Source organism: Streptomyces sp. NPDC007872 (genome assembly GCF_042868165.1).
Lineage (GTDB): Bacteria > Actinomycetota > Actinomycetes > Streptomycetales > Streptomycetaceae > Streptomyces.
The window spans coordinates 679,567-735,671 of sequence record NZ_JBIAEA010000002.1 but is presented as its reverse complement, the minus strand read 5'-3'; the positions used below and the strand labels follow the sequence as shown (position 1 = coordinate 735,671).

Genomic DNA, 56,105 nt, shown 5'->3' with positions numbered 1-56,105 from the left:
TGCCGGTGAGCAGGGCGACGAGCCGGTCGCGGCGCTCGGCGTACGGCAGGGCGGGCAGGACCGGGGTCATCAGGTCCATGGCGGCGTGCTCGACCAGGTGCCCGGTGGGGGTGCCGTCGGAGCCGCAGACGATCTCGGAGTGCTGGGCGAAGGTCCGGGGTCCGTCGATCCCGGCGGCCTTGAGGGCGGTCCCGTTCACGAGGGCGGAGTGGCCGTCGTAGAGGCGCAGGTGGGCGGGGGCGCCGTCGAGGGCGTCCTCGATCAGGTCGCGGTGGACGGGCCGGCCGCCGAAGGCGTTGTGGTCGAGGCCGAAGCCGAGGACCCAGCCGTCGCGGCGCTCGGCGGCCCGGAGCGCGGCCCGCAGTCCTTCGGGGTCGGTGACGGCCGAGAGGTCGGTGCCGGTGAACATCTCCAGGCCCCAGACGGGGTGGCTGTGGGCGTCGGTGAGGCCGGGGGTGAGGGTGGCACCGGCCAGGTCGACGGTCTCGGTGCCGGGTCCGGTCCAGTCGCGGGCCTCGGCGTCGGTGCCGAGGGCGGTGATCAGTCCGTCGCGGACGGCGACAGCGGTGTGGCCGGTCGGTCCGGGGTCGCGGACGCGGGCGTTGACGAGGACGAGGTCGGGTGCGGGCACGGGGGTTCTGCTCCTTCTGTTCCGGTGGACGGTTCGGCGGCGAAGCGGGCGTAGACCTCGGGGCGGGTGCGGCGCAGCCGGTGCGCCAGGAGGAGCCCGAGGAGGAAGACGGCGGGGGTGACGGAGAGCAGGACCGTGTTGACGGCGGGCGAGGCCCCGGTGAAGAGGCCGACGTGCCCGGCGACGAGGGCGATCGCCCCGGCGAGCAGGACGAAGGCGGTGGCGGGGGCGACGACCGTGCGCAGGACGCCCTCGTCGTGCGGGATCCGGCGGAAGAAGAACGGCACGGCGAGCGCGGCGAGCAGTTGGAGCACCATCAGGCCCAGCATCCCCGGGGTGTTCACCCAGAGCAGGAGCTGCTGGTACGGATCGGCCCCGGCGAGCGCGAAGGCGAGGACCACGAGCGCGCCGAGCGCGGTCTGGGCGGCCCCGGCGACGTACGGGGAGCGGTGGCGGGGGTGGATCCTGCCGAGGGCCTTCGGCAGGACGCCCTCCTCGGCGAGGGAGAGGGTGTAGCGGTTGATGGCGTTGTGGAAGGCGAGCAGGGAGGCCAGGACGCTGGTGACGATGAGGACGTGCATCAGGTCGGCGGCCCAGGACCCGACGTAGGTGGTGATGGCGGCGAAGAAGAGGCCGCCGGGGTCGTCGGCGGCGGCTCGGACGACCTCGTCCTCGCCGAACGCCTGGATGACGGTCCAGACGACGAAGGCGTAGAAGAGGCCGAGGAAGGCGACCGCGAGGTAGGTGGCGCGGGGGATCGTGCGGGCGGGGTCCCGGGCCTCGCGCCGGTAGATGACGGTGGACTCGAAGCCGGTGAAGGCGGCGAAGGCGAAGGCCAGGACGGCGGCGGTGCCGCCGGTGAGGACGTGGGCGGGGGCGAGGCCGCCGAGGGAGAGGCCGTGGGCCCCGCCGTCGAGCAGGACGCCGCCGGCGAGGAGGACGAGGATGCCGGTCTCGGCGACGAGGAGGACGCCGAGGACCTTGGCGCCGAAGTCGATCGAGCGGTGGCCGCCGTACCAGATGAGGAGCAGGCCGGCGAGGGAGACCGGCAGCCAGGGGACGTCGTGGCCGAGGGCGGCGGCGGTGTCCGAGGTGGCGGAGCCGAGGAGCCCGTACACGCCGATCTCCATGCCGTTGTAGCCGAGCATGGCGACGAGGGCGGCGGCGATGCCGATCGGGGTGCCGAGGCCGCGCGCGATGTACGCGTAGAAGGCGCCGGCGCTGCGGACGTGGCGGCTCATGGTGGTGAAGCCGACGGCGAAGACGGTGAGGGTGAGGCCGGCCAGGAGGTAGCCGACGGGGGCGCCGACGCCGCCGAGCAGGATGGCGACGGGCGCGACGCCGGCCATGACGGTGAGGGGGGCGGCGGCGGAGACGACGAAGAACGAGACGTCGGCGGTGGTGAGGGTGCCGGTCCTCAGTCCCGGGGGCGCGTCGGGGGCGGGTGCGGACATGGCTGGGGAGGGCCTTCCGGTGGCGGGTGGCAGGGGCGTGGGTGTCCGGCCGGACGTAAACCTAAAGGCTTTCGGTTCGCGCAATGTAGCCTCGGCCCCGACCGTTCGGGAAGACCCGGCGGGAATCCGACGGGAACCCGGACAGGAAGTGACGCCCCATGGGCCGGCCGCGCAGACCCCTCCTCGACCGGGAGCGCATCGCCACCACGGCGCTCGAAGTCGTCGACGAGCAGGGCGAGTTCAGCGTCCCGCAGATCGCGAAGCGGCTCGGGGTGCAGACGGCCTCCGTCTACCACCACGTCGACGGGCGGGACGGGATCGTGGAGCTCCTCCGCGAGCGGGTGGCCGCCGGGATCGACGGCGGGACCCTCGACCTGGAGCCCTGGGACGCGGCCCTCGTCGCCTGGGCCCGCTCCTACCGGGCCGCCTTCGCCGCCCACCCGCGCGCGATCCCGCTCCTCATGACCTCGCCGGTGCGCGCCCCGAAGGTCCTCGCCCAGTACGAGAAGGCCGTCGGCCGGCTGCTCGACGCGGGCTTCGCCCTCTCCGACGTCATGCCCGTGATCATCGCCCTGGAGAACCTCGTCCTGGGCTCGGCCCTCGACCTGGCCGCCCCCGAGTCGATGTGGGAGCTCGCCGACGAGACGGACACCCCTCGCCTGGCCCGCGCCCTGGGCGCGGTCCCGGAGGGCCGCGCGAACCAGGCGTTCGAGCTGGCGCTCGCGGGGTACCTCGCCCACGTGAGGACGCTGCCGGACGCGCCGTAGGACCCTCGCCGGGGCGCGCCCCCTCCCCCGCCGGAGGCCTCACGCCCCGTAGAACAGCTCCTCGACGACCGCGCGGGCCCGGCGGGTGATCCGCCGGTAGTCGTCGACCATCTCGCCGACGTGCCCCGACTCGTACCCCAGGTACCGCGCCACCGCCGCGAGTTCGCGCGGCTCGGACGGGAAGGTATCGCCGGGGCGGCCGCGCACCAGCATCACCGCGTTGCGGACGCGGGTGGCGAGGACCCACGCCTCGTCCAGGGTCTGCGCCTCCTCGGTGGGGATGAGCCCGGCCGCGTGGGCGGCGGCCAGCGCCTCGCGGGTACGGGTCGTCCGCAGCCCCGGCTCGGCCCAGCCGTGCCGCATCTGGAGCAGTTGGACCGTCCACTCGACGTCGCTCAGGCCGCCGCGCCCCAGCTTGGCGTGGAGCGTCGGGTCGGCGCCGCGCGGCAGCCGCTCGGACTCCATCCGGGCCTTGAGGCGGCGGATCTCGCGGACCGCGTCCTCGCCGAGCCCCTCGGCCGGGTAGCGCAGCGGGTCGACGAGCTCGATGAACCGCTCGCCCAGGTCGGCGTCGCCCGCCACGTGCTCGGCGCGCAGCAGCGCCTGGCTCTCCCAGACGAGCGACCAGCGGCGGTAGTAGGCCCCGTACGACTTCAGGGTGCGGACCATGGGGCCGCTCTTGCCCTCCGGCCTGAGGTCCGCGTCGATCAGCAACGGCGGGTCGGCGGTGGGCAGTTGGAGGAGCCGGCGCATCTCGGTGACCACCCGGTTCGCGGCCCGGGCGGCCTCCTGCTCGTCGACGCCCTCGCGCGGCTCGTGCACGAAGAGGACGTCGGCGTCGGAGCCGTACCCCACCTCGTGGCCGCCGAAGCGGCCCATGCCGATGACCGCGAACCGGGTCGGCAGCTCCTCGCCCCACTCGGCGCGCACGGCGGCCCGCAGCGCGCCCGCGATCGTGGCCGCGTTGAGGTCGGTGACGGCCTCCCCCACCCGGTCGACGAGCGCGCCCGGGTCGGGCTCGCGGGGACTGTCCTCGGTGCCGTACGAGCCGATGAGGTCGGCCGCGGCGGTGCGGAACAGCTCCCGGCGGCGCACCCCGCGCGCCGCCGCGACCGCCTGCTCGGCGTCGTCCGCGCGCTTGACCGCCGCCAGGACCTCCTGCTCCAGGTGGCCCCGGTCGCGGGGCTTGAGGCCCTCCGGGTCGCCGAGCAGCGCGACCGCCTCGGGGGCGCGGAGCAGCAGGTCGGGGGCGAGCCGCCCGGCCGAGAGCACCCGGGCGAGGTTCTCGGCGGCGGCCCCCTCGTCGCGCAGCAGCCGCAGGTACCAGGGGGTCTTGCCGAGGGCGTCTGAGACCTTGCGGAAGCCGAGGAGCCCGGCGTCCGGGTCGGCCGAGTCCGCGAACCAGCCGAGCAGCACGGGCAGCAGGGTCCGCTGGATCGCGGCCTTCCGGCTCACCCCGGAGGACAGCGCCTCCAGGTGGCGCAGGGCGGCGACGGGGTCCGCGTACCCCAGGGCTTCGAGCCGCTGTCCGGCCGCCTTCGGGCTGAGCCGGGTCTCGCCGGGGGCGAGCTGGGCGACGGCGTCGAGCAGCGGGCGGTAGAAGATCTTCTCGTGCAGGCGGCGGACGACGGCCGCGTGCCGCCGCCACTCCTTGGTGAGCGAGGCGACCGGGTCGGTGCGCAGGCCCAGGGAGCGGGCGAGGCGGCGCAGGTCGGTCTCGTCCTCGGGGACGAGGTGGGTGCGGCGCAGCCGGTAGAGCTGGATGCGGTGCTCCATGGCCCGCAGGAAGCGGTACGCCTCGTCGAGCTGGGCCGCGTCGGCCCGGCCGACGTAGCCGCCGGCGGCGAGGGCCGCGAGCGCGTCGAGGGTGGCGCCGCTGTGCAGGGTGGCGTCGCTGCGGCCGTGCACGAGCTGGAGGAGCTGGACGGCGAACTCGACGTCCCTGAGGCCCCCGGGGCCGAGCTTCAGCTCGCGCTCGATCTGGGCGGCCGGGATGTTGTCGACGACCCGGCGGCGCATCCGCTGCACGTCGGGGACGAAGTTCTCGCGCTCGGCGGCCTGCCAGACGAGCGGGGAGACGGCCTCGATGTACCGGGAGCCCAGCTCCGGGTCGCCCGCGACCGCGCGCGCCTTGAGGAGGGCCTGGAACTCCCAGGTCTTCGCCCAGCGCTGGTAGTAGGCGAGGTGGGAGGAGAGGGTGCGGACGAGGGGGCCGTTGCGGCCCTCGGGGCGCAGGTTGGCGTCGACCGGCCAGATGGTGCCCTCGACGGTGGTCTCGGAGCAGATCCGCATCAGGTGGGAGGCGAGCCGGATCGCCGCCTGGATCGCCTTGCCCTCGTCGGCGCCCTCGGCCGGCTCCCCGACGAAGATCACGTCGACGTCGGAGACGTAGTTCAGCTCGTGGCCGCCGCACTTGCCCATCGCGATCACCGCGAGTCGGCACTGGGCGGCGTCGGCGGGCGCGGCGGCCTCGGCGATGGCGAGCGCGGCGCGCAGGGTCGCCGTCGCCAGGTCGGCCAGCTCGGCGGCGGCCTGGGCGACGTCGGTGGTGCCGCACACGTCACGGGCCGCTATGGCGAGCAGGCAGCGGCGGTAGGCGACCCGCAGCGCGACCGGGTCGGTGGCCTCGGCGAGCCCCCGCTCGAAGTCGGCGACCCCCGGGTGCAGGTCGGCCGCCTCGTACGTGACGAGGGACTCCCAGTCGCGGGGGTGGCGGGCCAGGTGGTCCCCGAGCGCCTCGGAGGCGCCGAGCACGCCGAGGAGCCGGTCCCGGAAGGGCTTGGCGGAGAGCAGGATGGCGGTGAAGGTCTGCCGCTCGGCCTCGGGCTGCGCCTCGACGAGCCGGACCAGGCCGCGCAGGGCGAGGTCGGGGTCGGCGGTGGCGCCGAGGGCCTCGAGGAGCACGGAGTCGCCGCGCAGCGCGGACAGCTCGGGCACGTCCAGGAGCCGTTCGGCTCCCGAGGGGTCGGTGAACCCGTGCCGCACCAGACGTGAGAACGTACTGCTCCTGCGTCCCGGCACCGTCATTCCGCCGCTCCCTCCGAGCACGTCCGAGCCCCGGGGCGGGCCCGCCGGATCCGGGGGGATCGAGCCTATCCGGCGCCGGGGGCGGGAGCGCACAGGCCTTCGGTTCGCGGCGGATCACACGTGACCTCCCCCACATTGATCGCTTTTCGAGCCCGATGAACCGTATTTCTTGAAAGTCCGTCTTGCCGAGCGCGAGACCCGTCCGTCCGTTCGAACGGCACCCCGGCACCCGCCGGGGTGCCGTTCGCCTGCCCGTCCGGTGCCGCGCACCGCCCCGATCGCCCGCACCGCCCCGGCCCCCGCACGGCCCCGACCCCGCGAACCGTCCGACCTCTCCGAAAGCGCGCCACCGACCCATGCCCGTCCGCCGCCTCCGCCGCCCCCGCCGTTCCGACCTCCCGTCCCGCCGCGGGACCGCCGTGACGGCGGTCACGGCCGCCCTGGTGGGCGGCGCCCTCGCCGGGGTCCTCACGGTGACGGGCACGCCCGAGGGGCCGGAGGCGCACGCGGCGACGGGCGCGAAGGCGGGAGGGGCCGCGCGGGCCGCGGCGGACCGGGCGCCCGCGAAGGTCCCGCCGGGCGGGACGGCCGCGGTGATGCAGTTCGTCGCGCACCCGGACGACGACCTGTTCTTCATGAACCCGGACATATCCCAGTCGCTCCACTCCGGCAGCCCCCTGACCTCCGTCTACCTCACGGCGGGCGAGTCGGACGGCGTCAACGCGCGCCCGCGCGACGCCGCCGGGACCGCGGCCGACAAGGCGGGCTACGCCGAGGCCCGGCAGAACGGCATCCGCGCCGCGTACGCCGAGATGGCGACCGGCAGCAGGACCAGCCCCTGGGAGCGGACCGCGATCCCCACGGCCGGCGGCGCGTGGGCCGAGCTGGACACCCTGCGGGCGAAGCCGCACGTCAAGCTGGTGTGGCTGCAGATGCGCGAGGCCGGTTCCATCAGCGACGACCGCCCGCACAGCCTCAACGGCCTCTGGCACGGCCGCGTGGCCGAGCTCGGCTCCCAGCTCTCCGCCGGCAGCCCGGCCACCGCCGACTTCTCGTACAACAAGGGCCAGGTCGTCACCACGTTGACCGGGCTCCTGGAGCGCTTCCGGCCGACCTTCGTGCGGATGCAGGACCCGACGCCCGGCACGTACCCGGGGACGGGGGCGTACCGGGACCACCAGGACCACCTGTACGGGGCCCGGTTCGTCCAGGAGGCCCTGGCCCGGTACGCGGAGGCGCCCGGGCACCCGCACGTCGGCGTGCAGAACTACCTCGGCTACCCGACCAGCGCCCTGCCCCACACCCTCGACGCCGAGGCGGCGGGCGCGAAGCTGAGGACCCTGAAGACGTACGCGTGGCTGGACGGGGTCGCGGACTGCGGGACCCTCGCGGGCTGCGGCGACCTGAAGGTGGCCGCGCGGCCCGCCGGGCGGGGCTGGACCCAGACCGTCCGCTACGCCCGGGGGACCTCCACCTCCTGGGTGCAGCGGGAGCCGGACGGCGGCCTGCGCGCCTTCTCCGTCCTCGACGGGCGCCTCGCGACCTGGCGGAAGGCCGCGGACGCGGTCGCCTGGCGGGGGCCGGAGCTGCTGCCCGGCGGCGGCCTGGACAGCGGCGTCACCTCCGTGGTCCTGCCCGACGGCCGGATCGCGGTCTACGGCACCCGGACGGTCCTCGCGGACTACCACCGGGAGGTGGTGACCACCGCGCAGGCGGTGCCGGGCGGCGCCTTCGGCCCGTGGCGGTCCCTCGGCACCCCCGAGCCGGACGACGCCTCCGGCTCCTCGGACGTCAGCGCGCCCGCCGTGACCGTGGGCGCCGACGGCCGGGCGACCCTGGTCCTGCGGGACAGCCGCCACCGCCTCACCGCCCGCGAGCAGCTCGCCGGCGGGGACTGGGGGCCGTGGCGGGTCCTCGGCGGCGCGGAGGTGTACGGCGACCCGGTGGCGGCGACGGACGCGAGCGGGCGCGGGTACGTCTTCGCGAGCACCCCGACGACCGTCCTGGCCTGGGCGGGGCGGCGCCCCGGCGGGCCGCTGACGGGTCCGGCGCCGACCGGTCTGCCCCCGACGACGCTGGCGCTGAGCGCCTCCCCGACGCCGGACGGGGACGGGGTGCGGCTCTGGTTCCGCAAGCCGTCCTCCGGCGACCTGCGGAGCGCCGACTTCTCCGGTACGGCCCCGGTCTCCCCGTTCACGGAGCTGCCGGGCACCGGGGTCGCGGGCTTCGGTCCGGCGAGCGGCGGCGACGGCCTCCTCGCGGTCCGCTCCCGCACCGGCTTCCTGGCGACGGCCTCGCACGGCAGGACGGGCACGGGGAAGACCGGGGCGGGGACGCGGCCGGTGTGGACGCTGGAACGTTTCCTCTTCGCGGGGGCGCCGGACGCGGGCACGGACGGGGTCGCGGCGATGGGCCTGGACGGCCGACTGCGCTGGACGCCGGCGGGACGCTGAGCGGGCCGGCCGGGGGCCCGGGGGCTTCCGGCTCCGGAGTCTTCCGGCCCCGGGCTCCGGGGGATCAGACGCCCAGGAGTACGGGAAACGCCTCCGTGTCGTTCTGCGTCATCACGGGCAGCTTCCGGAGGTCGGCGTCCGGCACCGCGAGCCGCAGCTCGGGGAAGCGCGCGAAGAGGGCGGGCAGCGCGATCCCGGCCTCGACGCGGGAGAGGGCGGCGCCGGGGCAGATGTGCGGGCCGTGCCCGAAGGTCATGTGCCGGATCGGGGCGGGCCGGGTGACGTCGAACGCGTCGGCGTCGGGCCCGTGCTGCTCGGGGTCGCGGCCGATCGCCCGGTAGGAGATGACCACGCCCTCGCCCTCCGCGACGACCCCGTCGCCGACCTCGATGTCCTCGGTGGCGAACCGCATGAGGAGGTGGGTGGTGGGGGTGTCCCACCGCAGGGTCTCCTCGACGACGGCCTCCCAGGAGACCTCCCCGTCGAGGACCAGCCTCAACTGGTCGGGGTGGGCGAGCAGGGCCCGTACGGCGTTGAGGATGAGCCCGATCGTGGTCTCGTGCCCGGCGGCCACCATCGCCTTGAGGTTGCCGATCACCTCCTCCTCGGTGAGCGGCTCGCCCCCCTCGTCGGCGAGGATCAGCGCGGAGGTCAGGTCGTCGGTGGGCCGCGCGGTCTTCTCGCGGACGAGACCGGCGTAGAAGACGTCCAGGTCGGCGAGGAGGGCGAGGCGCTCCTCCTGCGGGGTGAGCATCGAGAAGAACTTCTTGTACTGCCGGGTGAGCATGGCGTTCGCGGCGGGGTCGACGCCCATCAGCATGCCGACGACCTTCATGGGCAGCGGCTGCGCGAACACGGACTTGAGGTCGACGACGGCTCCGTCCCGGCCGCCCTCCTCCAGCGCGTCGAGGAGTTCGGCGGTGAACCTCTCGATGTCGGGGCGTATCGCCTCGAGGCGGCGGGGGGTGAGCGCCTGGGAGGTCTTGGCCCGCAGCCGGCGGTGCTCGGCGCCGTCGACGGTGAACATGGACCGTCCGGCGTCGATCATGCCGATCAGCGGCCACGCGTGCGTGACCTCGCCGCTGCGCCACAGGCCCCAGGCGTCGAGGTCCTTCACGAGCCGGGGGTCGACCAGGAGCCGCCGGGCGTCGGCGTGCCGGGTGACGGCCCAGGCGGGCACCCCGAGCAGGTCGATCCGGACCAGCGGTCCGGCGTCGCGCAGCTTCGCCGTCTCGCCGTCCAGGTCCTGGACCATCGGGTCGATGACGACGGTCCCGCCGTTCCGGGCGGTGGCCTGTGCTGCGGCATGGGGGCAGGTCACGAGAGGTCTCCTGTCGTACGAACGGGGGTGAACCGGACGGGGAGCGAGGTGGTGCCGCGCAGGAAGGCGGAGGGCCGCCGGACGAGTTCCCCGGCGGGGACGGCGAGTTCGAGGTCGGGCAGCCGGTCGAGGAGGACCTCGATGCCGGTGCGGACGATGATCTCGGCGATCTCCTGGGCGGGGAAGGGGCAGCGGTACTCGCCGTGACTGAAGGCCAGGTGGGCGCCGCTGCCGCCGTGCGCGTTCCGCGCTCCCTGGCGGATCAGCGGGTCGGTGTTGGCGGCGCCGAGGCCGAGCAGCAGCATGTCCCCCGCCCTGATGTGCTGCCCGCCGAGCCGGGTGTCCCGTACGGCCCAGCGTCCGGCGAGGATCTGGGTGGGGGCGTCCTCCCACAGCACCTCGGTGGTGGCCTCGGAGACGCTGCGCCGGCCGCCGGCCATCGAGTCGGCGAACGCGTCCTCGGTGAGCATCAGGCGCAGGGAGTTGCCGAGCCAGTCGGCGGTGGTGAGGTGCCCGGCGGCCGTGACGGCCATCAGGTCGAGCGCGTACTCCTCGTCGGTGAAGGGTTCGGGGAAGGCGAGCATGCGGGAGGTGACGTCGTCGCCGGGCGCGGCCCGCCTGTCGGCGACCAGGCGCGCCATGTGCGCGCCGAACCGCTGGTGGGCGTCGTGCGCGCCGGGCCCGCCGTCGGCCAGGTCCTTCAACACCTCGGCGATGTCCTCGCCCTCGGCGTCGGGGAAGCCGACGAGGCGGGCGAGGACGAGGACGGGGAGGGGCTCGCAGAAGTCGGCCACGAGGTCGGCCGTGCCCCGGCCGCAGACGGCGTCGACGAGCCGGTCGGCGAGCTGCTCGCAGTGCCCGCGGATCTCGAAGGGATCGGCGCCCTCCAGGGCGGGCACCACCATCCGGACGTGCCGCCGGTGCTCCTCCCCGGCGGTGAAGTAGATGGACGGCAGGGGCCGTCCGACCATCGGGAGCAGCGGCCAGTCGTCGGGGATGTGCGGCCACTGGTTCCACAGGCCCACGTCGCGCGGGAACAGTTCGCCGTCGCTGGTGACCCGGTGGAGCTCGCGGTACCCCACGACCAGCCAGGCGGGCACCCCGCCCGGCAGCTCGACGGGGACGACGGGCCCGTGGTCGCGCCGCATGGCCCGGTAGAGGGCCTGGGGGTCGACCTGGAACCCGGGCCCGTCGAGGGACACGGCGGCGCTCGCGTGCGCGGGGCACCCGGGGGGCGGCTGCGGTGCGGGCGGCCGCCGGGCGGGCGGCTGCTCGGGGTGGGGATGCGTCATGAGTCCTGAACTCCCGACTCCTGTGGCGACAGCCGCACGTGTCGCGTTCATGTGATCAACGCTGGCTCACTATAGGGAGGTTGTGTGTCGCAGGAGCCCTCCATCGCGATCAATTCCGAACAGAGGGCGGACGAGAAGGAGCAGTTGGCGATCGAGCGTGCGCTACGGAGGAACAAAGAAGGAACAAGGGGGAGCGTTCCCGCCCTTGTGCGCGGCTCCCGGCTCCGGAACCGGCCGGAGGGAGGGACGATTTTCCGTCAGGTCGGTGACGACGGGTCCCGGCCCTCGTGAGCGGAACGAGAAGAACCATGAACTGGACGCTGGAAGTCGTCCCGGTCCCCGTCACGGACATGGACCGGTCGAAGGAGTTCTACGGCGAGAAGTGCGGCTTCACGATCGACCTGGACAGTGAGGTGGCCCCGGGCGTGCGGGTCGTCCAGGCGACCCCGCCGGGCTCGCGCTGTTCGATCGCGATGCTGAGCGGGATGCCGCCGATGCCGGGCACGCGGCAGACGCTCCCGGGCGGCCTGCACGGCCTCCAGCTCTGCGTCACGGACATCGAGGCGGCACGGAGGGAGCTGGTGGCCCGGGGCGTCGAGGTCTCCCCCGTCCTGCACGTCGGCGCGACGGGCTGGGAGGAGGGGAAGGGCGGCACCTGGAACTCGTTCATGACGTTCGAGGACCCGGACGGCAACGGCTGGACGGTCCAGGAGGCGCCGTCGGAACTGTCGGAACGCTGAGGGTACGGGGCACGGGGAGCCCCGGAACCCCGGCGTCTCAGAACCCCGGACGCCTCAGAACCCCCGATAGAAGTGCCGGAGCCCGTCGCCCTCCGCGACGCGCCGCATCCCGGCGGCCTCCATGACCCGGTGCGAGGCGGAGTTGTCCAGGTCGGCGTCCCCCTTCACCCCGGCGACGCCGGCCACCCGGGCGGTTTCGAGGAGCGCGCGCAGGGCCTCGGAGGCGTACCCCTTCCCCCGTACACCGGGCACGAGTCCGTACCCCACGGTCACGACCCCGACGTCGTCGGGCGGCCCGTGGAACCCGATGCCCCCGACGGCGAGCCCGCTCTCGGTCAGCCGCACCTCATAGGCCCGGAAGACCCCGGGATCCCCCCGCTCGAAGACCCCCCGCAGAAACCCGCCGCACCCCCGCACGTCCCCGTCCTGCGGATACCCCTCGGCCCAGAGGTCCCCGGGGAGGGGCGCCCGCGCGACGATCCGCTCGGCTTCACGAACGCTCAACGGATGCAGGAGGAGCCGCGCGGTGAGAACGGGGAGAACCTTCGCTCCGGAGGCCCGCGGGATCACCGCGCCTCCATCGGCTCGACCCGCCCGAGCGCCTCCGCGAGCGGAACTCCGGTGCGGGCGGCGGCGATGCGCCGGGCCCGCACCTGCGCCCGGGTCCGCGGCCGGAACTCGGGCTCCCGCCCGCATCCGCACGCCTCGAACCCCTCGTACCGCAGCCCGGCCCGGAGCACGACCGCGACGACCGACCACGCCTTCCGGTCACTGCGCCGGGGCGCGGCGAAGTCGTGCCCGGCGCACAGCATCGGCTCGGAGCAGCGGGGGCACGGGTGCCCGGCGCCGTTCGGATGCCGTTTAAAACCGATCCGGCACGAGACGCACGCGTAGTGCAGCTTGTAGTGGACGAAGGCGTAGGTGCACATGCCCAGACGGTACTGACGGGCCTCGGCCACGGACCACCGGATAACCGCCGCGCGCCGCCTACTGCTACGGACCGGTGGTCATCGACCACCGGCCCGTAGTGCTGTGCGCGTCGAGAACCGCCGCTGACCTGGTCTTACAGCACCGGCAGGTTCTTCCGCAGCTCGAAGGCGGTGACCTCCGAGCGGTACTCCTCCCACTCCTGCTTCTTGTTGCGCAGGAAGAAGTCGAAGACGTGCTCGCCCAGGGTCTCCGCGACCAGTTCGCTCTTCTCCATGAGGGAGATCGCCTCGCCCAGGTTCTGCGGGAGGGGCTCGATGCCCATCGCGCGGCGTTCCGAGTCGGAGAGGGCCCAGACGTCGTCGTCGGCGCCGGCCGGGAGTTCGTAACCCTCCTCGATGCCCTTGAGGCCGGCCGCGAGGAGGACGGCGTAGGTCAGGTAGGGGTTGGCGCCCGCGTCGATGGAGCGGACCTCAACGCGGGAGGAGCCCGTCTTGCCCGGCTTGTACATGGGGACGCGGATGAGGGCCGAGCGGTTGTTGTGGCCCCAGCAGATGTACGAGGGGGCCTCGCCGCCCGAGCCGGCCGTGCGGGAGGAACCGCCCCAGATGCGCTTGTAGGAGTTGACCCACTGGTTGGTGACGGCCGAGATCTCGCCCGCGTGCTTCAGGAGGCCCGCGATGAAGGAGCGGCCCACCTTGGAGAGCTGGTACTCGGCGCCCGACTCGTAGAAGGCGTTCCGGTCGCCCTCAAAGAGGGAGAGGTGGGTGTGCATGCCCGAGCCCGGGTACTCCGAGAACGGCTTCGGCATGAAGGTGGCCTGCACCCCCTGCTCCAGGGCCACCTGCTTCATGACCAGGCGGAAGGTCATGATGTTGTCGGCCGTGGAGAGCGCGTCGGCGTAGCGGAGGTCGATCTCCTGCTGGCCCGGCGCCCCCTCGTGGTGGGAGAACTCCACCGAGATGCCCATCGACTCCAGCATCGTGATCGCCTGGCGGCGGAAGTCCATGCCGACGTTCTGCGGGGTGTGGTCGAAGTAGCCCGAATTGTCGGCCGGGGTGGGCCGGGAGCCGTCGAGCGGCTTGTCCTTCAGGAGGAAGAACTCGATCTCGGGGTGGGTGTAGAAGGTGAAGCCCAGGTCCGAGGTCTTGGCCAGGGCCCGCTTCAGGACGTAGCGCGGGTCCGCGAAGGACGGCGAGCCGTCCGGCATCAGGATGTCGCAGAACATCCGGGCCGTGCCCGGGGCCTCCGCGCGCCACGGCAGGATCTGGAACGTGCCCGGGTCCGGCTTGGCGATCATGTCCGACTCGTAGACGCGGGCGAAGCCCTCGATCGCGGAGCCGTCGAAGCCGATGCCCTCGTCGAAGGCCTGCTCCAGTTCGGCCGGCGCCACGGCCACCGACTTGAGGAAGCCGAGCACGTCGGTGAACCACAGGCGCACGAAGCGGATGTCGCGCTCTTCGAGCGTACGGAGCACGAATTCCTGCTGCTTGTCCATTTCCACACCCATCCTCGCTGGTCAGGCCGCCTGATCCCACCGCCTCGGGCACATCGGGGGCACCTGAGCATCCCACCACATGGTTTCGCGCACGTTGCACACCCATACTGCCTGTTCGGTTGTGACTCAGGTAACGGGGGACGGGGCCTTTCCCGCCTCCGTTCCTCCTCTCCCGCCCGGCCTCCGGCACTCGGTGGTACCCCGTTCGGCCCACGGAGGGCCTTCGCCCACTACGATCTCCGCCCATGGGGGCCCCACGGCTCGTACGCCCGTCCCGGCACGCGCGTCCCATGGCACTGGTGAGTGCCGTGGCGACGCTCCTCGCCGCGCTCTTCTTCTGTCTGGGCGCCGGACCGGAGGCCGGACCGGAATCCCATCACCGGGCGGTCCCGGAGCAGGAGGCACGGGCGGCGGCCGCCGTCACCGTCGAGTACGTCTGTCCGTACGACCGCGGCGGCTGCTCCCTCTTCCCCTCCCTCTCCCCCGCGGTGCTCAGCGCGCCCCCGCTCGATCCCCCGCTCCAGGCGGCGGACGGGCTGCCGCGCCTCGCCCCGGTCTCCGGCGACGGGCCGGCGCGCCGCTCCGGCGTCCGGCCGCGCGCGCCGGACCTGCACGTCCTTCAGGTTCTCCGGACCTAGGCGTACGGAGGGCGGCCCGGCCGCCACCCCCGCCGCACGTCCGTGCGCGAACCGAACCCCACCCCCACCTCCCGAAGAAGGACGACACCACCATGGCCGCCAACCGCTCCGCCAACGCCGACCGCCGCGCCCGAATAGAGGAGATGCGCCGCGCCGAGCAGGCCCGCGAGCGCCGCAACCGTCTGATCACCGTCGGCGTCTCGGCCGTCGTCGTGCTCGGCCTCGTCGGCTTCGGCAGCTTCGTGCTGCTGAAGAAGTCCGACGAGCAGGACAAGAAGGACGCCGCGGCCAAGGCCCCGATCGCGGCCGAGAAGACCTGGGACCCCGCCAAGCTCGGCCGCAACCACGTCCAGACGGCCGTGAAGTACGACATGAAGCCGCCGGTCGGCGGCGACCACAACCCGGTCTGGATGAACTGCGACGGCGACGTCTACGACAAGGCGATCCCCGACGTGAACGCCGTCCACTCCCTGGAGCACGGCGCCGTCTGGGTCACCTACAACAAGAAGGCCCCCAAGGCCGACGTGGAGAAGCTGGCCGCGAAGGTCGGCAAGACCAAGTACTCGCTGATGAGCCCCGTGGACGGCCAGACCGGGGCGATCATGCTGTCCGCCTGGGGCAAGCAGGTCACCGTGGACGGCGCGGACGACCCGCGCGTCGACGCCTTCTTCACCAAGTACGTGCAGGGCCCGCAGACCCCCGAGCTGGGCGCCGCCTGCACGGGCGGGCTCGACGCGAGCGGTGCGGGCGGCGCGGGGATGGGCCAGTGAAGGTGAACCGCACGCAGGGGGCGGCGATCACCGCCGTCGCCCTCGCGCTGCTCTTCGCCGGGGGCGCCGTCACCGTCGCGTCGGCGGACCGCGACGGGGCGCCCGCGACCCCGGTCTCCGCTTCGGCGGACGCCGGGTTCGCCCGGGACATGGCGGTCCACCACCAGCAGGCCGTCGAGATGTCGTTCATCGTCCGGGACCGGACGGAGGACGAGGCCGTGCGCCGGCTCGCGTACGACATCGCCAACACGCAGGCCAACCAGCGGGGCATGATGCTCGGCTGGCTCGACCTGTGGGGGCTGCCCAAGAACGAGTCCGGCGTCGAGCCGATGGCCTGGATGGGCATGGGCGGCTCGGGCGACACCGGTCCGCTGGACGGGGCGCTCATGCCGGGCATGGCGACGAAGTCGCAGATCGAGGAGTTGCGCGCGGCCAGTGGCCGGGAGGCCGAGGTCCTGTACCTGAAGCTGATGACCGCGCACCACCGGGGCGGGGTCCACATGGCCGAGGGCTGCGTGCAGAAGTGCGTCGTGGGCGCCGAGCGCGCGCTCGCCCGGGGCATGGTCGACGCGCAGAAGTCCGAGATGCTGCTGATGGCGGACATGCTGAAGGAGCGCGGAGCCTGATCCCGGGCTCCCGGAGTGCGTCCCCGGCCCCCGTGACCCGCTGCGGTCGCGGGGGCCGTGGCGTGCGCCGACAATGAGGGTGCTCGGGGATTCGTACGACGACGTTCGACGACGAAAGGTACGCGACCCCATGACCACGGCGAAGGACATCATGCACCCCGGGGCCCAGTGGATCCCGGCTCACGAGACGCTCGACCGCGCCGCGCAGCTCATGCGCGACCTGAACGTGGGCGCACTGCCCATCGCCGACGAGAACGAACGCCTCTGCGGCATCCTCACGGACCGCGACATCGTCGTCGGCTGCGTGGCCATGGGCCACGACCCGTCCAAGGTGACCTGCGCCGAGATGGCCAAGGGCACCCCGCGCTGGGTCGAGGCGAACGCCGACGTGGGCGCCGTCCTGGAGGAGATGCAGAGCCACCGGATCAAGCGGCTGCCCGTCATCGAGGACAAGCAGCTCGTCGGCATGATCAGCGAGGCCGAGCTGGCGGAGCACCTGTCGGACGAGCAGATCAAGGCGTTCTGCATGAGCGTCTACGCCTCCTCCTGACCGTCCCCGTCACCGGAACCTCACCGGAGCCTCACCGGAGTGGGACCACGGTCGCCCGGGCCCTCGCGTCCGGGCGGTCCGGCACCTCCAGACGGTCCGGCGTACGGCGGTTCACGCGCCTGGGGCCATCCCCGTACCGTCCCGTTCCGTTCCCGGAATCCCGTACCCCACGACATAGCGTCGGTCTGACGATTAGACTGGGCCCGTGCCTCAACTACGCCTCGCCCTCAATCAGATCGACTCGACCGTCGGAGACCTCGCCGGAAACGCCGAGGCGATCGTGCACTGGACCCGGCACGCCGCCGGGCAGGGCGCGCACCTCGTCGCGTTCCCCGAGATGGTGCTGACCGGATACCCCGTGGAGGACCTCGCGCTGCGCTCCTCGTTCGTGGAGGCGTCCCGGGAGGCCCTGCGCGGGCTCGCCCTGCGCCTGGCCGAGGAGGGGTTCGGGGAGGTGCCGGTGGTCGTCGGCTACCTGGACCGCTCCGAGCGGGCGAAGCCCCGGCTCGGCCGGCCGGCCGGGTCGCCGGAGAACGCCGCCGCCGTCCTGTACGGCGGCGAGGTGGTGCTGCGGTTCGCCAAGCACCACCTGCCCAACTACGGGGTCTTCGACGAGTACCGGTACTTCGTGCAGGGCGACACCCTGCCGGTCGTCCGGGTCCACGGGATCGACGTGGCCCTGGCGATCTGCGAGGACCTCTGGCAGGACGGCGGCCGGGTCCCGGCGGCGCGCGCCGCGCGGGCGGGGCTGCTCCTGTCGGTGAACGCCTCGCCGTACGAGCGGAACAAGGACGACACGCGCCTCGAACTGGTCCGGACGCGGGCCCGGGAGGCCGGGTGCGTCACCGCGTACCTGGCGACGACCGGCGGCCAGGACGAGCTGGTCTTCGACGGCGACTCGATCGTCGTGGACGCGGAGGGCGAGGTCGTGGCGCGGGCCCCGCAGTTCGTCGAGGGCAGCGTGATCCTGGACCTGGAGCTTCCCGCGTACGACCCGGACGCCCCGGAGGGGCCGGTCGGCGAGGACGGGCTGCGGATCGACCGGGTGGTGCTCTCCGAGAAGCCGCTGCCCGCGTACGAGCCGGAGCTGACGGGCGGTTACGCGCGCCGGCTCGACGACGACGAGGAGGTGTACTCGGCGCTCGTCGTCGGACTGCGCGCCTACCTCGCGAAGAACGGCTTCCGCTCGGTCCTGGTCGGCCTGTCGGGCGGCATCGACTCCTCGCTCGTCGCCGCGATCGCCTGCGACGCGCTCGGCGCGGAGCACGTGTACGGGGTGTCGATGCCCTCGAAGTACTCCTCCGGGCACTCGCGCGGCGACGCGGCCGAGCTGGCCCGCAGGACCGGCCTGAACTACTGCACGGTGTCGATCGAGCCGATGTTCGACGCGTACATGGGGGCCCTCGGCCTCACCGGGCTCGCGGAGGAGAACCTCCAGGCCCGGCTGCGCGGCACGGCCCTGATGGCGCTCTCCAACCAGGAGGGGCACCTGGTCCTCGCGCCGGGCAACAAGTCCGAGCTGGCGGTGGGGTACTCGACGCTGTACGGGGACGCGGTCGGCGCGTTCGGGCCCATCAAGGACGTGTACAAGTCGGACGTCTTCCGGCTCGCGCGCTGGCGGAACCGGGCGGCCGAGGAGCGCGGCCAGACCCCGCCGATCCCGGAGAACTCGATCTCCAAGCCGCCCAGCGCCGAGCTGCGGCCGGGGCAGGTCGACACGGACTCGCTGCCGGACTACGAGGTCCTGGACGGCATCCTCGCCCTGTACGTGGACCGGGACCAGGGGCGGGACGCGATCGTGGCCGCCGGCTACGACGAGGAGCTGGTGACGCGGACGCTGCGGATGGTGGACACCGCGGAGTACAAGCGGCGCCAGTACCCGCCGGGCACCAAGATCTCGGCGAAGGGCTTCGGCAAGGACCGGCGCCTGCCGATCACGAACCGCTGGCGGGAGAGCCCGGCCGGCTGACCCGTCAGTTGGACGTCGGCCAGCTCGACAGGTGCCGCGTGCCGATCTTTTTCCGTCAAAGACCGACGAAAGATCGACAGCGCCCCATGCCCTCCCGGACTGGCGCCATATCCTCGCGCCAGGCAGCGACACCACTTCGCGCCGAATGCCGTACGCCCTGATGGCGTGCGGGCGTACCGCAGCAGTCGTGGGCACCACCGGCGGGAAACCGGGGCCGTCCTGGATGGCTGTCTCGTTCCGGCCACCGAGGTACTACCCTGCCGTGTGGCAGCGCGCTCGTTCGCGCCCATGCCCCGGGCTCCGGCCCGGGTAGCCCGGCGTATGCATCGTGCGGAAGCCGGGGCGATAGGGCCCGAGGAGGCCCTCGCCACGACCGACCACCACCGGGAAATCATCGTCACGGACGAGAAGGGCTTTACGTTCCGGCTCCCTCGGCCGCCCAAACCACTGCCTGCTCTGGACCCCAAGGGCACGGGGCGGCTCCGCCGGGCCCTGCAGGACAATCCACGGGTCAACCTCAGCACGGAGGCCATCGAGGCCGCCGCCGGTCTTTTCGCAGATCCGTCCCGAGCCGCACGCACGGTCGCGTACGACGACGGTCACGACAGCCTGAACGTCCAAGTGGCGGGTTCCGCCACGCTGTACGTTCTTGAGGGCATGGCATATGCGGACGCGCTGCTGCCCGTGCTGGGAAACCCGCGAATCTCCCATCTGGCGCAGGCTCCGTCGATGCCGAGCTCGCACGCCTCTGCGGACTCTCCTTCCTCGGCTCCGCCCTCGTCGGGTATGTACGCGTCCGACGGTACGACTCCGCTGGCTCAGCTCCGCGTCCGCTACGGTCGGATCGAGGACGCGTGCCGTGTCATCCGTACGACGGTCAAGGAGACCCTGAAGCAGCCAGGAGCGGACTACAGCGACTCCATCCTGGTGAACGGGGTGATGGCCCCGGTCGAAGCCGTACTCGTGGAAATGTCCTACGCCGACGGCAGTCCGCCGTCCGTTGTTCCGGCCCTGTACGACGGCACCTCTCGCTGCACCAGTGCGGCCAAGACCCGGCACGGGCTCGGCACGCACTCCGCCCAGGACCTTCAGGACGAGATCGCCGACTCCTTTGCGGCTGCCCTCACCCTCAGTACCCGCACGCGTCGTACGCGGTACGCCAAGTCCGCGCAGGCCGTGAACGCCGCGCTGGAACGGAGCAACCTGACCATGCCCGTCCTGCGGGAGCGGATGACGCGGCTGGTTCCCGTCCGGCTTGTCGTCGGAGCGGAGTTCCCGCCCGACGCCACCGCCTCCACGCTGCCCGACGCCGTGGCGACGGTCCAGAGCGCCCGGCACATCAGCGTCAACCCGTGGAGCGAGCCCGCCCAGGACCTGATGACTGCCGAGCGGATCGTGTCGCACCTGAACAGGCAGGGACTGGTACCGGGCGCCTTCGTCGACCTGGTAAACGAAGAGACCCTCCGCGACTCGGACGTCGAGCAGCTCTTCGGCGCGGGTACGGCCGCCCTGGTGCGTTACGACCGGACGGACTGGGTGGATCCGCTGTGGCGAGCGGCGAAGATCGCGCACACCTTGACCAGGCCAGCGGTGTTCGAGGAGGCCAAGCGCTTCGTCCGCTCCGACCGGGGGCTGTCCTCCGTACGTACGGAGCGGTACGCGGGATACCTGGGGGTGGTGATCGACATGTCGTTCCGGTTCTACAAGCCGAAGACGACTCCGGTCGCACGCCGTGCCTGGCGGGACGGCGGCGTGCTGTCGAGGGACGTCTTCGACCCCTGGGAGCTGGTTGTCGCCTCGGCAGCAGAACTGCGCGCGCGAACGCTGAAGGACGAGGCGGACGCCCGGTTGACCCTTCAGGTCCTGACCGGAACAGCACTGATCGCCGACGGCCTGCTCACCCCCGATTCCGGTGTCAAGGTGTCCAGCGGGCGGGTTCCCTATCGCAGCGCTCCCCCACTTCTCCTCGCCCAACTGCTCCGGACGCCGCACGGCGTACGACAGGCCGCGGCGGTACTGGCCCACTTCGATCCCGACCGGCCCGGTGGCGTCGGCAACCACGCGAAGTACACCTATCCACGCCTCGACCACCGCGGCCGGGCCGAGCGCGACGGAGCGGGCGTCGCCGTCCTCACGGAGGCGGACCTCCACTGGCAGGCCGACCCGGAACGGTCGCTGCAGGAACACACCTTGCGGGAACGGGAGAAAGCGACCGAGACTCGTTCGGAGACGCCTGAAGAACGCAACCGGCGCCGTCGGCAGGATCTGATCCGCTACTTGGCGGAGGCCCGTCGGACCGCAGATGACCTGCGGAGCCAGAAGGCCCTCTTCCCCGATGAGCTGAAGGAGCATCCATTGGGTCTGCGCGCGGACTGGAAGGAGATCCACCAGTCCGTCCGCGGCTTGGAGGACACGCTGATCGAAACACAGCCTCCGGCAGACCCGGACCCGTCCTTGGATCACGAGGTCGGCTGAGGCAGGGCCGGGGGACGGGAGCCGCCGGGACGGGGCGTTCGACTGGGCGGTTCAGACGGCGCGTTCCGGCTCGGCCGCCGCCCGGTCCCCTCTGGCGACGACGCGGGAGGCCCCCTCCGGCGTACGGCGGTCGAGCAGGCCCGCCACCGCCGCGACCGCCAGGCCGACGACGGTGAGGCCCGCGCCGACCAGGGTCGGGGAGGTCCAGCCCCAGCCGGCGGCGACGGCCGCGCCGCCCGCCCAGGCGCCGCCCGCGTTGGCGAGGTTGAAGGCCGAGTGGTTGGAGGCGGAGGCGAGCGTGGGCGCGTCCGCGGCCTTGTTCATGACCAGCATCTGGAGCGGGGTGGTGGTCATGAAGCCGACCGCGCCGAGCACGACGACCGTGACCAGGGCCAGCCAGGGCACGTGGACGGTGAAGCGGAAGGCGACCAGGGCGAGGACGAGGGCGGCGAGCGAGCCGTACAGGGTGGGGCGCAGGGCGCGGTCGGTCAGCGGACCGGCGGCGAGCGCGCCGCCGGTCATCCCGAGGCCGAAGAGGGCGAGCACGAGCGTGACGGTGGAGTCGCCGAAGCCCATCACCTCGGTGGTCATCGAGGCGAGGTACGAGTAGACGGCGAAGACGCCCGCGAAGCCGAAGACGGCGGTGAGCAGGCCGAGCAGCACCTGCGGGCGGCCGAGGGCGCGCACCTCGCGGCCCAGGCCCCCGTGCCGGTCGGCGGGGATCCGCGGGACGAGGCGGGCGAGCGCGGCCACGGCGAGCAGGCCGATCGCGGCGACCACGAGGAAGGTGGCCCGCCAGCCGAGGTGCTGGCCGAGGAGGGTCGCGGCCGGTACGCCGAGGATGTTGGCGACGGTGAGGCCGAGGAACATGGTGGCCACCGCCCGCGCCCGCCGGTCCTCGCGGACGAGCCGGGCGGCGACGACCGCGCCGAGGCCGAAGAACGCGCCGTGCGGGAGGCCGGCGAGGACCCGGCCCGCGAGGAGCCAGCCGAAGCCGGGGGCGAGCGCGGAGGCGAGGTTGCCGACCGTGAAGAGGGCCATGAGCAGGAGCAGCATCCGCTTGCGCGGGACGCGGGAGCCGAGGGCGGTGAGCAGCGGGGCGCCGACGACGACCCCGATCGCGTACGCCGAGACGAGGTGCCCCGCGGTGGGGACGGAGGTGCCGAGGTCCTCGGCGACCTGGGGCAGGAGGCCCATCATCACGAATTCGGTGGTGCCGATGCCGAAGGCGGAGACGGCCAGGGCGAGCAACGCCAGGGGCATGGGAGGGAGAGCCTTCCGGAGGGGGAGACGGGATTAGTTCGCTGTCTGAACAAATTGTCGCAGACGGCGTGTTCCCGGTGGCTTCCGGAAGGTGAAGGGGACGTTTCGGCGCGGGGCCGGTTCGGTTCGGGGGCGGCTCGGGGGCGGCTCGGGGCCGGTTCGGTTCGGGGCCGGTTCAGAACGTCACGCGGGCGGCGATCGGGAGGTGGTCGCTCCGCGTGGCGGGCAGCGCCCAGGAGGAGACGGGCTCGACGCCCTTGACCATGATCTGGTCGATGCGGGCCATCGGGAACGAGGCCGGCCAACTGAACCCGAAGCCGTCGCCGGCCGCGCCCTGGGTGGAGCGGAGCTGCGAGGTGACGGCGTTGAGGGCGCGGTCGTTCATGGTGCCGTTGAGGTCGCCGAGGAGGACGAGCCGCTCGTGCGGGTCGCGGGAGATGGCGGCCCCGAGCGCGTCGGCGCTGTTGTCGCGCTGGTTGGCGGTGAAGCCGGCGTTCATCCTGACCCGCACCGAGGGCAGGTGGGCGACGTACACGGCCACCTCGCCCTTCGGGGTCACGACGGAGGCGCGCATGGCGCGGGTCCAGCCCATGTGGATGTCGACGGGCTGCGCGCCGCGCAGCGGGAGCTTGCTCCAGAGGCCGACGGTGCCCTGGACGGAGTGGTACGGGTAGGCCTCGGCGAGGCCCTCCTCGTAGACCGGGACCATGTCGCCCTTGAGCTCCTCCAGGGCGAGCACGTCGATGCCGGAGGCGGCGAGCTGCCGGGCGGCGCCCTCGGGGTCGGGGTTGTCGGCGTTCACGTTGTGGGTGGCGACGGACAGGTCGCCGCCGGGGGCCGACTTGTCGGCGACGAGCCCGCCGAAGAGGTTGAGCCACACCGCGGTCGGCAGGAGCAGCGCGATCAGCGCGGTGGCGGACCGGCGCAGCAGGGCGAGGACGAGCAGGAGCGGCACGAAGAGGCCGAACCAGGGGAGGAAGGTCTCCGTGAGGCTGCCCAGGTTGCCGATCCGGTTGGGGATGTCGGAGTGGAGGACCATGACGAGGGTCAGCGCCACGGCGGCCAGGGCGATCAGGATGCCCCGGCGCCAGATCCCCCGGTCGCGGCGGAGCCGGTCGAGGGCGGTCCGGAACCGGGAACGGGGACGCTCGCCGTTCGCGCCGCCGTACTCGGTCCCCGTCGTGTCCACCCGCGTCATCGCTGCCCTCACTGCCGTGCGCCGTGCCGTCTTGCCTGTTGCCGTGACCCGACGTCGACACTAGGCGATGAGGGGGCGGCCGTACTCCCCCAGGGACGACACCGTGCGCGTGGCGGGTTCCTCCGGGGGCGCGCGGACGGGGCTGTTGTGACAGAACGCTCATATTCGCGCCGGTCCGCACCCCGGGACGGCCGGGGGCGGTCGGGTGCCGGGCGGGGAGTCGGCCGGGCGCCGGGCCGGGTGTCGGGCACGGGCGTCAGGTACGGGGGTGCAGGCCGTCCAGGACGGTGTCGACGACCCGCTCGGCGAGGCCGGGCGCCAGGTCGGAGGAGTCCGGGCGGATGACGGTGCGCAGCAGCAGGGGGCCGACGAGGAGGTCGTTGACGAACTCGGCGTCGAGGTCGTCGCGGATCTCGCCCTCCGCCATGCCGCGCCGCACGGCGTCCAGGCCGATCCGGCGGCGCGGTTCGATGACGGTGAGGTGGTAGGCGTCCCACAGCTTGGGATAGAGCTGCATCTGCGAGAAGACGGTGTGGAGGAGGGCGGAGGAGCGCTTGGCGAGGCCGCGCTGCCGCAGGGCCTCCAGGAGCGCCACGAGGTCGTCCCGGGCCGAGGTGCCGGGCAGCACCGGGTCCGGGGGCTCCAGGGAGCGCAGCAGGTCGACGAAGAGGTCCTCCTTGCCGGACCAGCGGCGGTAGATGGCGGCCTTGCCGACCCCGGCGGTGCGGGCGATCCGCTCGATGGACAGCTCGGTCAGCGGGACCCCGTCGTCCAGGAGCCCCCCGACCGCCTCGAAGATCGCCTGGTCGACGGCCTCGGAGCGGGGGCGGCCGCGGCGGGGGGCGGGCGCGGGGTCCCCGCACCCGCCCCCGCCGCGGGGTGCCGCCGTCCCGGCCTCCGGCCCCCCGCCGGGGGCGCCCCCGTCGGCGTGGGGGTCCGGGTTCTCGCCGTTCTGGAGCGACACGTGCGTTCCGCCTCTCGTCCGGGGGCTGCGGGTTACCGTCGGGCCGATTCTCCCGCCCCGGTGCCGGGGGCCGGTACCGAGGCCCGGGGGGTGTCGCCCTCCGGGCGGCCGCCGGGAGCGCCCGCGCCCGGGTCCGCCGGGGCGCGGCCCGGCAGGAAGGCGGCGACGACCGCCGCGCCGACCAGGGCGATCGCGGCCGAGGCGATCGCCGTGACGTGCATGGCGTCCAGGAAGGCCTGGTACGCGGGGGCCACCAGGTCCCGGCCCGCCGGGCCGAGCTTCTCGGCGACCGCGAGGGTGCCCTCGACGGACTCGCCCGCCAGGGACCGCAGCGCCGCCGGCACCCCGCCCAGGTGGCCCTCGATCTCGCCCCGGTAGGTGGAGGAGAGCACCGAGCCGAGGACGGCCACGCCGAGCGCGCCGCCGACCTGCCGGAAGGTGTTGTTGATCGCCGAGCCGGAGCCCGCCTTCTCGCGGGGCAGCGCCTGCATGATCGCGACCGTGACCGGCGGCATGATGTGCGCCATGCCCGTGCCCTGGAGGAAGAAGACGACTTCGAGGACCCAGACCGGGGTGGAGGCGTCGAAGAGGGCGAAGGCGGCGAGGCCGAGGGCGACGAGCAGCATGCCGGCGGCGCACACGGTCCGGGCGCCGAAGCGCTCGACGACGATCCGGGCGCGGGGCGCGAACGCCATCTGCGCGACGGCCAGCGGCAGCAGGAGCAGGCCGGACTCCAGGGCGGTGTAGCCGCGGACGCTCTGGAGGTAGAAGGCCGAGAAGAAGGTCACGCCCATGAGGGCGAAGAAGACGAGCGCGATCGCGGCGACGGCGGCCGAGAACGCGGGCTTCCTGAAGTACGACATGTCGATGGCCGGGTGGTCGCTGCGCCGCTCGTGCAGGACGAAGCCGACGAGGACCGCGAGGCCGCCGAGGACCGGGGCGAGGACGGTGACGTCGGTGAAGTCCGCCAGCTCGCCGCCGCGAATGATCCCGTACACGAGGAGGACGAGGCCGACGACGGAGAGGAGCACGCCGGGCACGTCGACGCGGCCGGGGCGGGGGTCCCGGGAGTCGGGCACGAGCCAGACCATCAGGGCCAGGGCGAGGAGCACGACGGGCACGTTGACGAGGAAGATCGATCCCCACCAGAAGTGTTCGAGCAGGAGGCCGCCGGTGATGGGGCCGATCGCGATGGCGAGGCCGACGCTTCCGGCCCAGATGCCGATGGCCTTGGGCTGCTCGTCGCGCTCGAAGACGTTCATGAGGACGGCGAGGGTCGCGGGCATCACGAAGGCGGCGCCGAAGCCCATGACGGCGCGGTAGGCGATCAGCTCGCCCGGGGAGCCGGAGAAGGCGGCGAGGGCGGAGCCGATGCCGAAGACGGTGATGCCGAAGAGCAGCACCTTCTTGCGGCCGAGGCGGTCGCCGAGCAGGCCGGAGGTGAAGAGGAGCCCGGCGAAGACGAGCGTGTAGGAGTTGATGGCCCACTCCAGCTCGCTCTGGGTGGCGCCGATGCCGGTGGGGGCGGGGGCGGCGATCGTCCTGACGGCCACGTTCAGGATCGAGTTGTCGAGGACGACGATCAGCAGGCTGAGCATCAGGACGCCGAGGATCGCCCAGCGGCGCCGGTGGACGGCTTCGGGGACGCGGGGCCCGGCGGGTATCGCGGGTGCGGCGGGTGCGGTGGACGGCTGTGACATGCCGATCAGCGTACGACCATTTCGATACGGAACGGTCTCGTATCGAAAAACCTGGACGAGTCTTTACGTTGTACCGACATCTCTTTACGGTGCGCCGCTTCACGCCCCGCCGGACTTCACACACGGCGGCGGTGTGAACAGCGCCACTCCGGCCCACTTTCCCGTCCGCCCGCCGAAGTGCCACCATGGACGTGGTCCGGGGACGCCGTGAGGGCGCCTCGAGATGACAACAAGGAGCCGTTCACCATGACGCTTCAGGCTGCCCAGAAGGCGCCCGCCGCCACCGGCGACACCACCAGGTCGCTGTACGGGGGGACGGGCACCCGCCGCATCACCGTCCACGACATCGCCGCCGCCAAGGCCCGCGGCGAGAAGTGGCCCATGCTCACCGCCTACGACGCGATGACCGCCTCCGTCTTCGACGAGGCCGGCATCCCGGTCATCCTCGTCGGCGACTCGATGGGCAACTGTCACCTCGGCTACGACACCACCGTGCCCGTCACGATGGACGAGATGACCCTCCTCTCCGCCGCCGTCGTGCGCGGCACCCGGCGGGCCCTCGTCGTCGGCGACCTCCCCTTCGGCTCGTACCAGGAGGGGCCCGTCCAGGCCCTGCGCAACGCCACCCGGCTCGTCAAGGACGCCGGCGTCGGCGCGATCAAGCTGGAGGGCGGCGAGCGCTCGCTGCCGCAGACCGAGCTGCTCGTCCAGGCCGGCATCCCCGTCATGTCCCACCTGGGCCTGACCCCGCAGTCCGTCAACACCATGGGCTACCGGGTGCAGGGCCGCTCCGACGAGGCCGCCCACCGACTGCTCCGCGACGCCAAGGCCGCGCAGGACGCGGGCGCGTTCGCGGTCGTCCTGGAGCTCGTGCCGGCCGAGCTGGCCGCCGAGGTCACCCGCTCGCTGCACATCCCGACCATCGGCATCGGCGCGGGCGCCGGGACCGACGCGCAGGTCCTCGTCTGGACCGACATGGCCGGTCTGACCGGCGGCAAGGTGCCGCGCTTCACCAAGCAGTACGCCAACCTCCGCGAGACGCTCGGCGACGCCGCCCGCGCCTTCGCCGAGGACGTCTCCGGCGGGGCGTTCCCCGCCGAGGAGCACACCTTCCACTAGGGATCAGGGATCCGGGGAAGACCCCCGAGAAGCCACCGCGGCACCTCCGACAGCCCGCCGACATCCCCCGTCGGCGGGCTGTCGGCCGTCTGTCGGGGCGCTGTCGGTGGGGCCGTGTTCCATGGTGGACATGACGCGATCACACACCAACGCCGTCGAGGTACGGGGCCTCGTGAAGCACTTCGGCGCGACGAAGGCCCTCGACGGGGTCGACCTGGACGTCCGCGAGGGCACGGTCCTCGGGGTCCTCGGCCCCAACGGCGCCGGCAAGACCACCCTCGTCCGCTGCCTGTCCACCCTGCTCTTCCCGGACGCCGGGACCGCCGTCGTCGCCGGCTACGACGTGGTGCGCCAGCCCCGCCAACTGCGCCGCACCATCGGCCTCACCGGCCAGTACGCCTCGGTCGACGAGAAGCTGTCCGGCTGGGAGAACCTCTACATGATCGGGCGGCTGCTCGACCTCTCCCGCAAGGACGCCCGGGCCCGCGCCGACGAGCTCCTGGAGCGCTTCTCGCTCACCGAGGCCGCCAAGCGGCCCGCGATGAACTACTCGGGCGGCATGCGCCGGCGGCTCGACCTGGCCGCCTCGATGATCGGGAAGCCGGCCGTCCTCTACCTGGACGAGCCGACGACCGGCCTCGACCCGCGCACCCGCAACGAGGTGTGGGACGAGGTCCAGCGGATGGTCTCCGAGGGCGCCACGGTCCTGCTCACCACCCAGTACATGGAGGAGGCGGAGCAGCTCGCGAACGAGCTGACCGTCATCGACCGCGGCAAGGTCATCGCCAACGGCAAGGTCGACGACCTCAAGGCCCGGGTCGGCGGCCGCACCCTGAAGGTGCGCCCGGTGGACCCGGCCGACCTGACCGCCATGGCCGCCGCGCTGCGCGAGACCGGTCTCGACGGCGTCGCCGGCGCGACCGTCGTCGCCGACGAGGGCGCGCTGTACGTGCCGATCCTCGCCGACGAGCAGCTCACCGCCGTCGTGGCCCTGCTCGGCGCGCGCGGCTTCGGCATCGCCCACATCGGCACCCATCTGCCCAGCCTGGACGAGGTGTTCCTGGCGATCACCGGCCAGAAGACGACCGTGTCCGACGCGCTTCCCGAGGAGGTCGCCGCATGAGCACCGCCACCACGACCACACCGCTCTCCACCACCCCCGTCGGCGGCCCGGACAAGGGCACGGGCCCGGCGCGGACGCCGGCCGGCGAGGGCCGGATCGGCCTGCGGGCCAACCTGCGCCACATCGGCGCGCTCGCCCGGCGCAACGCCCTCCAGATCAAGCAGGACCCGGAGTCGATGTTCGACGCGGTCCTGATGCCGATCATCTTCATCCTGCTGTTCGTGTACGTCTTCGGCGGCGCGATCGCCGGCAAGGGCAACAACGACGCGTACGTGAACTACGTGACGCCCGGCCTGATGGCGATGATGGGCATGAACATCGCCATGGCCGTCGGGTCCGGCGTGAACGAGGACTTCAAGAAGGGGGTCATGGACCGGTTCCGGACGATGCCGATCGCCCGGTCCTCCGTCCTGATCGCCAAGATCGTCGTCGAGGTCGGCCGGATGCTGATCGCCACCGCGATCCTGCTCGGCATGGGCTTCCTGCTCGGCATGGAGGTCAAGACCTCGGTGCTCGAACTCTTCGCCGCGATCGGCCTGTCGATGGTCTTCGGCGCCTCGCTGATGTGGATCTTCATCCTGCTCGGCCTCACCATGAAGACGACGCAGGCGGTCCAGGGGGTCGCGATGCTGGTCCTGATGCCGCTCCAGTTCGGCTCGTCGATCTTCGCCCCGCCGACCTCGATGCCGGGCTGGCTGGAGACCTTCACCGACTACAACCCGCTCTCCAACCTCGCCGACGCCGCGCGGAACCTCGTCAACGGCGGTCCGCTCGCCCACTCGGTGTGGATGACCCTCGGCTGGTCGGTGCTGATCACGGTCGTCACGGCGCCGATCGCGGTCGCCAAGTTCCGCAAGAAGACCTGAGCCGGGGTCCCCGGGGGGTCAGGACTCGGCGCGCTCTCTGATCGCGTCGGCGGCGCGACCGAGCAGGGCGGCGGCCTCTTCGAAGGAGAGGCCGCCGCCCTCGGCGCGTGCCGCCTCGAACTCCGCGTCGCCGAGCACGGAACGGCCGAGTTCGGTGGCCCGCTCCCACTGCTCCCGCTCGGTCGGCGGCGGCAGGTGCCCCGGCGGGAGCAGGCCGTCCCTGGCCCCGAGCAGCACCGCGCCGGTCCGCGCCTCCGGTCCGCCGAGTCCGGCCAGGGCCCAGGCGGCGACGATCAGGTGCATCGCCGGCATCTGCGGGCCGATCATCATGGACAGCGGGCCCAGGGAGCTCTCGTACGCCTCCTCCGCGAGGGCGAGCCCGGAGGCGTACCGTCCGTCCAGGACGTCCAGCCAGCCGAGGACGCCGAGGGTGAAGCCCTTGAAGAGGGCGAGGGTGTCCGAGTCGAACTCCCCGAGGAGCGCGTCGAGGTGCTCGCGGGCCTCGTCGGTGCGTCCCGCGCGGCCGAGTGCCACCCCGAGGAACATGCGGGCGCCGACGCGGGGTTCGTGGCCCAGGCCGTGGTCGTCGGCCAGGATCTCGCGCAGGATCGCCTCGCCCTCGGCGGGCCGCCCGGCCTCGACGAGCGTGCCGGCGTACCGGGCCCGCAGGAGCAGCACCTGCGCCTGGGCGCCGATCCGTTCGGCGTGGCCGATGGCGGCGGTGAAGTCCTCGGCGGCCTCCTCGAACAGCAGCAGCCGCTCCCTGGCCTCCGCGCGGGAGGAGAGCGCCTCGGCCGCGCCCCAGGCGTCGCCGAACCGGACGAAGACCTCCAGGCTCTCGTCGGCGTCGGCGATCGCCTGGGCCGCCCGGTCGCCCCGGTTGGCGAGCAGGTTGGCGCGCAGTTGGAGGACGTTGGCGAGGTCCCAGTCGTAGCCGTACCGGCGGCAGGCGTCGACGGTGACGTCGAGCACGTCGACGAGCCGGTCGGCCTCCCCGATGAGGAGGAGCGCGAAGAAGGCGAAGGCGCCGGGCAGCCGGCAGGACTGGGGCAGGCCGGGGTCGTGGGCGGCGGTCATCTCGCGCAGCCGCCGCACGCCCTCGGGGGTGGTCCAGCGGCCCGTGTCGTGGCTCATGTTGATCAGTTCGACCAGCCGGACCCCGCGCCGGGCCTCCCAGCGCTGTTCCTCGGAGAGCGGCGGCGGGGCGGCCGTGCACGGCTCGTGCAGGGGGACGACGGGGGCGGCGGGCGGCGCGAACGGGTCGGGGCCGAGGGCCGCGGCGGCCCGGGCCCAGTGCAGGGCGTCGGTGCGCAGGTCGCGCATCTGCCAGTACCAGAGCAGGGAGTGGACGAGGACGAGTGCCTCGTCCTCGTCGCGGGCGTCGACCGCCCGGCGCAGGGCGGTGCGGAGGTTGCCGTAATCGGTCTCGAAGCGGGCGATGGCGGCCACCTGCCCCGGCCCCCGCAGCTCCGGATCCGTACGCCGGGCCAGCTCCCGGTAGTACGTCAGGTGCCGCCGCTCCACCCCCGCCCGCTCCCCCGCCTCCACCAGCCGCTCCCCCGCGTACTCCGCCACCGTCTCCAGCAGCCGGTAACGCATCCCCGCCCCACCCGGCGACGCCACCACCAACGACTTGTCCACCAACGCACCCAGCACATCCAGCACGTCCCCGGCCTCCACACCCCCGCACACCACCTCCGCCGCCCCCAGATCACACCCACCCGTGAACACCGCAAGCCGCCGCAACACCACCCGCTCCGCACCCTCCAGCAGATCCCACGACCAGTCCACCACCGCCCGCAACGTCTGCTGCCGCGGCAACACCGTCCGCGCCCCCGCCGTCAACAACCGGAAACGGTCGTCAAGACGCTCCGCGATCTGCCGCACCGACAACACCCGCAACCGCGCCGCCGCCAACTCGATCGCCAACGGCAACCCGTCCAGACGACGACACACCTCCTCCGCCGCCTCCCGGTCCTCCCCCACCACGAACCCCGGCCGCGCCGCCGCCCCCCGCTCCCCCAACAACCGCAACGCCATCCCCACCGGCAACGGACCCAACGGCCGCACCACCTCCCCCGGCACCCCCAACGGCTCCCGACTCGTCGCCAGGATCCGCAGCCCCGGACAGCGGGCCAGGAGGACCTCGGCCAGCTCGGCGGCGGCACCGACCACGTGCTCGCAGTTGTCCAGGAGCAGCAGCATCCGGCGTCCGGCGCAGTGCTCGACGAGCCGGGCGAGGGGGTCGTTCCCGGCCCGCAGCTCCTCGGCCCCCGCGCCGCGCAGGACGGTCTCGCGGGCGCCGACGGCCGCGAGGACGGCCTCGGGCACGGCCTCCGGGGAGGTGACGGGGGCGAGTTCGGCGACCCAGGCGCCGTCCGGCCAGGCCTCGGCGCCGCGCTCGGCGGCCTCCTGCGAGAGGCGGGTCTTCCCGGCGCCGCCGGGCCCGAGCAGGGTGACGAGCCGGGCCGCCCGCAGGTCCTCCCGGAGCGCGGCGATCTCCTCGTCGCGGCCGACGAAGCTGGTGAGCCGGGCGCGCAGGTTCCCCCGGACGGGGGCGGGAGCGGGCGTGGGCCTCGCCGGCGCCGTCTCCCCGGCGAGCAGTGCGGCGTGGAGGGCGCGCAGGGCCGGGGACGGGTCCGCGCCGAGGCGGTCGGCCAGGGCGCGGCGGACCTCTTCGTACGCGGCGAGCGCCTCGGCCGCCCGGCCCGTGTCGCGCAGGGCGCGGATCCGCAGGGCCTGGAGGGGCTCGTCCAGCGGGTGGGCCGCGCAGAGGGCGGTCAGCTCGGGGAGGGCGGCGGGCGCGTCGCCGAGGGCCAGGGCGGCGTCGAGCCGGGCGCGGCGGGCGTCGAGGCGGCGGGCCTCCCAGCGGGCGGCCTCGGCGGCCCGGTCCGGCAGGTCGGCGAGGGCGGGGCCGCGCCAGAGCCCGAGGGCCTCGTCGAGCAGGGCGGCGGCCCGCCCGGCGTCCCCGGCGGCCAGGGCGGCGGCCCCGTCGGCCGCGAGCCGTTCGAAGCGGCGGGCGTCCACGTCCTCGGGGCGGGCGTCGAGCCGGTAGCCGCCCTCGGTGGAGGCCACCCGGTCCCGGCCCAGGGCCCTGCGCAGCCGCCCGACCAGGGCCTGGAGCGCGGCGACCGCGTCGGCGGGCGGCTCGTCGCCGTACCAGACCTCGTCCACCAGCTCCCGTACGGGCACGGGCCGGCCGGCCCGCAGGGCGAGGACGGTGAGCAGCGCCCGGACCCGGGGGCCGCCGACGGCCACGTCGGTGCCGTCGGACGCGTGGACGAGGGTGGGACCGAGGACGGAATAGCGCACGGCCCCATTCTCCGTGAGTCCCGGCCCGGAACCGGACCCGGTCCCGGTACGTTCCCCGCACACCAGCCTTCCCCGTCCCCCTGGGAGCCTCCGTGATGACCACGGCCACCGCCCGGAGCCGCGAGCGGCGGGTCAGTCCCGTCTTCCTGGCGATCCTCGCCGTCATGGCCGTCACCGGGTGGGCGGTGTGGACGGACTTCGCCGCCCTGCCCGGTCTCGCGGTCTTCCTCTTCGTGACCTCGGCGTGGGTGGTGTCGCTCTGCCTGCACGAGTACGCGCACGCCCGGACGGCCCTGCACGGCGGGGACGTCACGGTGGGCGCGAAGGGCTATCTGACGCTGAACCCGCTGAAGTACACGCACGCGGCGCTGAGCATCGTGCTCCCGGTGCTCTTCGTGATCATGGGCGGGATCGGTCTGCCGGGCGGCGCGGTCTTCATCGAGCGGGGGCGGATCGAGGGCCGCTGGAAGCACAGCCTGGTCTCGGCGGCGGGCCCGCTGACGAACGTCCTCTTCGCGCTCGTGTGCACGGCCCCGTTCTGGCTGGACGCGCTGGACGGCGTGCCGCCGGCCTTCCGGTACGCGCTCGCGTTCCTGGCGTTCCTCCAGGTGACGGCGGCGCTCCTGAACATGCTGCCGGTGCCGGGGCTCGACGGGTACGGGGTGGTGGAGCCCTGGCTGTCGTACGGGGTGAAGCGGCGGATCGAGCCGTACGCGCCGTACGGCTTCTTCGTCGTGATCGCGCTGCTGTTCGTCCCGGCGGTCAACGGCGCCTTCTTCGACGCGATCGACGCGCTCATGCGGGCCCTGGGCGTGCCGGAGCAGAGCCGGTACTGCGGCTCGCGGCTCTTCCGGTTCTGGGAGGGGACCCCGGAGTTCTGCGGGGTCTGAGCCCCGCCCCGGGCGGCTCAGACCTGGGCGGCGGCCTTCTCGGCCTTGGCGCGGCGGAGGTAGTACCAGGCCATGTTGGAGGAGAGGCCGGCCAGGAGGACCCAGACGATGCCGAGGAAGCTGCCCTGGACGAAGGAGACGACGGCCGCGGCGGCGGCCAGGGCGCAGGCCACGAGGGCGTAGAGGGCGAGGCGGGGCATGGGGGTCGGCTCCTGTCCGGTGCGGATGGGTCTCGGTGCCCGTCCAGTGTCCCCCATGCCCGGAAGCGCCCGTTCTCCGGCTCGCCTCCCCGGCCCGGGCGTCCTCAGATGTCGGTGACCCGGAGGCCCGCGTGGGCCTTGTAGCGGCGGTTGACCGAGATCAGGTTGGCGACGAGCGACTCGACCTGGTGGGCGTTGCGCAGCCGGCCGGCGAAGACGCCGCGCATGCCGGCGATGCGGCCGGCGAGGGCCTGGACGACCTCCACGTCGGCGCGCTCCTCGCCGAGGACCATCACGTCGGTGTCGATCTCGTCCAGGGAGGCGTCCTGGAGGAGGACGGCGGAGAGGTGGTGGAAGGCGGCGGTGACCCGGGAGTCCGGGAGGAGCGCGGCGGCCTGCTCGGCGGCGGAGCCCTCCTCGGGCTTGAGGGCGTAGGCGCCCTTCTTGTCGAAGCCCAGCGGGTTGACGCAGTCCACGACGAGCTTGCCGGCCAGCTCCTCGCGCAGCGACTCCAGCGTCCCGGCGTGGCCGTCCCACGGCACGGCGACGATCACGACGTCGCTGCGGCGGGCGGTCTCGGCGTTGTCGGCGCCCTCGACGCCGTGGCCGAGCTCCGCGGCCGCGTCCCGGGCGCGGTCGGCGGCGCGGGAGCCGATGATCACCTTCTGTCCGGCCCGGGCGAACCGGTAGGCGAGGCCCCGGCCCTGCTCGCCGGTGCCGCCGAGGACGCCGACGACGAGCCCGGAGACGTCCGGGAGGTCCCACGGGTCCTTGGGTGCCTTGGCCGCGGGGGCGGCGGGGTCCTGGGGTGCGCTGGAGGAAGTCATGACCCCGACATTACCGACCGGTCGGACCGCCGGGGGCCTCCCCGTACGGGTGATCCACTCGCGTTCGGCCGCGCGCGGGCCCGGCGTCGTCCATGATGCGTCCGCATGGATGCCGTACGGGTCGCGTTGCTGCGGGAAGTGCTCGCCGGGACGGAGTGGCCGGGGGCGGCCCGCCGGTTCGCGAGGGCGCTGCGGGGCTCGGTGGTCCCGCACGGGGGCGGGCTGCTCCTGGTGGGCACGGAGGAGTACGAGCCCTGGCACCTGGCGGCGCACCTGGTCGACGAGTCCACCTGGTCCGGGCTGCCGGAGCTGGCGCCGACGCTGGTGCGCCACCGGGTGCGGCCGGGCGATCCGGCGCACCTGGCGGTGGGCCTGGGCAGGCTCGAGGCGGCGGGGCGGGGGGCGACCCTGTTGGTGGTGGCGCCGGAGCGGCCGGAGGCGGGGCTGCTCCAGCGGGTGCACGACGCCCGGCGGGCGGGGGCGACGGTCCTCGCGCTCGGCGGGGGCGACCCGGAGGTGCGGGGGCTCGCGCACGAGGCGCTCGCGGTGGCGGAGGGGGCGGGGGTGGACCTGGACACGGTCCAGCACCTGGTGAGCGCGGCGGCCGGGGAGAACAGCCTGCCGTCGCCGCGCGGGAACCGGCGCTTCCGGGACCGGCTCTCGACCCTCGCGGACCGCCTGACGGCCCCGCCGCCGAAGCGCTGGTAGGACCTGCGCCCGGTCCGTCGACGAAGCGCCGGCAGGACCCGCGCCCGGCCCGTCACCGGAGTACCGGCAGGGCCCGCACCCAGGCCGTCACCGGAGCACCCGCAGGGCCCGAGCCCAGGCCGTCACCGAAGCGCCCGCAGGGTCCGCACCCGGCCTCTCACCGAAGCGCCGGCAAGGGTTCCGTCCAGGTCTCCGGTGGTGCTCACCGATAATCAGGTTGCCTTCCGCACCTTTCGGACGGAACATGACCCCTCGTGTCCCCCGCGCTCTCCAGGCTCTCCGCCCTCCTGCCCGATCTGGCGCCCTGGCGCGCCTCCCGCGACTTCCGGCTCCTGTGGGTGCAGGGGCTCGTGACGTTCTTCAGCAGCGCGATGGCGATGATCGCCCTGCCGCTCCAGATCAAGGAGCTGACGAACTCGCCGCTCGCGGTCGGGGCGATGGGCGCGGTCGAGCTGGTGCCGCTGGTGGTGTTCGGCCTGTACGGCGGGGCGCTCGCCGACGCGGTCGACCGGCGGCGGGTGATCCTGTGGACCGAGGCGGGCCTCGGCACGCTCGCCGCGGTCCTGCTGGTCAACGCGCTGCTGCCGGAGCCGATGCTCTGGCCGCTGTACGTGGTCGCGGCCGGCGTCTCCGCGCTCGCGGGGCTCCAGCGGCCCGCGCTCGACTCGCTCTTCGCCCGGATCGTGCCGCACGAGCACCAGACGGCGGCGGCCGCGCTGAACTCGCTGCGCTGGCAGATGGGCGCCATCGCGGGCCCCTCGATCGCGGGCCTGGTCGTGGCGCTCGCGGGGCACGCGCCCGCGTACGCGGTGACGGTCTGCGGCTTCGCGGTCTCGGTCCTGATGTGCCGGCGCCTCTCCCCCGCGCCGCCCGCGCACGACGCGGAGAAGCCCTCGCTGCGGGGCATCGCGGAGGGGGCCCGGTACGCCTGGTCGCGGCCGGTGCTACTGGGCACGTACGCGATCGACCTGGTGGCGATGTTCTTCGCCTTCCCGAACACGATCTTCCCGTTCCTCGCGGACGAGCTGGACGCGGACTGGTCGCTCGGCCTGATGTACGCGGCGGGCTCGGTCGGCTCGCTGGTGCTCGGCCTGACCAGCGGCTGGACCTCGAAGGTGCGGCGGCACGGACTGCTCGTGGCCGGGGGCGCGACGGCCTGGGGCCTGGCGATCGCGGCGGCCGGCTGGTTCGGGAACGTCTGGCTGGTGCTGCTCTGCCTGGCCTTCGCGGGCGCCGGCGACATGCTGAGCGGCCTGGGCCGCTCCACCATCTGGAACCAGACGATCCCGGAGGAGCTGCGCGGCCGGCTCGCCGGCATCGAGGTGCTCTCCTACAGCGTCGGCCCGCAGCTCGGCCAGGTGCGGGCGGGCGTGGCGGCGGGCTGGACCGGCACCCGGACGGCGATCTGGACGGGCGGCGTGGCCTGTGTGGCCTCGGTGGGCCTGCTCTGCCTGACGCTGCCCAAGCTCCTGCGGTACGACTCCTCGACCGACCCGGACTCGCTGCGGCGCAGGGCGCAGCAGGAGGCGGCCGAGAAGGCCCGCGAGGAGACCGCCGGGACCGCCTGAGCGGCCCGGGGCCCCGGAGCCGGCCCCGGGAGCACCGGAGCGGCCCCGGGGCTCCCGTACCGCCTGCGCGGGCCACTCGGACTACTCGGCGTCTCCGTCCTTCTTCCCCCCGGCGTCGTGCCAGCGCGGGTCCGTCTCCCACTCCAGGTTCCGCTCGCGGGCGGTCTCCATGGCGTGGGAGGCCTCCTCACGGGTGGTGTACGGGCCGAAACGGTTCTTCGAGGGGCATTCGGGGCCCTCCTCGACCTTCTTGTGCTCCAGGCAGTAGTACCACTCGCCCGGTTTGCCCGCCGTGCGCTTCTTGAACAGGGCCATCGTCGGCTCCTTCCTCCGAAGATCATGGTGCCCCAGACCCGGTCGTTACACTCGCTGGCATGTCTGGCCAGTCGCTTCTCGTACCGGGGGAGCTCTCCCCCCACCGCTCCGTTCCGGGTTCCATCCGCCGCCCCGAGTACGTCGGGAAGCCCGCACCGACCCCGTACACCGGGCCCGAGGTGCAGGATTCCGACACCGTCGAACGGATGCGGATCGCCGGCCGCATCGCCGCGCAGGCGATGGAGGAGGCCGCCAAGCACATCGCTCCCGGCGTCACCACCGACGAGCTCGACCGGGTCGCGCACGAGTTCATGTGCGACCACGGCGCCTACCCGTCCACCCTCGGCTACCGGGGCTTCCCCAAGTCGCTGTGCGCCTCGGTCAACGAGGTCATCTGCCACGGCATCCCGGACTCCACGGTGCTGCGGGACGGCGACATCGTGAACCTGGACGTCACCGCCTACATCAACGGCGTCCACGGCGACAACAACGCCACCTACCTGTGCGGGGACGTCGACGAGGAGTCGCGGCTGCTCGTGGAGCGGACCCGGGAGGCCCTGAACCGCGCGATCAAGGCGGTGAAGCCGGGCCGCCGGATCAACATCGTCGGGCGGGTCATCGAGTCGTACGCCAAGCGGTTCGGCTACGGGGTCGTGCGCGACTTCACCGGGCACGGCATCAACTCGTCCTTCCACTCCGGCCTGATCGTGCCGCACTACGACTCCCCGCACCACACCACCGAGATCAAGACCGGCATGACCTTCACCATCGAACCGATGCTGACGCTCGGCACCCACGACTACGACATGTGGGACGACGGCTGGACCGTGGTGACCAAGGACCGCAAGCGGACGGCCCAGTTCGAGCACACCCTCGTCGTGACCGAGACCGGGGCGGAGATCCTCACGCTGCCCTGACGTTGCCGCGCCCCGGGAAGCGGGTAGCTTTTTTACCGACAGGACGTCGGGAACCAGTTGACTTAGGTAAGCCTAACTCGGCAGGATCGTCACTGGTTCCCGTCCCATCGGTCCCGGAGGCACGCCTTGGACACGCCCTTCTCGACGCTCATCCGCACGGCCTCGCACGAGCAGCACACCGAAGCGGAGACGTCGTCCTTCATGGGCGACCTCCTCGGCGGGCGCCTGGGGGTCGAGGCCTACGCGCGCTACACCGAGCAGCTCTGGTTCGTCTACCGGGCCCTGGAGGAGGGCGCGGAGGCGCTGCGCGAGGACCCGGTCGCCGGGCCGTTCATACAGCCCGAGCTGTTCCGCACGGCCGCCCTGGAGCAGGACCTCACCCATCTGCGGGGCCCCGGCTGGCAGGCCGCCGCCTCACCGCTGCCGGCCACCACGGCGTACGCCGAGCGGGTCGCCGAGTGCGCCCGCGACTGGCCCGCCGGCTACGTGGCGCACCACTACACGCGCTACCTGGGCGACCTGTCGGGCGGTCAGATCATCCGCGACAAGGCGGAGCGCACCTGGGGCTTCGCGCGCAAGGGCGACGGCGTCCGCTTCTACGTCTTCGAGGAGATCTCCAACCCGGCCGCGTTCAAGCGGGCGTACCGGGAGCTGCTCGACGGAGTGAACGCCGACGACCTGGAGAAGCAGCGGATCGTCGACGAGTGCAAGCGCGCCTTCGCCTTCAACAGCGCGGTCTTCCACCAGCTCGGGAGCGAGTTCCCGCTGAGCGCGTGAGGCCTCCGGACCGTACGGGAGGGGTCAGCGCGTGAGCGTGCCCTCCAGGCGGACGCGTCCGCCGAGTTCCACGATGCCGTCGGGGCCGGGGGCGGTGAGCAACTGCGACCCCCGGCCCTGCGTGATGTTCAGGGCCCGTCCCAGCTCCGCCGTGAGGAGCAGCGCCGCCGCGCCGGTCGCCTCGTCCTCGTCGATGCCGTCGCCGCGCCCCGGGAAGGCCCGTGCCCTGACCCGGCCCGCGGCCTCCTCCTCCCAGGCCCAGGCGTAGACCCACTCGCCGGGCTCCGGGACCTCCAGGGCCTCCACCTCGGCGGCGGAGGCGTACCGGCGCAGGGTGCGGGGCGGGGCCCATTCGGCGCGCGCCTCGATCCAGGTGAACTCCCCGTCGCCGCGCACCCACACCTCGCCCGCGGGCGGGTGGACGACCTCCAGGTCGAGCAGCCAGGCCGCGCCGACGAGCGGGTGCCCGGCGAAGGGCAGGCGCAGACCGGGCGTGTAGATGTCGACGAGCCCGCGCTCCGGGTCGTCCACGAACACCGTCTCGCTGAAGCCGAGCTCCTTGGCGAGCGCCTGCCGCGAGGACTCGTCGGGGTGGGTACGGGCGTCCCGTACGACCCCGAGGGGGTTGCCGTACCGGCCGTCGCCCGCACAGAAGACCCGCAGGACGTCGATGTCAGTGGCGGTCGTGTTCATGGCGGAATTCAACCACTCGTCCGCAAGGGGGCGGGGCCTCGCCCGGATCACGGCGGGGCTCCCGGGCCGGATCCGCCGACAGCCGGTGGAGGTGTCCCCGCACTCCTGGGGCGGGGCCCGCCCCGCTCCGATCGCACGCCACTCGGATCAGGGCAAACCACCCTCCTTGACCCTTCTTTGACCAGTCCGAGAACACCCCTTGAGAGGTCCGTGATCCGCCCGTGTCCGGTGTGCCGGAGATGAGAGGCGGATCACCGGACGGACGGTTCTGAGTCAGGTAAGCCTGGGCTAAGTTGGCTCCGCCTCGATTCCGTCCCCGTCGTTCCTGGAGTCCCCATGCGAGCCGTCCGCCTCTCCGTCGTCACCGCCGCCGCGACCGCGGCGGCCCTGACCGCCGTCACGGGCTGCGCCGAGAAGGGCGGCGACGACGCCAAGGACGGCGCGATCACGGTCGTCGCCAAGGACGACTCCTGCGAGGTGTCGAAGAAGGAGTTCCCGGCCGGGCACATCAAGCTCGCCGTCGAGAACCGCGGCTCCAAGGTGACCGAGGTCTACGTCCTCTACCCGGACGACCGGATCGTCACCGAGCGCGAGAACATCGGCCCCGGCACCAAGGCCACGCTCACCGCCGAGATCAAGGCCGGCGACTACGCGATCGCCTGCAAGCCCGGCATGACGGGCGCCGGCATCCGCCAGGCCGTCAAGGTCACCGGCGACGGCGCCACCGGCACCAAGCGCTCCCCCGAGATGGACGCCGCCGTCGCCGCCTACCGCCAGTACGTCCAGGCGCAGGCCGACCAGACCCTCCCCAAGGTGAAGGTCTTCACCGACGCCGTCCGCGCCGGGGACCTGGAGGGCGCCAAGAAGGCGTACGCCGCCTCCCGCATCGGCTGGGAGCGCACCGAGCCGGTCGCGGAGTCCTTCGGCGACATCGACCCCAAGGTGGACGTCCGCGAGGACGGCCTGGAGGAGGGCCAGGACCCGGCGAAGGACTGGACCGGCTGGCACCGCCTGGAGAAGGCGCTCTGGCAGGACAAGAAGATCACCCCCCGGGAGAAGCAGCTCGCGGACGCCCTGGACGCGGACCTCGCGGACTGGGTGAAGCGGGTCGGCAAGGCCGAGATCACCCCGACCTCCATGGCCAACGGCGCCAAGGAGCTCCTGGACGAGGTCGCCACCGGCAAGGTCACCGGCGAGGAGGAGCGCTACTCCCACACCGACCTCGTCGACTTCAAGGCCAACGTCGAGGGCGCGCAGAAGTCCTTCGACCTGCTGAAGCCGGTCGCCTCGAAGAACGACCCGAAGCTGGTCGCCGACCTCGACAGGCGGTTCGCCGCCCTGAACGCGCTGCTCGACGAGTACCGGCAGGACAAGACCGGTTACGACTTCACCCCGTACGACAAGGTCGGCAAGGAGCAGCGCAAGGAGCTGTCGGACGGCGTCAACGCGCTGGCCGAGCCGCTCTCCAAGCTGGCCGCCGCCGTCGTCAAGTAAGCGGGATCCCGAGAGATGAGCGAGCCCGCCGACAAGACCGCCGCGCCCGGAAGCCCCGCGCCCTCGCGGCGCGCCGTCATCGGCTGGGGCGGTGCCGGGCTCGCGCTCGGTGCCGCCGCGGCCGGCGGCGCCGTCGCCCTGACACGGGACGGCGGCGCGGTGCCGGCCGCCGACGCGGGCGGGGCCGTGCCCTTCCACGGCCCGCACCAGGCCGGCATCGCCACCGCCGTGCAGGACCGGCTGCACTTCGCCGCCTTCGACGTGACCACGAAGGACCGCGCCGAACTGGTCCAGCTCCTCAAGGACTGGACGCGGGCCGCCGAGCGGCTGACGGCCGGCGCCGAGGTCGGCGAGGGGGCGTACGGCGGGCTGCCCGAGGCCCCGCCGGACGACACCGGCGAGGCCCTCGGCCTCAAGCCCTCCCGGCTCACCCTCACGATCGGCTTCGGGCCCTCGCTCTTCGACGGGCGCTTCGGCCTGGAGGACCGGCGGCCCGGGGCCCTGATCGACCTGCCCCGCTTCCCCGGCGACAACCTGGACCCGGCCCGCAGCGGCGGCGACCTGTGCGTCCAGGCCTGCGCGGACGACCCGCAGGTCGCCGTGCACGCGATCCGCAACCTGGCCAGGATCGGCTTCGGCAAGGTCGCGGTGCGCTGGTCGCAGCTCGGCTTCGGCAAGACGTCCTCGACGACCCCGGACGCGCAGACCCCGCGCAACCTCTTCGGCTTCAAGGACGGCACCCGCAACGTCGCGGGCACCGACACCGCGCGCCTGGACGCGCACGTGTGGGTCTCCGGCAAGGACGCCAAGGGCCCGGCGGCCTGGATGGACGGCGGTTCCTACCTGGTCGCCCGGCGCATCCGCATGAACGTCGAGACCTGGGACCGCACCTCCCTCGCCGAGCAGGAGGACGTCTTCGGCCGCGACAAGCGCGAGGGCGCCCCGGTGGGGAAGGCGAAGGAGCACGACGAGCCGTTCCTGAAGGCGATGAAGCCGGACTCCCACGTCCGTCTCGCCCACCCGGACACCAACGGGGGCGCGACGATCCTGCGCCGGGGGTACTCGTTCACCGACGGCACGGACGGCCTCGGGCGCCTGGAGGCGGGCCTGTTCTTCCTCGCGTACCAGAAGGACGTCCGCACCGGCTTCGTCCCGGTGCAGACCTCGCTGGCCCGCGCCGACGCGCTCAACGAGTACGTCCAGCACGTGGGTTCGGCCGTCTTCGCGGTCCCCCCGGGCGTCCGCGACCGCGACGACTGGTGGGGCCGTGCCCTGTTCATGTGACACCCGGAGGAAAAAGCCGTGTTCGGCAACTATCTGATCGGCCTGCGCGAGGGCCTCGAAGCCAGTCTGGTCGTCTGCATCCTCGTCGCGTACCTGGTGAAGACCGGGCGCCGGGACGCGCTGCGGCCGGTCTGGGCCGGCATCGGCGTGGCCGTCGGCGTCTCCCTCGCCTTCGGGGCCGCCCTGGAGTTCGGCTCCCAGGAGCTGACCTTCGAGGCGCAGGAGCTGCTCGGCGGCTCGCTGTCGATCGTCGCGGTGGTCCTGGTGACCTGGATGGTCTTCTGGATGCGGCGCACGGCCCGGCACCTGAAGGCCGAACTGCACGGGAAGCTGGACGCGGCGCTCGACATGGGCACGGGCGCGCTGGTCGTCACCGCCTTCCTGGCGGTGGGCCGCGAGGGCCTGGAGACGGCGCTCTTCGTGTGGGCGTCGGTGCGGGCGGCCTCGTCGGGCGGTGCCGGGGGCGGCTCGTTCGAGCCGCTCGCCGGAGTCCTCCTCGGCCTGCTCACGGCCGTCCTGCTCGGCTGGCTGTTCTACCGGGGCGCGCTGCGGATCAACCTGGCGAAGTTCTTCACCTGGACCGGCGGGATGCTGGTCGTGGTGGCGGCGGGCGTCCTCGCGTACGGCGTGCACGACCTCCAGGAGGCGCGCTTCCTCGGCGGCCTCGCGGACAAGGCCTTCGACGTCTCGGCGACGATCCCGCCGGACAGTTGGTACGGCACGCTCCTCAAGGGCGTCTTCAACTTCCAGCCGGACCCGACGGTCCTTCAGGTCACGGTGTGGGCGCTGTATCTGGTCCCGACGCTCGCGCTGTTCCTGTCCCCGATAGGGTCGGATCCGTCCGCGCGGGAGAAGGAGCAGAAGGCGACCGATGAGCAGGCTGAGGGTGGGGCGAGCGCCGGAACGACCGCGTGAGCGGCGGCCGGCACGACCGGTGAGGCTGCTGGCGGCGACGGCGGCCGCGACCGCCCTGGCGCTGACGGCGAGCGGCTGCGTGACGGTCCACGGCGAGCTGGCGCTGCTGCCCCCGGCGACGGAGGCCGAGGCGGCGAAGGCCCTGACGGACTTCACGACCGCCTTCAACCGCGCCGACGAGGCCTACGACCCGTCCCTGGACGCGGACCGGGTCACCGGGCCGCTCGGGGAGATCAACCAGGCGGGGCTGCGCGCCCGCGCGGTCGTCAGCCCGGGCGGCAACGCGGAGCACAAGCCGCTGGAGCTGACGGACGCGCGCTTCCTGCTGCCCCGCAAGGCGGGCTGGCCGCGCTGGTTCCTCGCGGACGCCGACTCCAACCGGGACGTCGACCGGGGCCAGAACGACCGGCGCTGGCTCCTGGTCTTCGTGCGCAACGGCCCCCAGGAGCGCTGGGAGGCCGCCTACCTGAGCATCATGGGCGCGGCCGAGGTGCCCGCGTTCGCCGAGGAGGAGGGGTACGCGGTGCCGGTCGCCGCGGACACCGACGCGCTGGCGGTCGCGCCCGGGAAGCTGGGCGCGGAGTACGTGGCGTACCTGAGGGACGGGAAGCCGGGGCCGTTCGCGGCCGGTCCGCACACCAGCGCGTGGCGGGCGCAGCGGGAGAAGGCGGCCAAGCGGCCGGGGCTCGTCACCCAGTACGTGGACCGGGCCACCGACCGGGGGGACTTCGCGCCGCTGGGGCTGCGGACCCGGGACGGGGGCGCGCTCGTCTTCTTCGCGACCCGGTACTTCGAGCGGCAGACGGCGGCGCCGGGCTACCGGCCCAAGGTCTCCCCGGACGTGAAGGCGCTGATGACCGGCGAGGTCGAGAACACGGTCACCCGGGAGTGGGTGACCAGCCAGACGGTGCTGGTGAAGCCGGCGGGCACGGACCGGGACGGGGTGACGGTCACGGGCCGGCTCCAGGGCGTGGTGGGCGCGGTGGGCTCGTAACGTCCTGTCCCTCCTGTTCCCGATCGGCTCAGCGGGTCAGCGGCCAGGCGATCTCGTGGGCCGCGTGCTCGCCGTCGCCGTCCGCCCCGCGCTCGGCCGCGTGGCGGGCGCAGGCGTCCTGGAGGGTCTCCAGGAGGTTCAGCGGATCGGGCAGCGGGTGCTCGGGGCCGCGCACCCAGGCGACGACCGGGTGGGCGTCCTCGTCGCCGGGGAGCCGGGCCGGGGGGACGAGGGTGTAGCTGCCGCGGCAGTGCCAGCGGAGCCCCGGGTGCTCGTCCATGGTCTCCGGGTGGCAGTCGAGCTCACAGGGCCACCACTCGTCCTCGTCCTCGGGCGTGCCCCGGGTGGCGGTGAAGAAGAGCATCCGGCCGCCGTCCGGGGCCGCGGCGGAGGACTCGGCGACCGGGCCGACCTCGACGCCCTCGGCGAGGAGGCGCTCCAGGGCGGCACGGCCGGCGGCCAGCGGCACGTCGAGGACGTCGTGGACCATGCCGGTGGCGGTGACGAAGTTCGCCCGGGGCTCGTTGCGCGCCCAGCGCTCGATCTGGCCGCGGTCGGTGGTCGACTGGGTCTGCCAGGCGAAGGAGACGGGGTGGCGGGCGGGGGTGGGACAGCCGATCCGCTCGCAGGAACAGCTATAGCCGACGGGGTACGCGGCGGGGGCCAGGGGCAGCCCGGCGGCGGCGACGGCCAGGAGCAGTTTCTCGCGGTCGTTCCCGTCGTCGGCCGCGACGCGTTTGGGGCGCCTGCGCAGCCACTGCGGGAGTCTGCTCTCCGTGCCGCGGTAGCGGCCGATGCCGTCGCCCATCTATCCCCTCACAACCTCGTGCTCGCCCGTTCGGCTCTGCCCATGGTCCCACCATCCTGCGCCCCGGGTGACCGGAGTGCGGAACCGGGGTGGTCCCGGGACGCTCAGGCCCTCGGGGCGAGGCCGCGCAGGACGTGGTCGACCAGTGCGTCCGCGTAGGCGTGGGTGAGCGGCAGGGTGCGGTGGATCCACCGGTGGTGGAGGGGCCCGACCAGGAGTTCGACGGCGAGGCGGGGGTCGGTGCCGGGGTCGACGTCACCGGCGTCCAGGGCGGCCTCGATGCGGCGCACGTAGTACTGGAGCTGGGGTTCGAGCAGCGTCTCGGTGAAGCGGGCGCCGAGGTCGGGGTCGACGATCCCCTCGGCGGCGAGGGCGCGGGTGGGGGCCTCGAAGACGGGGTCGTTCAGCTCGTCGACGGTGGCGCGCAGGACGTGCTTGAGGTCGGCGGCGAGGTCGCCGGTGTCGGGGATCTCACTTTCGGCCTCGCCCCCCATGGCCTCGTGGGCACGGGCCGTGAGGTCGAGGAAGGCGTCGAGGAGGACGGCGGCCTTGGAGGGCCACCAGCGGTAGATGGTCTGCTTGCCGACGCCGGCGCGGGCGGCGATGCCCTCGATCGTGGTCTTCGCGTAGCCGTTCTCGGCGACGAGGGCGAGGGCGGCGTCGAAGATGGCGCGGCGGGAGCGCTCGCTGCGGCGGGAGGCGTCGGGGGCGGGCTTGGACGCGGGCCCGGACGGGGAGCCGGGGGTGGGCACGGGCTCGGAGGGGGAGCCGGAGGTGGCCTCGGGAGCGGGCCCGGACGGGGACTCGGGCACGGGCTTGGGCAGGGGCTTGGGCATGGGGTCAATCTAGCAGCGGACGAGACGTTCCGTCTCGCCTTGGCGGATGGTCATCGAACCACCCGAACGGCCCACTGCGCACAGGGCCCCGAGGACGGACCATGGGGTCCACCGAATCCCGGTCCCACCGCCCGTCCGTGAGGAGCCCTTCTTGCGCACCACTCCGCGCTCGCCCTCGCCCCGCCGTTACCTGATGTGCCCACCCGCGCACTTCACGGTGACGTACTCCATCAACCCCTGGATGGACCCCACGAAACCGGTCGACCTGCCGCTCGCCCTCGCCCAGTGGGAGGACCTGCGGGACCGCTACCGCGCGCTCGGCCACACCGTGGAGGTCCTGGAGCCCGACCCGGCGCTGCCGGACATGGTCTTCGCGGCGAACGGCGCGACCGTCGTCGGGGGCCGGGTCCTCGGCGCGAGGTTCGCGTACCCCGAGCGCGCGGCCGAGGCCGACGCCCACCTGGCCTGGTTCCGCGACCGGGGCTGGGCGGAGGAGGACCTGCGGATCCCGGAGCACGTGAACGAGGGCGAGGGCGACTTCGCCGTCACCGCCTCCTGGATCCTCGCCGGGCGCGGCTTCCGCGCCAGCCCGCTCTCGCACGGCGAGGCGCAGGAGTTCTTCGGGCGTCCGGTGATCGGCCTGGACCTGGTGGACCCGCGCTACTACCACCTGGACACGGCGCTGTGCGTCCTGGACGACGCCGGCGACGAGATCATGTACTACCCGGCGGCCTTCTCCCCCGGCAGCCGGGCGGTGCTGGCCCGGCTCTTCCCCGACGCCCTGATCGCGACGGAGGAGGACGCGGCGGCCTTCGGGCTCAACGCGGTCGGTGACGGGCGGAACGTCCTGCTGCCGCAGGCGGCGGTGGGCCTCTTCGACCCGCTCCGCGAGCGGGGCTTCGAGCCGGTGGGCATGGATCTGAGCGAGCTCCTCAAGGGCGGCGGCAGCGTGAAGTGCTGCACGCAGGAGCTGCGGCCGTAGGGCTTCGCGGGCCACGGACCGCCGCCCCCGTACCGCGTCCCGGTGCGGGGGCGGCGCGCCTCAGGCGGAGGCGGTGGGGGTGCGGAAGTAGTGCCCCGCCTCCAGGTCCGCCAGGAGTCCCGGCCGTACGGGCCGCCAGCCCGTGAGCTCGCGGGTCAGCGCGCTGGAGGCGGGCTGGTCGGCGGCGAGCACCGCGGCCAGCCACCCGAAGTGGCCGGCGGCCTCCTCGGGCGGCACGGAGGCGGTCGGCAGGCCGAGCCGGCGCCCGACGACCTCGGCGACGTCCCGCAGGGCGACGCCCTCGTCGGCGACGGCGTGCAGCGTCGAGCCGGCCGGGGCCGTCTCCAGGGCGATCCGGAACACGCGGGCGGAGTCGTCGCGGTGGACGGCGGGCCAGCGGTTGGTCCCGTCGCCGTAGTAACCGGCGACGCCCTTCTCGCGGGCGGTGCGGACCAGGGTCGCGACGAAGCCCCGGTCCCCCTCGCCGTGGTTGGTGCGCGGCAGGCGCACGACCGAGGAGCGCACTCCCCGGTCCGCGAGGCCGAGCACGTACTCCCCGGTGGCCATCCGGGTCACCGCGCCCGCGGCGGCGGGCGGGACGGCGTCCACCGGGGGCACGTCGTGCCCGTCGCGCTCGGTGGCCGTCCGGCCCTCCTCCACGGGGGTGCCGGAGGCGAGGACGAACGGCTTGCCGGTGCCGGTCAGCGCCTCCGCCATCGCCTCGACGGCACGGCGGTCCGCCTCGGCGGCGGCCTTCATGTCCCCCCGGGCGAAGGCGGTCTCGTGGTCGAACGCCAGGTGGATCACGCCGTCGGAGGCGGCGGACGCCTCGCGCAGGACGTCGAGGTCGTCGAGGGAGCCGCGGACGGCCTCGGCCCCGGCGGCGGCGAGCGCGGCGGCCGAGGCGTCGGAGCGGGCGAGCCCGACGACCCGGTGCCCCGCGTCGACGAGGCCGGGGACGAGGGCGGAACCGATCCACCCGGTCGCGCCGGTGACGAGAACACGCATGGGAAAGACCTCCTTGTACGAGCCACTGCCAGGGGGCGCCGACGGACGCGGCACCACGGAAGCGATGACAGTCACTGACATCGAAGCTAACACGTGATGACAGCGACTGTCGTCGCGTACCATCGGGGCATGGGGAGATGGGAGCCGAACGCGCGCGGCCGACTGGAGCAGGCGGCCCTGGAGCTGTACGGCGAGCACGGGTTCGACGCGACCACCGCGAAACAGATCGCCGAGCGGGCGGGGCTGACGGAGCGGACCTTCTTCCGGCACTTCGCCGACAAGCGCGAGGTGCTCTTCCCGCACGGGAACCCGCTCCTGGAGCGACTGGTCGGCGCGCTCGCCGACGTCCCGCCGGAGACGGCACCGATCGACGCCGTGTCGGCCGCCCTCCAGGGGGCCTCGGACCTCTTCCGGGAACGGGGGGACCTGGCCCGGCGGCGTCAGGCCGTCATCGCGGCCCACGCCGAGCTGCGGGAGCGCGAGCTGATCAAGCTGGCCGCCCTGGCGGCGGCCCTCGCCGGGGCGCTGCGGGAGCGGGGCGTGCCGGAACCGGCGGCCCGCCTCGCGGCCGAGGCGGGCATGGCCGCCTTCGGGGTCGCCTTCGACCGCTGGATCGTGGACCCGGAGGGCCTGGACCTGTCCCGCCTCGTCCGGGACGCCTTCACGGAGCTGAAGGCGGTGGCCTCGGGCGGGGGGCCGTGAGGCCGGACGGGCGTGGGAAGGCGGTGATGCCGGGTGGGCGTCGGGCAGTGCGCCGGGCGCCGTGGCCCCGGCCGGGCCTCAGGCAGTGCGCCGGGCGCCGTGGCCCCGATCGGGCCTCAGGCGGCGCGCCGGGTGCCGTGCCCCCGGCCGGGCCTCAGAGCGTGTCCCCCTCCGGCGGCCACGGGTCGCCCCACTCCGCGTCACGGGCCTGCTTGTAGAGGGGCCCGTGGCGCTTGGTGACGGTGTCGCGGGAGAGGCCCTCGGAGTCGCAGAGCTCCAGCAGGACCAGGCCCTTGCGGGTCTGCGGCTTGCGGACGATCCGGGCGGCGGCGGGGTCCACCGGGAACCGGGTGGCGGCCACGTACGCGTACTTCTCGTCCTCGTACGCCAGCGAACCGCCCTTCACCTTCCGGTGCAGCGAGGAGCGGCTGACCCGGGCCGAGAAGTGGCACCAGTCCGTGCCGGGCACGATCGGGCAGGCCCCGCTGTGCGGGCAGGGCGCGGCGACGGTGAACCCGGCCCCGACGAGCAGGGCGCGGGCCGCGATGATCCGCTCGTAGCCGTCCGGGGTGCCCGGCTCGACCACGACGACCGCCTGCGCGGCGCGGGCCGCCTCGGTGACGAGCGAGGCGCGGTCGGCCTCGGTCAGTTCCTTGAGGACGTACGAGACGGTGACCAGGTCCGTGTCGGCGAGGCGCAGCGCGCCGCCGATCCGCTCGCGCCGCCACTCCGCGTCGAGGACGCCGCCGGCCAGCTCGCGGCCGAGCGCGAGGGCGGGCTCGGCCCAGTCGAGGACGGTGGTGCGGGGCCGCTGCCCGCCCCAGGCCTCCGCGACGGCCCAGCTCGCCGCGCCCGTGCCGCCGCCGACGTCGGTGTGGGTGCGCGGCGCCCAGTCGGGCGCGGCCTCCCGCAGGGCGTCCAGGACGCCCCGTACCGCCTCGAAGGTCGCCGGCATCCGGTACGCGGCGTACGCGGCGACGTCGGAGCGGTCGCGGAGCACGGGGGCGTCCGTCGGGGTGGTGCCCCGGTAGTTGGCGATCAGCCGGTCGACGGCCTGGGCGGCCCGGTGGGGCGGAAGGTCGGCGAGGAGTCCGGCGAGGGCGGCGCGCAGGGAGTCGGCGGAGGGAGCGGAGGCGTTCACCGGGGCAGTCTAGGCGGCCGGGTCCTGCGCCTTCCCGGCCCGAGCCGTGCCCGGGGCGTTCCGCCACGGGCGGCACAGGCCCAGGAAGCAGGCCAGGGCGAGGACGGCGCAGGTGAGCTGGACGACGGCCATCGGGACGGCCGTGTGCTCGCCCGCGACGCCGACGAGCGGGGAGGCGACGGCGCCGACGAGGAAGGAGGAGGTGCCGAGGAGCGCGGAGGCGGACCCGGCGGCGTGCGGGGTGCGCATCAGGGCCTGGGCGTTGGTGTTCGGCATCGCGAGGCCCATCGCGGACATCAGGACGAAGAGCCCGGCGGCCACGGGCACGAGCCCGACCTCGCCGAGGACCCCGCTGGTCATGAGCAGCAGCGCGGACGCGGCGAGCAGGATGACGCCGAGGCCCCAGCCGAGCACCTTGTCGAGGCTGACGCGGCCGACGAGGAGCTTGCCGTTGATCTGGCCGACGGCGACGAGGCCGACGGAGTTGAGGCCGAAGAGCAGGCTGAAGGTCTGCGGCGAGGCGCCGTAGACCTCCTGGACGACGAACGGCGAGGCGGATATGTACGCGAAGAGGACGGCGAAGGCGAGGCCGCCGGTCAGCATGTAGCCGGTGAAGACCCGGTCCGCGAGGAGTCCCCGCATGGTGCGCAGGGCCTGTCCGACCCCGCCCTCGTGGCGCCGCTCGGGCGGCAGCGTCTCGGCGAGGAAGCGGTGGACGACGAGGGTGAGCAGGACGCCGACGCCGGTGAGGACGTGGAAGACGCCCCGCCAGTCGGTGATCCGCAGGATCTGCCCGCCGATGAGGGGGGCGACGATCGGGGCGACGCCGGAGATCAGCATCAGGGTGGAGAAGAAGCGGGCCATCTCGACGCCGTCGTAGAGGTCGCGGACGACGGCGCGGGCGATGACGATGCCGGCGGCGCCCGCGAGGCCCTGGAGCAGCCGGAAGCCGATGAGGGTCTCGGCGGTGGGCGCGAGGGCGCAGACGGCGGTGGCGAGGACGTACACGACCATGCCGACGAGCAGCGGGCGCCGACGGCCCCACTTGTCGCTCATGGGGCCGACGACGAGCTGGCCGAGGGCCATGCCGGCGAGGCAGGCGGTGAGGGTGAGCTGGACCGTGGCGGCGGGCGCGTGCAGCGCGCCGGTGACCTCCGGCAGGGCCGGGAGGTACATGTCCATGGAGAGCGGGGGGAGGGCGGTGAGGCCGCCCAGGACGAGGGTGACGAGCAGACCGGTCCGCCGGGCAGCGGCGACACCGGGGGCGACGGGGGTGACGGGGGCGGTGGACCCGGCGGGCTCGGTGGACCCGGTGGCCCCGGTCGGGACGGTGATCCCGGCGGAGGCGCCGGCCGCGTCGGGGGTGACGGGCACCTTTTCGGTCGTGTTCCCCTGTGTCGTTCTCTGGCCGCTCTCCGGCATCGACAGCTCCATTTCGTTGAATCCTTGCCTATGCTCTCAGCTCGACCGGCATGGTCGGGACCTCTGTGAGACGGGTGGGGACATGGGCGAGAAGGTGCGCTGGGGGATCCTGGCGACGGGCGGCATCGCGGAGCGGTTCACCACCGACCTGCGGACGCTCGACGACGCCGAGGTGGTGGCGGTGGCCTCCCGCAGCGAGGCGCCCGCGAAGGCCTTCGCGGAGCGGTTCGGGATACCGAGGGCGTACGGGGAGTGGGCCGGGCTCTTCGCCGACGCGGACGTCGACGTGGTGTACGTGGCGACCCCGCACCACGCGCACCGGACGGCGGCCGGCCTCGCCCTGGAGGCGGGCAAGGCGGTGCTCTGCGAGAAGGCCCTCACGCTCAACGCCCGGGAGGCGGCGGAGCTGGTCGCCCTCGCCCGGGACCGGGGCCTCTTCCTGATGGAGGCCATGTGGATGTACTGCAACCCGCTGATCCGGCGGATCGCGGAGCTGGTGCGCGACGGGGCGGTCGGCGAGGTGCGCACGGTCCAGGCGGACTTCGGGCTCGCGGGCCCGTTCGGGGCCGACCACCGGCTGCGGGACCCGAAGACGGGCGGCGGGGCGCTGCTCGACCTCGGGGTGTACCCGGTGGCGTTCGCGCAGTTGCTGCTCGGCGAGCCGGACTCGGTCCAGGCGCACGCGCTGCTCTCGCCGGAGGGCGTCGACCTGAACACGGGGATGCTGCTGGGCTGGTCCGGCACGGGGGCGTCGGCCCTGCTCTCCTGCTCGATCGCCGCGGACACCCCGCTGACGGCCTCGGTGACGGGCTCCCTCGGCCGGATCGACGTGCCGCGCGGCTTCTTCTTCCCGGAGCGGTTCACCCTGCACCGCGAGGGCGCCGAGCCGGAGGAGTTCACGGCGGAGGCCGATCCGCACGGCTTCCGGCACGAGGCCGCCGAGGTGATGCGCTGCCTGCGCGCGGGCGAGAGGGAGTCCCCGCTGGTGCCGCTGGACGGCTCGCTCGCGGTGATGCGGACGCTCGACGCGGTACGGGACCGCATCGGCGTCCGCTATCCCGGGGAGTGACGTCCGTACGAACGGTCACGCGGGTACGAGCCCCGGGTTCCCCGCCTCGGTGACGAAGGAGGCGGCGGTGGTGAGGGGGGCGCCCGGCGTCGTCACGTACGGGACCGTACGGAAGTCGGCGCGGGCGCTCTCGCGGCCGAGGGAGACCTTCACGTACCCCCGCCGCCCGTTGAAGAACCGCAGGTGCGGATTGGCCCGCATGAGCGTGTCGTGGTTCGAGGGGCGGTCGGCGCCGTCCTTGCCGCTGGTGATCGAGGTGGTGACGATCTCGGTGCCGACGGTCCGGGAGGCCGGGTCGCGGAAGTCGGCCTTGAGGTCGAGGCCGTAGGAGACGTGGACGTCGCCGGTGAGCACCATCAGGTTCTCGACGCCGGCGGCCTCCGCGCCCGCCAGGATCCGCTGCCGGGAGGCCGGATAGCCGTCCCAGGAGTCCATGGAGAGCTTGAAGTCGGCGGTGGGGCGGTCGCGGCGCTCGGCGAGGACGACCTGCTGGGGCAGGACGTTCCAGCGGGCCCGGGAGCGGCGCCAGCCGTCGATCAGCCAGCGCTCCTGGGTGGCGCCGGTCAGGGTGCGCGACGGGTCCTCGGACTCGGGCCCCGGGACCTGCCAGCCGTCGCCGTACGCCTGGTCGGAGCGGTACTGGCGGGTGTCGAGGATGTCGAACCGCGCGAGGCGCCCGAAGGTCAGCCGCCGGTACAGCCGCATGTCGGGGCCGTCGGGGAGCTGGGGGCGGCGCAGCGGCTGGTGCTCCCAGTAGGCGCGGTAGGCGGCGGCGCGGCGGAGCAGGAACTCCTCGGGCGGGACGGTGTTCTCGGGAATGTCGTCCGCGTAGTTGTTCTCGGTCTCGTGGTCGTCCCAGGTGACGACGAAGGGGTGGGCGGCGTGCGCGGCCCGCAGGTCGGGGTCGGTCTTGTAGAGGGCGTAGCGCAGCCGGTAGTCCTCCAGGGTGAGCGTCTCGCGGTTGAAGACGGCCGGGAGAACGCGGTCGGTGTAGCCGCGGGCGCCGCCGGTGGCGTCGACGGCGTACTCGTACAGGTAGTCGCCGAGGTGGAAGACGACGTCCACGTCCTCCTGGGCGAGGTGACGGTAGGCGGTGAAGTGGCCGTCGTGGTACGCCTGGCAGGAGACGGCGGCGAGCGAGAGCGACGCGTTGTGCGCTCCGGCGGCGGGAGCCGTACGGGTGCGGCCGACCGGGCTGGTCCAGGCGCCGGCGCGGAAGCGGTAGAAGTACTCCCGGCCGGGTTCGAGGTGCTCGACCTCGACGTGGACGGTGTGCCGGAACTCGGCGTGGGCGGTGGCGGTCCCGCGCCGGACGGTCCGCCGGAAGCGCTCGTCGCGGGCGAGCTCCCAGTGGACGGTGACGCGCCGGTCGGGCAGTCCGCCGTCGGGCTCGAAGGGACGGGGCGCGAGCCGGGTCCAGAGCAGGACGGAGCCGGGCAGGGGGTCGCCGGAGGCGACGCCCAGGGTGAACGGGTCCTCGGTGACGCGCCGGGCGTCGAGCTCGGCGGCGGCCGCGGAGCCCGCGGCGGGCAACTGGGTGGCGAAGGCGAGCGCCGCGGCGGCGCCGGTGACGGTGAGGAACCGCCGCCGCCCGAAGTGCCGTGCGGCGTCACGGAGTTCCTGATGATGCTCATGCGTCCGACTCATGTGCCCCTCCCCTGACGAATGCGGTGCGTCCGTCATTCGAGGGGGCCGGGACGACCGCGTGTTGTCGGGTACAGAACATCCACGTGTCGGACGGATGAGTTCACGGTGCACGCGTCTCGCGTACGCTGCGCGCCCATGAGCATCGCAGTGGTGACGGGAGCGGGTTCGGGCATCGGCCGGAGCGTGGCCCTCGCGCTCGCGGCGGCGGGCTGGTCGGTGGCGCTCGCGGGCCGCCGGGCGGAGCCCCTGGAGGAGACGGCGGCACTCGCCCCGGACGGGGACTTCCTGTGCGCCCCGACGGACGTGACGTCGGAGACGCGGGTCGCGGCCCTCTTCTCCTCGGTACGGGACCGCTACGGGCGCGTGGACCTGCTCTTCAACAACGCCGGTACGTTCGCGGGCGGCGGGACCCCGGTCGAGGACCTGGACCCGGCGACCTGGCGGGCGGTCGTCGACGTCAACCTGACGGGCGCGTTCCTGTGCGCGCAAGCGGCCTTCCGGGCCATGAAGGAGCAGGAGCCGCAGGGCGGCCGGATCATCAACAACGGCTCGATCTCGGCCCACGTGCCGCGCCCGCACTCGATCGCGTACACGGCGACGAAGCACGCGATGACGGGCCTGACGAAGTCCCTGTCCCTGGACGGGCGCCCGTACCGGATCGCCTGCGGCCAGCTCGACATCGGCAACGCGGCGACCGACATGACGGCCCGCATGCGGTCGGGCATCCTCCAGGCGGACGGCCGGCTGGCCCCGGAGCCGGTGATGGACGCGGCGGACGTGGCGGCGACGGTGGTGCACATGGCGGGGCTGCCGTTGGAGGCGAACGTGCAGTTCGCGACGGTGATGGCGACGGCGATGCCGTACGTCGGCCGGGGCTGAGCCCCCGGCCGGCGCACGGCCCCGCTCCTTCCTAGGCCTGTCCGGTCTCGAACCGGGCGACCTTCCCGTCCTCGACGGTGAACCGCCAGCGGGTCCGCATCTCGCCCCAGGTGTCGTTGCGGTACCGGGCGACGAGGTCGCGCCCGTCGGCCTTCTGGGACTCGACCTCCATGTGGCCGCGCGAGGAGAAGACCTCCTTCTCGGTCCAGGCGTCGAGGTCCCGGTCGGTACCGTCGTCGGACATGGTGGCACCGGGCGCGAGGGCCGCCCGGAAGGCCTCCTGGTCGTTGGCGTTGAGGGCCGCGACGAAGGCGCGCACGGCCGGGTCGGAGAGCTGCTCCACGGGAATGGTCATGCCCTACCGGTACACCGCCCGCCCCGCCCTTCCCCCGGAACCGGGCCGCACGCCCCGGCGTGTCAGCGACGGGGCTGGGCCACCTGGAGGAGCGGACGGGCGGGGCCGAGCGGGTTCACCGGACGCATCGTCGACCCGGCCGCCCCGGCCGTCGACCCGGCCGTCGACCCGGCCGCTCGAACCGTAGCCCCGGCCGTCGGCGTATCGCTCAGACGGCCCGCAGGGCGCCGGGGCGGCGGCCGGTGAGGCGGTCGAGCGCGGCGGCGGTCGCGTCGTCGGCCGGCAGGTGGACGACGAGCTGCTGGTCGTCGTCGGCGGTCAGGTCGAGCGTCTCGTACGCCAGCCGCACCTCCCCCACCCGCGGGTGGACCATGCGCACCACACCGTTCGCCCGCGGCAGCCCCGGCAGCGTCCGCAGCCGGCCGGTGAACGGTTCTCCGGAGGACACCGTCAGCTCGTCCATCAGCGCGCCGATGTGGACGTCGGTCTGCCCCGGCCCCTGTTTGAGGGCCGCGACCTGTTCGTCGGCGACCGCGTCCCAGTCCGGGTAGACCGTGCGCGCCCGGGGGTCGGTGAAGACGAAGCGGGCGAGGCTGGGCGGTGCGCCGTCCAGCAGGCCGAGCGGTTCGGCCAGCCGCCGGTACCCGTCCGTGCGGGCCAGGATCTCGCTCAGCCGGTTCACCAACACGGCGGGCGCCGGTTCCAGGCTCTCCAGCAGGGCCCGCACCGTGGCCCTGACCCTCCTGTTCGGTCCCGCGCCGCCCCGGCAACTGAAACCGGGGTCGGCGCCCTTGGCGAGCCGGTACAGATGGACCCGTTCGCCGGGGGTGAGCAGCAGCGCGTCCGCCAGGGCCGCCAGCACCTGCACCGAGGGCCTGCGGTCCCGCCCCTGCTCCAGCCTGGTGACGTACTCGACGCTCACCCCGGCGAGCGTCGCCAGTTCCGCGCGGCGCAGTCCCGGCGTACGGCGACGCGGCCCGGCGGGCAGCCC

50 protein-coding genes (2 of these 50 only partly in view) are annotated in these 56,105 nt (G+C 73.6%); 25 read left to right on the top strand and 25 right to left on the bottom strand.

Annotated elements, in window-relative coordinates:
- Both ACFYNX_RS08505 and ACFYNX_RS08500 read right to left on the bottom strand, forming a co-directional pair.
- Window positions 1–631, bottom strand: partial view of an amidohydrolase gene (locus ACFYNX_RS08505; protein ID WP_388659046.1) — the 5' end (the start) only. 941 nt of this gene lie to the left of the window's left edge; the window shows 631 of its 1,572 coding nt (coding positions 1–631); its start codon is at window positions 629–631; its stop codon lies beyond the left edge, outside the window.
- On the bottom strand, window positions 541–2,085 hold the full coding sequence (locus tag ACFYNX_RS08500) for an APC family permease (protein WP_388659043.1): 1,545 nt from the start codon (window positions 2,083–2,085) through the stop codon (window positions 541–543). Before ACFYNX_RS08500 ends, ACFYNX_RS08505 begins: the two co-directional genes overlap by 91 nt.
- 158 nt (window positions 2,086–2,243) lie before the next feature.
- Here ACFYNX_RS08500 and ACFYNX_RS08495 point away from each other — a divergent pair, with 158 nt between their 5' ends.
- Entirely contained in the window at window positions 2,244–2,852 is a 609-nt protein-coding gene (locus tag ACFYNX_RS08495) for a TetR/AcrR family transcriptional regulator (RefSeq protein WP_388659041.1), read from the top strand.
- A gap of 39 nt (window positions 2,853–2,891) precedes the next feature.
- On the opposite strand, the gene ACFYNX_RS08490 is transcribed toward ACFYNX_RS08495, so the two are convergent.
- Window positions 2,892–5,879 (bottom strand): bifunctional [glutamine synthetase] adenylyltransferase/[glutamine synthetase]-adenylyl-L-tyrosine phosphorylase, encoded by a 2,988-nt coding sequence (locus tag ACFYNX_RS08490; RefSeq protein WP_388659038.1) that lies wholly within the window; start codon window positions 5,877–5,879, stop codon window positions 2,892–2,894.
- Window positions 5,880–6,298: 419 nt separating this feature from the next.
- Here ACFYNX_RS08490 and ACFYNX_RS08485 point away from each other — a divergent pair, with 419 nt between their 5' ends.
- Window positions 6,299–8,332 (top strand): PIG-L family deacetylase, encoded by a 2,034-nt coding sequence (locus ACFYNX_RS08485; protein WP_388659035.1) that lies wholly within the window; start codon window positions 6,299–6,301, stop codon window positions 8,330–8,332.
- Window positions 8,333–8,396: 64 nt separating this feature from the next.
- Here ACFYNX_RS08485 and ACFYNX_RS08480 read toward each other — a convergent pair whose 3' ends face one another.
- Window positions 8,397–9,653 carry a cytochrome P450 gene (locus tag ACFYNX_RS08480; protein ID WP_388659032.1) on the bottom strand — a complete coding sequence of 419 codons (1,257 nt, stop codon included), beginning with the start codon at window positions 9,651–9,653 and terminating at the stop codon, window positions 8,397–8,399.
- A complete protein-coding gene (locus tag ACFYNX_RS08475) occupies window positions 9,650–10,945 on the bottom strand; it encodes a cytochrome P450 (RefSeq protein WP_388659029.1) in 1,296 nt (431 codons plus the stop codon). The genes ACFYNX_RS08480 and ACFYNX_RS08475 overlap by 4 nt, the downstream gene beginning before the upstream one ends.
- Before the next feature lie 308 nt (window positions 10,946–11,253).
- Between ACFYNX_RS08475 and ACFYNX_RS08470 the strand changes: the two genes are divergently transcribed.
- On the top strand, window positions 11,254–11,685 hold the full coding sequence (locus ACFYNX_RS08470) for a VOC family protein (protein ID WP_388659026.1): 432 nt from the start codon (window positions 11,254–11,256) through the stop codon (window positions 11,683–11,685).
- Between the two features lie 54 nt (window positions 11,686–11,739).
- Here ACFYNX_RS08470 and ACFYNX_RS08465 read toward each other — a convergent pair whose 3' ends face one another.
- The 3 genes from ACFYNX_RS08465 to ACFYNX_RS08455 all read right to left on the bottom strand — a co-directional run bounded on the left by ACFYNX_RS08465 (window position 11,740) and on the right by ACFYNX_RS08455 (window position 14,110).
- Complete coding sequence (locus ACFYNX_RS08465; RefSeq protein ID WP_388659023.1) at window positions 11,740–12,255, bottom strand: GNAT family N-acetyltransferase; 516 nt, start codon at window positions 12,253–12,255, stop codon at window positions 11,740–11,742.
- Window positions 12,252–12,614, bottom strand: coding sequence for a hypothetical protein (locus tag ACFYNX_RS08460; protein ID WP_388659019.1), 363 nt, complete (start codon window positions 12,612–12,614; stop codon window positions 12,252–12,254). Before ACFYNX_RS08460 ends, ACFYNX_RS08465 begins: the two co-directional genes overlap by 4 nt.
- Window positions 12,615–12,748: 134 nt before the next feature.
- Window positions 12,749–14,110 carry a glutamine synthetase family protein gene (locus tag ACFYNX_RS08455; protein WP_356543831.1) on the bottom strand — a complete coding sequence of 454 codons (1,362 nt, stop codon included), beginning with the start codon at window positions 14,108–14,110 and terminating at the stop codon, window positions 12,749–12,751.
- Between the two features lie 290 nt (window positions 14,111–14,400).
- Between ACFYNX_RS08455 and ACFYNX_RS08450 the strand changes: the two genes are divergently transcribed.
- From ACFYNX_RS08450 to ACFYNX_RS08425, 6 genes are all read left to right on the top strand, one after another.
- Window positions 14,401–14,748, top strand: a complete 348-nt coding sequence (locus tag ACFYNX_RS08450) for a hypothetical protein (RefSeq protein WP_388659016.1) — start codon at window positions 14,401–14,403, stop codon at window positions 14,746–14,748.
- 92 nt (window positions 14,749–14,840) lie between these two features.
- Window positions 14,841–15,518, top strand: a complete 678-nt coding sequence (locus ACFYNX_RS08445) for a DUF3105 domain-containing protein (RefSeq protein WP_365551063.1) — start codon at window positions 14,841–14,843, stop codon at window positions 15,516–15,518.
- Window positions 15,519–15,520: 2 nt separating this feature from the next.
- On the top strand, window positions 15,521–16,144 hold the full coding sequence (locus ACFYNX_RS08440) for a DUF305 domain-containing protein (RefSeq protein ID WP_388659013.1): 624 nt from the start codon (window positions 15,521–15,523) through the stop codon (window positions 16,142–16,144).
- 130 nt (window positions 16,145–16,274) lie between these two features.
- A complete protein-coding gene (locus ACFYNX_RS08435) occupies window positions 16,275–16,694 on the top strand; it encodes a CBS domain-containing protein (RefSeq protein ID WP_125666638.1) in 420 nt (139 codons plus the stop codon).
- Between the two features lie 205 nt (window positions 16,695–16,899).
- Window positions 16,900–18,663 (top strand): NAD+ synthase, encoded by a 1,764-nt coding sequence (locus ACFYNX_RS08430; protein ID WP_388659010.1) that lies wholly within the window; start codon window positions 16,900–16,902, stop codon window positions 18,661–18,663.
- Between the two features lie 264 nt (window positions 18,664–18,927).
- The gene (locus ACFYNX_RS08425) at window positions 18,928–21,138 is read left to right on the top strand and encodes a hypothetical protein (RefSeq protein WP_388659008.1); all 2,211 of its coding nucleotides are present in this window, start codon (window positions 18,928–18,930) and stop codon (window positions 21,136–21,138) included.
- A 51-nt stretch (window positions 21,139–21,189) separates the two neighbouring features.
- On the opposite strand, the gene ACFYNX_RS08420 is transcribed toward ACFYNX_RS08425, so the two are convergent.
- The 4 genes from ACFYNX_RS08420 to ACFYNX_RS08405 all read right to left on the bottom strand — a co-directional run bounded on the left by ACFYNX_RS08420 (window position 21,190) and on the right by ACFYNX_RS08405 (window position 26,263).
- Window positions 21,190–22,401 (bottom strand): MFS transporter, encoded by a 1,212-nt coding sequence (locus ACFYNX_RS08420; protein WP_388659005.1) that lies wholly within the window; start codon window positions 22,399–22,401, stop codon window positions 21,190–21,192.
- 175 nt (window positions 22,402–22,576) lie between these two features.
- Window positions 22,577–23,599, bottom strand: a complete 1,023-nt coding sequence (locus ACFYNX_RS08415; protein WP_125666644.1) for an endonuclease/exonuclease/phosphatase family protein — start codon at window positions 23,597–23,599, stop codon at window positions 22,577–22,579.
- Between the two features lie 256 nt (window positions 23,600–23,855).
- Window positions 23,856–24,563, bottom strand: coding sequence for a TetR/AcrR family transcriptional regulator (locus ACFYNX_RS08410; RefSeq protein WP_365551047.1), 708 nt, complete (start codon window positions 24,561–24,563; stop codon window positions 23,856–23,858).
- 32 nt (window positions 24,564–24,595) lie between these two features.
- Window positions 24,596–26,263 carry an MFS transporter gene (locus ACFYNX_RS08405; protein WP_365551044.1) on the bottom strand — a complete coding sequence of 556 codons (1,668 nt, stop codon included), beginning with the start codon at window positions 26,261–26,263 and terminating at the stop codon, window positions 24,596–24,598.
- A 246-nt stretch (window positions 26,264–26,509) separates the two neighbouring features.
- On the opposite strand from ACFYNX_RS08405, the gene panB reads away from it, so the two are divergent.
- The 3 genes from panB (at window position 26,510) to ACFYNX_RS08390 (ending at window position 29,371) form a co-directional block, all read left to right on the top strand.
- On the top strand, window positions 26,510–27,382 hold the full coding sequence (panB, locus tag ACFYNX_RS08400) for a 3-methyl-2-oxobutanoate hydroxymethyltransferase (RefSeq protein ID WP_388659000.1): 873 nt from the start codon (window positions 26,510–26,512) through the stop codon (window positions 27,380–27,382).
- Window positions 27,383–27,503: 121 nt separating this feature from the next.
- Window positions 27,504–28,505, top strand: coding sequence for an ATP-binding cassette domain-containing protein (locus ACFYNX_RS08395; protein ID WP_388658997.1), 1,002 nt, complete (start codon window positions 27,504–27,506; stop codon window positions 28,503–28,505).
- Window positions 28,502–29,371, top strand: a complete 870-nt coding sequence (locus ACFYNX_RS08390; protein ID WP_365551036.1) for an ABC transporter permease — start codon at window positions 28,502–28,504, stop codon at window positions 29,369–29,371. Before ACFYNX_RS08395 ends, ACFYNX_RS08390 begins: the two co-directional genes overlap by 4 nt.
- An 18-nt stretch (window positions 29,372–29,389) precedes the next feature.
- Here ACFYNX_RS08390 and ACFYNX_RS08385 read toward each other — a convergent pair whose 3' ends face one another.
- Window positions 29,390–32,683 carry a BTAD domain-containing putative transcriptional regulator gene (locus ACFYNX_RS08385; protein WP_388658994.1) on the bottom strand — a complete coding sequence of 1,098 codons (3,294 nt, stop codon included), beginning with the start codon at window positions 32,681–32,683 and terminating at the stop codon, window positions 29,390–29,392.
- 95 nt (window positions 32,684–32,778) lie between these two features.
- On the opposite strand from ACFYNX_RS08385, the gene ACFYNX_RS08380 reads away from it, so the two are divergent.
- Complete coding sequence (locus tag ACFYNX_RS08380; RefSeq protein ID WP_365537629.1) at window positions 32,779–33,573, top strand: site-2 protease family protein; 795 nt, start codon at window positions 32,779–32,781, stop codon at window positions 33,571–33,573.
- A 17-nt stretch (window positions 33,574–33,590) separates the two neighbouring features.
- On the opposite strand, the gene ACFYNX_RS08375 is transcribed toward ACFYNX_RS08380, so the two are convergent.
- Window positions 33,591–33,830, bottom strand: a complete 240-nt coding sequence (locus tag ACFYNX_RS08375) for a hypothetical protein (RefSeq protein ID WP_365537630.1) — start codon at window positions 33,828–33,830, stop codon at window positions 33,591–33,593.
- Between the two features lie 47 nt (window positions 33,831–33,877).
- On the bottom strand, window positions 33,878–34,600 hold the full coding sequence (gene npdG / locus ACFYNX_RS08370; RefSeq protein ID WP_365537632.1) for an NADPH-dependent F420 reductase: 723 nt from the start codon (window positions 34,598–34,600) through the stop codon (window positions 33,878–33,880).
- Between the two features lie 105 nt (window positions 34,601–34,705).
- On the opposite strand from npdG, the gene ACFYNX_RS08365 reads away from it, so the two are divergent.
- Complete coding sequence (locus ACFYNX_RS08365) at window positions 34,706–35,308, top strand: hypothetical protein (RefSeq protein WP_365537634.1); 603 nt, start codon at window positions 34,706–34,708, stop codon at window positions 35,306–35,308.
- 254 nt (window positions 35,309–35,562) lie between these two features.
- Window positions 35,563–36,876 carry an MFS transporter gene (locus ACFYNX_RS08360; RefSeq protein WP_388658989.1) on the top strand — a complete coding sequence of 438 codons (1,314 nt, stop codon included), beginning with the start codon at window positions 35,563–35,565 and terminating at the stop codon, window positions 36,874–36,876.
- A gap of 81 nt (window positions 36,877–36,957) precedes the next feature.
- On the opposite strand, the gene ACFYNX_RS08355 is transcribed toward ACFYNX_RS08360, so the two are convergent.
- Window positions 36,958–37,191: a hypothetical protein gene (locus ACFYNX_RS08355; RefSeq protein ID WP_365537637.1), complete on the bottom strand. Its 234-nt coding sequence runs from the start codon at window positions 37,189–37,191 to the stop codon at window positions 36,958–36,960.
- A 59-nt stretch (window positions 37,192–37,250) separates the two neighbouring features.
- Here ACFYNX_RS08355 and map point away from each other — a divergent pair, with 59 nt between their 5' ends.
- Together map and ACFYNX_RS08345 are read left to right on the top strand one after the other, a co-directional pair.
- A complete protein-coding gene (gene map, locus ACFYNX_RS08350; RefSeq protein WP_125668027.1) occupies window positions 37,251–38,108 on the top strand; it encodes a type I methionyl aminopeptidase in 858 nt (285 codons plus the stop codon).
- Between the two features lie 126 nt (window positions 38,109–38,234).
- Entirely contained in the window at window positions 38,235–38,885 is a 651-nt protein-coding gene (locus ACFYNX_RS08345) for a heme oxygenase (biliverdin-producing) (RefSeq protein WP_388658986.1), read from the top strand.
- A 24-nt stretch (window positions 38,886–38,909) separates the two neighbouring features.
- Here ACFYNX_RS08345 and ACFYNX_RS08340 read toward each other — a convergent pair whose 3' ends face one another.
- Window positions 38,910–39,578 carry a PhzF family phenazine biosynthesis protein gene (locus ACFYNX_RS08340; protein ID WP_365537646.1) on the bottom strand — a complete coding sequence of 223 codons (669 nt, stop codon included), beginning with the start codon at window positions 39,576–39,578 and terminating at the stop codon, window positions 38,910–38,912.
- A gap of 336 nt (window positions 39,579–39,914) precedes the next feature.
- On the opposite strand from ACFYNX_RS08340, the gene efeO reads away from it, so the two are divergent.
- The 4 genes from efeO to ACFYNX_RS08320 are packed head-to-tail and all read left to right on the top strand — an operon-like array spanning window position 39,915 to window position 44,265.
- A complete protein-coding gene (gene efeO, locus ACFYNX_RS08335; protein ID WP_388658983.1) occupies window positions 39,915–41,072 on the top strand; it encodes an iron uptake system protein EfeO in 1,158 nt (385 codons plus the stop codon).
- A 15-nt stretch (window positions 41,073–41,087) separates the two neighbouring features.
- Window positions 41,088–42,356, top strand: coding sequence for an iron uptake transporter deferrochelatase/peroxidase subunit (efeB, locus tag ACFYNX_RS08330; protein WP_365537652.1), 1,269 nt, complete (start codon window positions 41,088–41,090; stop codon window positions 42,354–42,356).
- Window positions 42,357–42,374: 18 nt separating this feature from the next.
- Entirely contained in the window at window positions 42,375–43,271 is an 897-nt protein-coding gene (efeU, locus tag ACFYNX_RS08325; RefSeq protein ID WP_388658981.1) for an iron uptake transporter permease EfeU, read from the top strand.
- Window positions 43,228–44,265, top strand: coding sequence for a hypothetical protein (locus tag ACFYNX_RS08320; protein WP_365537658.1), 1,038 nt, complete (start codon window positions 43,228–43,230; stop codon window positions 44,263–44,265). Before efeU ends, ACFYNX_RS08320 begins: the two co-directional genes overlap by 44 nt.
- A gap of 28 nt (window positions 44,266–44,293) precedes the next feature.
- On the opposite strand, the gene ACFYNX_RS08315 is transcribed toward ACFYNX_RS08320, so the two are convergent.
- A complete protein-coding gene (locus ACFYNX_RS08315) occupies window positions 44,294–45,073 on the bottom strand; it encodes a bifunctional DNA primase/polymerase (protein ID WP_365537661.1) in 780 nt (259 codons plus the stop codon).
- A gap of 104 nt (window positions 45,074–45,177) precedes the next feature.
- The gene (locus ACFYNX_RS08310) at window positions 45,178–45,909 is read right to left on the bottom strand and encodes a TetR/AcrR family transcriptional regulator (RefSeq protein ID WP_388658978.1); all 732 of its coding nucleotides are present in this window, start codon (window positions 45,907–45,909) and stop codon (window positions 45,178–45,180) included.
- Between the two features lie 151 nt (window positions 45,910–46,060).
- Here ACFYNX_RS08310 and ddaH point away from each other — a divergent pair, with 151 nt between their 5' ends.
- Window positions 46,061–46,891, top strand: coding sequence for a dimethylargininase (gene ddaH / locus ACFYNX_RS08305; protein WP_365537666.1), 831 nt, complete (start codon window positions 46,061–46,063; stop codon window positions 46,889–46,891).
- 60 nt (window positions 46,892–46,951) lie between these two features.
- Here ddaH and ACFYNX_RS08300 read toward each other — a convergent pair whose 3' ends face one another.
- Window positions 46,952–47,899 (bottom strand): SDR family oxidoreductase, encoded by a 948-nt coding sequence (locus tag ACFYNX_RS08300; RefSeq protein WP_388658975.1) that lies wholly within the window; start codon window positions 47,897–47,899, stop codon window positions 46,952–46,954.
- A 129-nt stretch (window positions 47,900–48,028) separates the two neighbouring features.
- On the opposite strand from ACFYNX_RS08300, the gene ACFYNX_RS08295 reads away from it, so the two are divergent.
- Window positions 48,029–48,601 (top strand): TetR family transcriptional regulator, encoded by a 573-nt coding sequence (locus ACFYNX_RS08295; protein ID WP_388658972.1) that lies wholly within the window; start codon window positions 48,029–48,031, stop codon window positions 48,599–48,601.
- A gap of 154 nt (window positions 48,602–48,755) precedes the next feature.
- On the opposite strand, the gene ACFYNX_RS08290 is transcribed toward ACFYNX_RS08295, so the two are convergent.
- Complete coding sequence (locus tag ACFYNX_RS08290) at window positions 48,756–49,742, bottom strand: small ribosomal subunit Rsm22 family protein (RefSeq protein ID WP_388658969.1); 987 nt, start codon at window positions 49,740–49,742, stop codon at window positions 48,756–48,758.
- A gap of 9 nt (window positions 49,743–49,751) precedes the next feature.
- Window positions 49,752–51,164, bottom strand: coding sequence for a Bcr/CflA family multidrug efflux MFS transporter (locus tag ACFYNX_RS08285; RefSeq protein WP_388659772.1), 1,413 nt, complete (start codon window positions 51,162–51,164; stop codon window positions 49,752–49,754).
- A gap of 82 nt (window positions 51,165–51,246) precedes the next feature.
- Here ACFYNX_RS08285 and ACFYNX_RS08280 point away from each other — a divergent pair, with 82 nt between their 5' ends.
- Window positions 51,247–52,233 (top strand): Gfo/Idh/MocA family oxidoreductase, encoded by a 987-nt coding sequence (locus ACFYNX_RS08280; RefSeq protein WP_365537680.1) that lies wholly within the window; start codon window positions 51,247–51,249, stop codon window positions 52,231–52,233.
- A gap of 15 nt (window positions 52,234–52,248) precedes the next feature.
- Here the strand turns inward: ACFYNX_RS08280 and ACFYNX_RS08275 are convergent, their stop codons facing one another.
- A complete protein-coding gene (locus ACFYNX_RS08275) occupies window positions 52,249–53,880 on the bottom strand; it encodes an alkaline phosphatase D family protein (RefSeq protein WP_388658966.1) in 1,632 nt (543 codons plus the stop codon).
- A 135-nt stretch (window positions 53,881–54,015) separates the two neighbouring features.
- Between ACFYNX_RS08275 and ACFYNX_RS08270 the strand changes: the two genes are divergently transcribed.
- Complete coding sequence (locus ACFYNX_RS08270; RefSeq protein ID WP_365537685.1) at window positions 54,016–54,759, top strand: SDR family oxidoreductase; 744 nt, start codon at window positions 54,016–54,018, stop codon at window positions 54,757–54,759.
- Between the two features lie 31 nt (window positions 54,760–54,790).
- On the opposite strand, the gene ACFYNX_RS08265 is transcribed toward ACFYNX_RS08270, so the two are convergent.
- Window positions 54,791–55,114 (bottom strand): nuclear transport factor 2 family protein, encoded by a 324-nt coding sequence (locus ACFYNX_RS08265; protein ID WP_125664573.1) that lies wholly within the window; start codon window positions 55,112–55,114, stop codon window positions 54,791–54,793.
- Window positions 55,115–55,322: 208 nt separating this feature from the next.
- Window positions 55,323–56,105 carry the 3' portion of a helix-turn-helix domain-containing protein gene (locus ACFYNX_RS08260; protein ID WP_388658962.1) on the bottom strand. It continues 66 nt past the right edge of the window, so only the last 783 of its 849 coding nucleotides appear in the window; its start codon lies beyond the right edge, outside the window — the gene reads right to left on this strand; it ends in the stop codon at window positions 55,323–55,325.

Bases quoted from the DNA above. Each gene is read 5' to 3' on its own strand.
- ACFYNX_RS08285 (WP_388659772.1), bottom strand. From the start codon at position 51,164: ATGCCGGAGAGCGGCCAGAGAACGACACAGGGGAACACGACCGAAAAG.
- panB (WP_388659000.1), top strand. From the start codon at position 26,510: ATGACGCTTCAGGCTGCCCAGAAGGCGCCCGCCGCCACCGGCGACACC.
- map (WP_125668027.1), top strand. From the start codon at position 37,251: ATGTCTGGCCAGTCGCTTCTCGTACCGGGGGAGCTCTCCCCCCACCGC.
- ACFYNX_RS08315 (WP_365537661.1), bottom strand. From the start codon at position 45,073: ATGGGCGACGGCATCGGCCGCTACCGCGGCACGGAGAGCAGACTCCCG.
- ACFYNX_RS08450 (WP_388659016.1), top strand. From the start codon at position 14,401: ATGGCACTGGTGAGTGCCGTGGCGACGCTCCTCGCCGCGCTCTTCTTC.
- ACFYNX_RS08390 (WP_365551036.1), top strand. From the start codon at position 28,502: ATGAGCACCGCCACCACGACCACACCGCTCTCCACCACCCCCGTCGGC.
- ACFYNX_RS08355 (WP_365537637.1), bottom strand. From the start codon at position 37,191: ATGGCCCTGTTCAAGAAGCGCACGGCGGGCAAACCGGGCGAGTGGTAC.
- ACFYNX_RS08380 (WP_365537629.1), top strand. From the start codon at position 32,779: ATGACCACGGCCACCGCCCGGAGCCGCGAGCGGCGGGTCAGTCCCGTC.
- ACFYNX_RS08460 (WP_388659019.1), bottom strand. From the start codon at position 12,614: ATGTGCACCTACGCCTTCGTCCACTACAAGCTGCACTACGCGTGCGTC.
- ACFYNX_RS08470 (WP_388659026.1), top strand. From the start codon at position 11,254: ATGAACTGGACGCTGGAAGTCGTCCCGGTCCCCGTCACGGACATGGAC.
- ACFYNX_RS08490 (WP_388659038.1), bottom strand. From the start codon at position 5,879: ATGACGGTGCCGGGACGCAGGAGCAGTACGTTCTCACGTCTGGTGCGG.
- ACFYNX_RS08455 (WP_356543831.1), bottom strand. From the start codon at position 14,110: ATGGACAAGCAGCAGGAATTCGTGCTCCGTACGCTCGAAGAGCGCGAC.
- ACFYNX_RS08300 (WP_388658975.1), bottom strand. From the start codon at position 47,899: ATGCGTGTTCTCGTCACCGGCGCGACCGGGTGGATCGGTTCCGCCCTC.
- ACFYNX_RS08280 (WP_365537680.1), top strand. From the start codon at position 51,247: ATGGGCGAGAAGGTGCGCTGGGGGATCCTGGCGACGGGCGGCATCGCG.
- npdG (WP_365537632.1), bottom strand. From the start codon at position 34,600: ATGACTTCCTCCAGCGCACCCCAGGACCCCGCCGCCCCCGCGGCCAAG.
- efeO (WP_388658983.1), top strand. From the start codon at position 39,915: ATGCGAGCCGTCCGCCTCTCCGTCGTCACCGCCGCCGCGACCGCGGCG.
- ACFYNX_RS08405 (WP_365551044.1), bottom strand. From the start codon at position 26,263: ATGTCACAGCCGTCCACCGCACCCGCCGCACCCGCGATACCCGCCGGG.
- ACFYNX_RS08375 (WP_365537630.1), bottom strand. From the start codon at position 33,830: ATGGGGGACACTGGACGGGCACCGAGACCCATCCGCACCGGACAGGAG.
- efeB (WP_365537652.1), top strand. From the start codon at position 41,088: ATGAGCGAGCCCGCCGACAAGACCGCCGCGCCCGGAAGCCCCGCGCCC.
- ACFYNX_RS08475 (WP_388659029.1), bottom strand. From the start codon at position 10,945: ATGACGCATCCCCACCCCGAGCAGCCGCCCGCCCGGCGGCCGCCCGCA.
- ACFYNX_RS08310 (WP_388658978.1), bottom strand. From the start codon at position 45,909: ATGCCCAAGCCCCTGCCCAAGCCCGTGCCCGAGTCCCCGTCCGGGCCC.
- ACFYNX_RS08395 (WP_388658997.1), top strand. From the start codon at position 27,504: ATGGTGGACATGACGCGATCACACACCAACGCCGTCGAGGTACGGGGC.
- ACFYNX_RS08270 (WP_365537685.1), top strand. From the start codon at position 54,016: ATGAGCATCGCAGTGGTGACGGGAGCGGGTTCGGGCATCGGCCGGAGC.
- ACFYNX_RS08365 (WP_365537634.1), top strand. From the start codon at position 34,706: ATGGATGCCGTACGGGTCGCGTTGCTGCGGGAAGTGCTCGCCGGGACG.
- ACFYNX_RS08275 (WP_388658966.1), bottom strand. From the start codon at position 53,880: ATGAGTCGGACGCATGAGCATCATCAGGAACTCCGTGACGCCGCACGG.
- ACFYNX_RS08420 (WP_388659005.1), bottom strand. From the start codon at position 22,401: ATGCCCCTGGCGTTGCTCGCCCTGGCCGTCTCCGCCTTCGGCATCGGC.
- ACFYNX_RS08265 (WP_125664573.1), bottom strand. From the start codon at position 55,114: ATGACCATTCCCGTGGAGCAGCTCTCCGACCCGGCCGTGCGCGCCTTC.
- ACFYNX_RS08435 (WP_125666638.1), top strand. From the start codon at position 16,275: ATGACCACGGCGAAGGACATCATGCACCCCGGGGCCCAGTGGATCCCG.
- ACFYNX_RS08500 (WP_388659043.1), bottom strand. From the start codon at position 2,085: ATGTCCGCACCCGCCCCCGACGCGCCCCCGGGACTGAGGACCGGCACC.
- ACFYNX_RS08295 (WP_388658972.1), top strand. From the start codon at position 48,029: ATGGGGAGATGGGAGCCGAACGCGCGCGGCCGACTGGAGCAGGCGGCC.
- ACFYNX_RS08320 (WP_365537658.1), top strand. From the start codon at position 43,228: ATGAGCAGGCTGAGGGTGGGGCGAGCGCCGGAACGACCGCGTGAGCGG.
- ACFYNX_RS08340 (WP_365537646.1), bottom strand. From the start codon at position 39,578: ATGAACACGACCGCCACTGACATCGACGTCCTGCGGGTCTTCTGTGCG.
- ACFYNX_RS08445 (WP_365551063.1), top strand. From the start codon at position 14,841: ATGGCCGCCAACCGCTCCGCCAACGCCGACCGCCGCGCCCGAATAGAG.
- ACFYNX_RS08495 (WP_388659041.1), top strand. From the start codon at position 2,244: ATGGGCCGGCCGCGCAGACCCCTCCTCGACCGGGAGCGCATCGCCACC.
- ACFYNX_RS08415 (WP_125666644.1), bottom strand. From the start codon at position 23,599: ATGACGCGGGTGGACACGACGGGGACCGAGTACGGCGGCGCGAACGGC.